Origin of the sequence: Microbulbifer taiwanensis (assembly GCF_014904815.1) — a bacterium.
In the GTDB taxonomy this organism is placed as follows: Bacteria; Pseudomonadota; Gammaproteobacteria; order Pseudomonadales; family Cellvibrionaceae; genus Microbulbifer; species Microbulbifer taiwanensis.
Map to the genome: position 1 here is coordinate 1 of NZ_JACZFR010000021.1, position 57,671 is coordinate 57,671.

Annotated in this window: 50 protein-coding genes (1 of these 50 running past the window's edge); 22 read left to right on the forward strand and 28 right to left on the reverse strand. The window is 61.0% G+C overall.

Features of this window, described 5'->3' with window-relative positions; genetic code table 11:
- Nucleotides 1-138: 138 nt before the first annotated feature.
- From IG627_RS06930 to fabV, 8 genes are all read right to left on the reverse strand, one after another.
- Nucleotides 139-963 (reverse strand): sulfite exporter TauE/SafE family protein, encoded by an 825-nt coding sequence (locus tag IG627_RS06930; RefSeq protein ID WP_193191541.1) that lies wholly within the window; start codon nucleotides 961-963, stop codon nucleotides 139-141.
- Between the two features lie 289 nt (nucleotides 964-1,252).
- Nucleotides 1,253-2,026 (reverse strand): MBL fold metallo-hydrolase, encoded by a 774-nt coding sequence (locus tag IG627_RS06935; RefSeq protein WP_193191543.1) that lies wholly within the window; start codon nucleotides 2,024-2,026, stop codon nucleotides 1,253-1,255.
- Between the two features lie 14 nt (nucleotides 2,027-2,040).
- Nucleotides 2,041-3,234, reverse strand: coding sequence for an outer membrane protein assembly factor BamC (gene bamC, locus IG627_RS06940; RefSeq protein ID WP_193191545.1), 1,194 nt, complete (start codon nucleotides 3,232-3,234; stop codon nucleotides 2,041-2,043).
- A 33-nt stretch (nucleotides 3,235-3,267) separates the two neighbouring features.
- Complete coding sequence (gene dapA / locus IG627_RS06945; RefSeq protein ID WP_193191547.1) at nucleotides 3,268-4,143, reverse strand: 4-hydroxy-tetrahydrodipicolinate synthase; 876 nt, start codon at nucleotides 4,141-4,143, stop codon at nucleotides 3,268-3,270.
- Between the two features lie 77 nt (nucleotides 4,144-4,220).
- Nucleotides 4,221-5,186, reverse strand: a complete 966-nt coding sequence (lpxL, locus tag IG627_RS06950) for an LpxL/LpxP family Kdo(2)-lipid IV(A) lauroyl/palmitoleoyl acyltransferase (protein WP_193191548.1) — start codon at nucleotides 5,184-5,186, stop codon at nucleotides 4,221-4,223.
- 168 nt (nucleotides 5,187-5,354) lie between these two features.
- Complete coding sequence (locus IG627_RS06955; RefSeq protein WP_193191557.1) at nucleotides 5,355-5,588, reverse strand: DUF2789 domain-containing protein; 234 nt, start codon at nucleotides 5,586-5,588, stop codon at nucleotides 5,355-5,357.
- A 71-nt stretch (nucleotides 5,589-5,659) separates the two neighbouring features.
- The gene (locus IG627_RS06960; RefSeq protein ID WP_193191568.1) at nucleotides 5,660-6,703 is read right to left on the reverse strand and encodes an NADP(H)-dependent aldo-keto reductase; all 1,044 of its coding nucleotides are present in this window, start codon (nucleotides 6,701-6,703) and stop codon (nucleotides 5,660-5,662) included.
- A 217-nt stretch (nucleotides 6,704-6,920) separates the two neighbouring features.
- Nucleotides 6,921-8,099 carry an enoyl-ACP reductase FabV gene (gene fabV, locus IG627_RS06965; RefSeq protein WP_193191570.1) on the reverse strand — a complete coding sequence of 393 codons (1,179 nt, stop codon included), beginning with the start codon at nucleotides 8,097-8,099 and terminating at the stop codon, nucleotides 6,921-6,923.
- Between the two features lie 352 nt (nucleotides 8,100-8,451).
- Between fabV and IG627_RS06970 the strand changes: the two genes are divergently transcribed.
- On the forward strand, nucleotides 8,452-8,880 hold the full coding sequence (locus IG627_RS06970) for an acyl-CoA thioesterase (protein ID WP_193191572.1): 429 nt from the start codon (nucleotides 8,452-8,454) through the stop codon (nucleotides 8,878-8,880).
- A 47-nt stretch (nucleotides 8,881-8,927) separates the two neighbouring features.
- Here the strand turns inward: IG627_RS06970 and IG627_RS06975 are convergent, their stop codons facing one another.
- Nucleotides 8,928-9,398, reverse strand: a complete 471-nt coding sequence (locus IG627_RS06975; RefSeq protein ID WP_319024517.1) for an Lrp/AsnC family transcriptional regulator — start codon at nucleotides 9,396-9,398, stop codon at nucleotides 8,928-8,930.
- A gap of 175 nt (nucleotides 9,399-9,573) precedes the next feature.
- On the opposite strand from IG627_RS06975, the gene IG627_RS06980 reads away from it, so the two are divergent.
- On the forward strand, nucleotides 9,574-11,259 hold the full coding sequence (locus tag IG627_RS06980) for an aminotransferase class V-fold PLP-dependent enzyme (RefSeq protein WP_193191574.1): 1,686 nt from the start codon (nucleotides 9,574-9,576) through the stop codon (nucleotides 11,257-11,259).
- On the opposite strand, the gene IG627_RS06985 is transcribed toward IG627_RS06980, so the two are convergent.
- The 3 genes from IG627_RS06985 to IG627_RS06995 all read right to left on the reverse strand — a co-directional run bounded on the left by IG627_RS06985 (nucleotide 11,256) and on the right by IG627_RS06995 (nucleotide 14,589).
- Nucleotides 11,256-11,945, reverse strand: a complete 690-nt coding sequence (locus IG627_RS06985) for a sterol desaturase family protein (RefSeq protein ID WP_193191583.1) — start codon at nucleotides 11,943-11,945, stop codon at nucleotides 11,256-11,258. The genes IG627_RS06980 and IG627_RS06985 overlap by 4 nt on opposite strands.
- Before the next feature lie 203 nt (nucleotides 11,946-12,148).
- A complete protein-coding gene (locus tag IG627_RS06990; protein ID WP_193191585.1) occupies nucleotides 12,149-13,096 on the reverse strand; it encodes a universal stress protein in 948 nt (315 codons plus the stop codon).
- The gene (locus IG627_RS06995; RefSeq protein ID WP_193191587.1) at nucleotides 13,096-14,589 is read right to left on the reverse strand and encodes a SulP family inorganic anion transporter; all 1,494 of its coding nucleotides are present in this window, start codon (nucleotides 14,587-14,589) and stop codon (nucleotides 13,096-13,098) included. Before IG627_RS06995 ends, IG627_RS06990 begins: the two co-directional genes overlap by 1 nt.
- Nucleotides 14,590-14,902: 313 nt before the next feature.
- On the opposite strand from IG627_RS06995, the gene IG627_RS07000 reads away from it, so the two are divergent.
- The 11 genes from IG627_RS07000 to IG627_RS07050 all read left to right on the forward strand — a co-directional run bounded on the left by IG627_RS07000 (nucleotide 14,903) and on the right by IG627_RS07050 (nucleotide 28,652).
- On the forward strand, nucleotides 14,903-16,183 hold the full coding sequence (locus IG627_RS07000) for an efflux RND transporter periplasmic adaptor subunit (protein WP_193191589.1): 1,281 nt from the start codon (nucleotides 14,903-14,905) through the stop codon (nucleotides 16,181-16,183).
- 172 nt (nucleotides 16,184-16,355) lie between these two features.
- Entirely contained in the window at nucleotides 16,356-17,057 is a 702-nt protein-coding gene (locus IG627_RS07005; RefSeq protein WP_193191591.1) for an ABC transporter ATP-binding protein, read from the forward strand.
- A gap of 11 nt (nucleotides 17,058-17,068) precedes the next feature.
- Entirely contained in the window at nucleotides 17,069-18,397 is a 1,329-nt protein-coding gene (locus tag IG627_RS07010) for an ABC transporter permease (RefSeq protein WP_193191593.1), read from the forward strand.
- 26 nt (nucleotides 18,398-18,423) lie between these two features.
- Nucleotides 18,424-19,629 (forward strand): ABC transporter permease, encoded by a 1,206-nt coding sequence (locus IG627_RS07015; RefSeq protein WP_193191595.1) that lies wholly within the window; start codon nucleotides 18,424-18,426, stop codon nucleotides 19,627-19,629.
- A gap of 90 nt (nucleotides 19,630-19,719) precedes the next feature.
- Nucleotides 19,720-21,045 (forward strand): ABC transporter permease, encoded by a 1,326-nt coding sequence (locus IG627_RS07020; RefSeq protein WP_193191597.1) that lies wholly within the window; start codon nucleotides 19,720-19,722, stop codon nucleotides 21,043-21,045.
- A 10-nt stretch (nucleotides 21,046-21,055) separates the two neighbouring features.
- Nucleotides 21,056-22,261, forward strand: a complete 1,206-nt coding sequence (locus tag IG627_RS07025; RefSeq protein ID WP_193191599.1) for an ABC transporter permease — start codon at nucleotides 21,056-21,058, stop codon at nucleotides 22,259-22,261.
- A 66-nt stretch (nucleotides 22,262-22,327) separates the two neighbouring features.
- Complete coding sequence (locus IG627_RS07030; RefSeq protein ID WP_193191601.1) at nucleotides 22,328-22,852, forward strand: nuclear transport factor 2 family protein; 525 nt, start codon at nucleotides 22,328-22,330, stop codon at nucleotides 22,850-22,852.
- Between the two features lie 120 nt (nucleotides 22,853-22,972).
- Nucleotides 22,973-24,328: a sigma-54-dependent transcriptional regulator gene (locus tag IG627_RS07035; RefSeq protein WP_193191603.1), complete on the forward strand. Its 1,356-nt coding sequence runs from the start codon at nucleotides 22,973-22,975 to the stop codon at nucleotides 24,326-24,328.
- A complete protein-coding gene (locus IG627_RS07040) occupies nucleotides 24,328-25,638 on the forward strand; it encodes a sensor histidine kinase (RefSeq protein ID WP_193191605.1) in 1,311 nt (436 codons plus the stop codon). Before IG627_RS07035 ends, IG627_RS07040 begins: the two co-directional genes overlap by 1 nt.
- Nucleotides 25,639-25,897: 259 nt before the next feature.
- Nucleotides 25,898-28,207 (forward strand): immune inhibitor A domain-containing protein, encoded by a 2,310-nt coding sequence (locus IG627_RS07045; RefSeq protein WP_193191615.1) that lies wholly within the window; start codon nucleotides 25,898-25,900, stop codon nucleotides 28,205-28,207.
- Between the two features lie 172 nt (nucleotides 28,208-28,379).
- Nucleotides 28,380-28,652 (forward strand): high-potential iron-sulfur protein, encoded by a 273-nt coding sequence (locus tag IG627_RS07050; protein WP_193191617.1) that lies wholly within the window; start codon nucleotides 28,380-28,382, stop codon nucleotides 28,650-28,652.
- Nucleotides 28,653-28,665: 13 nt separating this feature from the next.
- Here the strand turns inward: IG627_RS07050 and IG627_RS07055 are convergent, their stop codons facing one another.
- Nucleotides 28,666-29,625, reverse strand: coding sequence for an AraC family transcriptional regulator (locus tag IG627_RS07055; protein ID WP_193191746.1), 960 nt, complete (start codon nucleotides 29,623-29,625; stop codon nucleotides 28,666-28,668).
- 384 nt (nucleotides 29,626-30,009) lie between these two features.
- Between IG627_RS07055 and IG627_RS07060 the strand changes: the two genes are divergently transcribed.
- The 3 genes from IG627_RS07060 (at nucleotide 30,010) to tmpT (ending at nucleotide 35,153) form a co-directional block, all read left to right on the forward strand.
- Complete coding sequence (locus IG627_RS07060; protein ID WP_193191619.1) at nucleotides 30,010-31,152, forward strand: efflux RND transporter periplasmic adaptor subunit; 1,143 nt, start codon at nucleotides 30,010-30,012, stop codon at nucleotides 31,150-31,152.
- A gap of 118 nt (nucleotides 31,153-31,270) precedes the next feature.
- Nucleotides 31,271-34,441 (forward strand): efflux RND transporter permease subunit, encoded by a 3,171-nt coding sequence (locus IG627_RS07065; RefSeq protein WP_193191621.1) that lies wholly within the window; start codon nucleotides 31,271-31,273, stop codon nucleotides 34,439-34,441.
- A 73-nt stretch (nucleotides 34,442-34,514) separates the two neighbouring features.
- Nucleotides 34,515-35,153 carry a thiopurine S-methyltransferase gene (gene tmpT, locus IG627_RS07070; protein ID WP_193191623.1) on the forward strand — a complete coding sequence of 213 codons (639 nt, stop codon included), beginning with the start codon at nucleotides 34,515-34,517 and terminating at the stop codon, nucleotides 35,151-35,153.
- A gap of 107 nt (nucleotides 35,154-35,260) precedes the next feature.
- Here tmpT and IG627_RS07075 read toward each other — a convergent pair whose 3' ends face one another.
- The 7 genes from IG627_RS07075 to aceE all read right to left on the reverse strand — a co-directional run bounded on the left by IG627_RS07075 (nucleotide 35,261) and on the right by aceE (nucleotide 41,929).
- Nucleotides 35,261-35,581: a hypothetical protein gene (locus IG627_RS07075; protein WP_226864807.1), complete on the reverse strand. Its 321-nt coding sequence runs from the start codon at nucleotides 35,579-35,581 to the stop codon at nucleotides 35,261-35,263.
- Nucleotides 35,582-35,612: 31 nt separating this feature from the next.
- Nucleotides 35,613-36,248: a carbonic anhydrase gene (locus IG627_RS07080; protein ID WP_193191627.1), complete on the reverse strand. Its 636-nt coding sequence runs from the start codon at nucleotides 36,246-36,248 to the stop codon at nucleotides 35,613-35,615.
- 183 nt (nucleotides 36,249-36,431) lie between these two features.
- A complete protein-coding gene (locus IG627_RS07085; protein ID WP_193191629.1) occupies nucleotides 36,432-36,743 on the reverse strand; it encodes a hypothetical protein in 312 nt (103 codons plus the stop codon).
- Nucleotides 36,733-37,029: a hypothetical protein gene (locus tag IG627_RS07090; protein WP_193191631.1), complete on the reverse strand. Its 297-nt coding sequence runs from the start codon at nucleotides 37,027-37,029 to the stop codon at nucleotides 36,733-36,735. Before IG627_RS07090 ends, IG627_RS07085 begins: the two co-directional genes overlap by 11 nt.
- Nucleotides 37,030-37,104: 75 nt before the next feature.
- Nucleotides 37,105-37,374 (reverse strand): hypothetical protein, encoded by a 270-nt coding sequence (locus IG627_RS07095; RefSeq protein ID WP_226864808.1) that lies wholly within the window; start codon nucleotides 37,372-37,374, stop codon nucleotides 37,105-37,107.
- A 231-nt stretch (nucleotides 37,375-37,605) separates the two neighbouring features.
- Nucleotides 37,606-39,231 carry a dihydrolipoyllysine-residue acetyltransferase gene (gene aceF / locus IG627_RS07100; RefSeq protein WP_193191635.1) on the reverse strand — a complete coding sequence of 542 codons (1,626 nt, stop codon included), beginning with the start codon at nucleotides 39,229-39,231 and terminating at the stop codon, nucleotides 37,606-37,608.
- A 28-nt stretch (nucleotides 39,232-39,259) separates the two neighbouring features.
- On the reverse strand, nucleotides 39,260-41,929 hold the full coding sequence (gene aceE / locus IG627_RS07105) for a pyruvate dehydrogenase (acetyl-transferring), homodimeric type (RefSeq protein ID WP_193191637.1): 2,670 nt from the start codon (nucleotides 41,927-41,929) through the stop codon (nucleotides 39,260-39,262).
- A 1,135-nt stretch (nucleotides 41,930-43,064) separates the two neighbouring features.
- Here aceE and IG627_RS21255 point away from each other — a divergent pair.
- The 5 genes from IG627_RS21255 to IG627_RS07130 all read left to right on the forward strand — a co-directional run bounded on the left by IG627_RS21255 (nucleotide 43,065) and on the right by IG627_RS07130 (nucleotide 47,581).
- Complete coding sequence (locus IG627_RS21255) at nucleotides 43,065-43,214, forward strand: DUF1254 domain-containing protein (protein ID WP_377483601.1); 150 nt, start codon at nucleotides 43,065-43,067, stop codon at nucleotides 43,212-43,214.
- 190 nt (nucleotides 43,215-43,404) lie between these two features.
- Complete coding sequence (locus IG627_RS07115) at nucleotides 43,405-44,916, forward strand: DUF1254 domain-containing protein (protein WP_193191638.1); 1,512 nt, start codon at nucleotides 43,405-43,407, stop codon at nucleotides 44,914-44,916.
- 736 nt (nucleotides 44,917-45,652) lie between these two features.
- Nucleotides 45,653-46,441: a transporter gene (locus IG627_RS07120; RefSeq protein WP_226864809.1), complete on the forward strand. Its 789-nt coding sequence runs from the start codon at nucleotides 45,653-45,655 to the stop codon at nucleotides 46,439-46,441.
- Between the two features lie 100 nt (nucleotides 46,442-46,541).
- Nucleotides 46,542-46,766 carry a hypothetical protein gene (locus IG627_RS07125; protein WP_193191640.1) on the forward strand — a complete coding sequence of 75 codons (225 nt, stop codon included), beginning with the start codon at nucleotides 46,542-46,544 and terminating at the stop codon, nucleotides 46,764-46,766.
- A gap of 32 nt (nucleotides 46,767-46,798) precedes the next feature.
- Entirely contained in the window at nucleotides 46,799-47,581 is a 783-nt protein-coding gene (locus IG627_RS07130; protein ID WP_193191642.1) for an outer membrane protein OmpK, read from the forward strand.
- Between the two features lie 225 nt (nucleotides 47,582-47,806).
- Here the strand turns inward: IG627_RS07130 and rrtA are convergent, their stop codons facing one another.
- The 7 genes from rrtA to IG627_RS07165 all read right to left on the reverse strand — a co-directional run bounded on the left by rrtA (nucleotide 47,807) and on the right by IG627_RS07165 (nucleotide 55,259).
- Nucleotides 47,807-48,427, reverse strand: a complete 621-nt coding sequence (gene rrtA / locus IG627_RS07135) for a rhombosortase (protein ID WP_193191644.1) — start codon at nucleotides 48,425-48,427, stop codon at nucleotides 47,807-47,809.
- An 85-nt stretch (nucleotides 48,428-48,512) separates the two neighbouring features.
- Nucleotides 48,513-49,511 (reverse strand): lipid A deacylase LpxR family protein, encoded by a 999-nt coding sequence (locus tag IG627_RS07140; protein WP_193191646.1) that lies wholly within the window; start codon nucleotides 49,509-49,511, stop codon nucleotides 48,513-48,515.
- 77 nt (nucleotides 49,512-49,588) lie between these two features.
- Entirely contained in the window at nucleotides 49,589-50,167 is a 579-nt protein-coding gene (locus tag IG627_RS07145; protein ID WP_193191648.1) for a class GN sortase, read from the reverse strand.
- Nucleotides 50,167-52,494, reverse strand: coding sequence for a marine proteobacterial sortase target protein (locus tag IG627_RS07150; protein WP_319024519.1), 2,328 nt, complete (start codon nucleotides 52,492-52,494; stop codon nucleotides 50,167-50,169). The genes IG627_RS07145 and IG627_RS07150 overlap by 1 nt, the downstream gene beginning before the upstream one ends.
- Nucleotides 52,495-52,672: 178 nt before the next feature.
- Entirely contained in the window at nucleotides 52,673-53,776 is a 1,104-nt protein-coding gene (locus tag IG627_RS07155; RefSeq protein WP_193191650.1) for a phosphoribosylaminoimidazolesuccinocarboxamide synthase, read from the reverse strand.
- 92 nt (nucleotides 53,777-53,868) lie between these two features.
- On the reverse strand, nucleotides 53,869-54,966 hold the full coding sequence (locus IG627_RS07160; protein ID WP_193191652.1) for an AI-2E family transporter: 1,098 nt from the start codon (nucleotides 54,964-54,966) through the stop codon (nucleotides 53,869-53,871).
- Nucleotides 54,967-54,983: 17 nt separating this feature from the next.
- Nucleotides 54,984-55,259 carry a sulfurtransferase TusA family protein gene (locus IG627_RS07165; protein ID WP_193191654.1) on the reverse strand — a complete coding sequence of 92 codons (276 nt, stop codon included), beginning with the start codon at nucleotides 55,257-55,259 and terminating at the stop codon, nucleotides 54,984-54,986.
- 234 nt (nucleotides 55,260-55,493) lie between these two features.
- On the opposite strand from IG627_RS07165, the gene IG627_RS07170 reads away from it, so the two are divergent.
- Nucleotides 55,494-57,002 (forward strand): M48 family metalloprotease, encoded by a 1,509-nt coding sequence (locus IG627_RS07170; protein ID WP_193191655.1) that lies wholly within the window; start codon nucleotides 55,494-55,496, stop codon nucleotides 57,000-57,002.
- Nucleotides 57,003-57,177: 175 nt separating this feature from the next.
- Here the strand turns inward: IG627_RS07170 and nadA are convergent, their stop codons facing one another.
- A protein-coding gene (gene nadA, locus IG627_RS07175) for a quinolinate synthase NadA (protein ID WP_193191657.1) crosses the window boundary here: on the reverse strand, nucleotides 57,178-57,671 show its end. The gene runs 565 nt beyond the window's last position; 494 of the gene's 1,059 nt are visible here — the last part of the coding sequence; the start codon falls outside the window, past its right edge; the stop codon is at nucleotides 57,178-57,180.

Below are 57,671 nucleotides of genomic sequence, written 5' to 3' on the forward strand. Positions count from 1 at the left end.
CCCCCCGTCCGCGCCCCCCCCCCCCGGGACCCCAAACCCCCGCCCCCCCCGCGCCCTCCTTTTTTATTTTCAGCGGCTGTACTTGGCCGGCACAAGCTTCTCTTACCACTATCTCCCATGAATCGACGCCTGTTCTGCTCAGCCGACAAGCAGCCCCGCATTCAGCCAGATAAAGCGCAATCCAATCACACACAGCAGTCCGGCAAAGCAGTTCTTAAGTAATTGCGGCGACAGCCGGTGAGCCAGGTTGGCACCGAAACGGGCGAAGGGGGTACTGGCCAATACTATGCCGGCAAACGCCGGCCAGTAGATATAGCCGCTGCTCCAGGCCGGCAGCTGCTCATCATTCCAGCCCTGCACCGCAAAGCTGATGGCGCCGGCTATAGCAATGGGCAGGCCGCAGGCGGCGGAGGTGGCCACGGCGCGCTGCATCTGCACTCTGCAGTGGGACAGGAAGGGTACCGTCAGGGAGCCACCGCCGATGCCGAAAATCGCCGAGGCCCAGCCGATTACCCCGCCCACAACCGCCAGCAGCGGTGCAACCGGCAGTTTCTCACCGTTTTGCGGCAATTCTGCGTGGCGCCGTCCGGCCAGCCACATCCTACTGGCGATCACCATGGCGAAGACGCCGATCAGCAGCTGCAGCCAGGCCCCCGGCAGTAAGTGGGCGGTCACACCACCGAGCCAGGAACCCAGCAATATACCGGGCGTCATCGACAGGAAAATGGGCCAACCCACCGCGCCCTTCAAATGGTGGGTGCGGATAGAGCTGATCGAGGTGATGACGATGGTGGCGAGCGATGTGGCCACAGCCATATGGGTGAGTATTTCGGGGGCGATGCCGAGGGCGGTAAAGACCAGCACCAGCGCCGGTACTATGATCAGTCCTCCACCGACGCCGAAAAGCCCTGCAATGGTGCCGGCGGCGGCGCCGACCAGCAGGTAGATTAGTAGAGTTTCCAATTTTCTCGCCCCCCAAAATCCATTTCTACCTGTAGATACTCTGTTTCAATTCAAACATTCATTGGCTCGTCATACCGGCGCAGGCCGGTATCGAGTTCCGGGGGGCGCCTGGATTAGGTGGCGCTCCTGCGCCACGCCCTTCGGGCCATTCGCTTCGCGAATGCTCGCTACGGCATCCGTGCATTCGCAGTCCGGCCTGCGCCGGAATGACGAGAAAGCTGTTATTGTTCTGTAGGACCTTCCAGCCTTTCCAGGTGTTCACGGCGCCTTCGGCCCCTACGGTCAGACATCAGTCGCGCTTGTCGATATCCAGCCAGTCAAAGCCCTGCTGCTGGCAGGCAAAGATACAGTTGGCGACCTTGTCGGCCGCATCGGCCAGGGCCGCGCGCGCCAGTTCGACGCTATTGTTCTTCTCACTGATATGGGCGACCACCAGATGCTGCAACTGGTCGCAGCCGACCCGCTGCAGGAATCCCGCTGCCTGTTGGTTGCTCAGGTGGCCGTAGGCACCGCCGACCCGACGTTTCAGCGACGGTGGATAGGGTCCCTGGGCCAGCATCTGCGGGTCGTGGTTGGCTTCCAGTACCAGGGCATCGCAGTCGCCGAAATGAGCCTCGACGTGGGGGGTTACGGTCCCCAGATCGGTAAGCAGGCCGAGACTGCCGCCGCGGTTGCGGAAGACAAACTGGGCCGCCTCGCGGGCATCGTGGGGCACGGCCACCGGGGTGACCTGGATATCCGCCACCGCAAACGGCTGGTGGCCCTCGATCAGGTGTAGCCGGGGCAGTTTGCCGATATCCCGCGCGCGCAGGGTACCCGGCGTCAGGTAGACGGGCAGTTTGTACTTGCGCGCCAGCGGCGCCACACCGGACAGGTGGTCGCTGTGTTCGTGGGTCACCAGAATCGCGGACAGGTCGGAGGGAGAAACGCCGAGCCGCGCCATGCGCCGCTCGGTTTCCTTGATGGTAAAGCCGCAGTCCACCAGCAGGCAGTGGTCGCCGCTGGCGACCAGGGTGCCATTGCCCTTGCTGCCGCTTCCCAGGGAAGCGAACCTGAGCGCCATCTAAAGCGGCGCCATTAAATCAGGTTCTGGCGAATCGCCTGCAGAAGCTGCGAGGCCTTGGCGCGAGACAGGGGCTGGCCGCGGGTATTGCGTACGCGCACCTCTATCTGGTCGTTGGCCCCGCGCAGCATCACCAGGTAGCCCGGGTACTCTTTATGGGTAGATGGGGTAGCCGGCGCGCCGCCGAGCCCCTGGATGTTGGCAAAGAGTGCCGGTTCGGCATCGCTGCTCAGGTCGATATTGGCCAGCACCTGCTGCAGGGTCACCCCCTCCGCAGCCTTGGCCAGCTCATCCTCGCCCTTGCCGCCCCAGGAGAACCAGCCGCCCTCCTCTTCGTCATCGGCGAGTTCGCGGTCCTCGTCATAGGTTACGTAGAAGAGGCCGATATCGGCATCCTCCTGGTGCAGGCGATAGGCGCCGACATTGAGCGCATGGGCCACGGTGGCCCAGGCGCGATCCATGGTCAGTCCCATGGAGATATAGGGTTCGCGCCCGGCCGGTTCCTGCAGCTGCACCTTGACCGAAGTGCCGCCGATGGCCTGGGCGACCAGGGAGGCGGCGGCACCGGTGGACTCGGCGGCCAGTGCCGAGGACATCTCGTCGATCATCCAGCCTTCGCGCTCGGGGTTACTGGACTGCTGCGGCCAGTTGACACTGCCCCCCACCGGGGCCTCCGCCGGTACTGACAGATGGCGCACATGCACCTCGGTGGTGTCCGGCTGGACCCCGGCCTCCACCTGCAGGCGATACTTGTCCTTGGTGCCCGGGCTGTTGTCGAACTTGAGCCAGGTGGTTTCCATGATGCCGGCGCTGGCATCGGACATCTCCAGGCGCATGCCGGAGGTACGCAGGAAATAGTGCAGCTGCGGCCAAACCTCGGCCGGCGGCTGGCTGACCAGGACCCAGCGGCGGTTGCCCAGCTTCTGGATCTTCACCCGGTCCAGGCCGACGTTGACCGACAGCGCCTGCGGGCGCGGCACTTCAAATTCTTCCTGGGTCAATTCGTTGCTGGCGATCTGCGGAATCTCGTACAGCTCTTCCTGGTGCTTGGCGGTCACGCCGGAGGGCAACTGCAGGGGCGGCAGGGTGTCCGCGCGCTGGTAGTCGTCGCTGCGATCGCGGAAATAGCCGTTGTCGCCGAAAATACCGCAGCCGGCCAGCGCGATACTGGCGATACAAAGTGCGGCTCCAGCAGTCAATTTTGTCATTATATCTATCCTGGTTAATTCTCTGGTCGCGGGTCAGAGCACGCCCGCACTGCGCAGTGCTTCGCGCACAGTGGCGTGGTGCTCAGCGGAGAGACTGGTGAGCGGCAGGCGGATACCGCCGTCGATACGCCCCATTTCCCGCAGTGCCCATTTCACCGGTATCGGGTTGGACTCCACAAACAGCACTTTGTGCAATATCCGGATACGCTGATCTATGGCCCGCGCCGTCTCGGCGTCGCCACCGATGGCCGCTTCGCACATCTGTGCCACTGCCGCCGGCGCCACATTGGCGGTCACGCTGATATTGCCGTGGCCGCCCATCAGCATCAAATCCATCGCGGTGGCATCGTCGCCGGAGTAGACCGCAAACTCTTTCGGTAGCGTGTCCAGCAGTACACGGGCGCGTTCCAGGTCTCCGGTGGCCTCTTTGAGGCCGACGATATTGCCGATCGCGGCCAGGCGCTGCACCGTTTCCGGCAGCATGTCCACGGCGGTGCGGCCCGGTACATTGTAGAGAATCTGCGGTATGGCCACGGCCTTGGCGATGGTCCTGTAGTGCTGGAACAGCCCCTCCTGGGTGGGTTTGTTGTAGTAGGGAGTGACCAGCAGGCAGGCGTCGGCGCCGCATTTGGCCGCCGTCTCGGTAAGCTCTATGGCTTCGGTAGTGGAGTTGGCGCCGGTGCCGGCGATCACCGGAATGCGCCCGGCCACCTGATCCACCACGCGACGGATCACTTCCAGGTGCTCGTTGACGTCCAGGGTGGCGGATTCACCGGTGGTACCCACGGCGACCAGGGCGCGGGTGCCCTGCTCTATATGCCACTCCACCAGGTTGTGCAGGCTGTCCCAGTCCAGGCTGCCGTCTGCATACATTGGGGTAGCCAACGCCACCATACTGCCGGTAAACATCCTAACTCCTTATTCTCGCACCGCGCCAAAATGAGACGGCTATGTTACTGAGGGCGCCCACTCTATGCCAGCGGCGATTACTTCGCCGCCCTTCTGCGCTTCTTTTTCTTCTTGCGCACACCTTCATAGATATTGGACGCGCCCTCGGGCCGGGTCTTGAAGCGGCGGTGCACCCACATGTACTGGGCCGGGTTCTCGCGCATGCGCGCCTCGACAAACTGATTGACCAGTATCGCGTCCCGCAGTTCGTCGCCGGATGGAATTTCCTCGATCGGCGGGTAGACTTTGACCCGGTAACCGGAGTCATCCTCGAGACGCGTGACAATATAGGGAACCACCTGGGCGCGTCCCACACGGGCAAAACGCGAGGTGCCGGTCACCGTCGCCGCTGGCTGGCCGAACAGGGGCGCAAAGACGCCCTGCTTGATACCGTAGTCCTGGTCCGGCGCATACCAGACGGCGCGACCATTCTTGAGTGCGCGCAGCATGCCGCGCACGTCCTTGCGCTGGAAAACCTCCGAGTCCTCACCGTGGCGCTCGCGGCCCTTGCGCTGCATATAGTCGTAGACAGGGTTCTTGTGCGGCCGGTACATGCCATCCACCTTGTGGCTCATGGCCATGAAGGCGGCACCGATTTCAAGGGTGGTGAAGTGCATCGCCATCATGACAACGCCCTGGCCGCGGGACTGGGGTTCCTGCAGGTGTTCCAGTCCGTCGATGGTAAAGCGCTTGCGCAGCCATGTGGAGGAGCGGAACCAGGCCATGCCGGTCTCCATCAGCGCTATGCCGTTGGAATCGAAATTGCGTCGCAGCAGCTCGGCGCGCTCGGCGTCGACCATGTCCGGGAAGCAGAGTGCCAGGTTGCGCTCGGCGATGGTGCGGCGGCTCGGCGCCAGACGCAGCATCAGCCGGCCAAACAGACGCCCCAGTGCCAGCTGCCAGCGGTAGGGCAGCTGGGCCACGAGAAACCATAGGGCGAACAGCAGCCAGGTCGGCCAGTAGCGCGGGTGCAGCAGTGCCGCGCGGAATCGGGGTTTTTCCATCGGACTTTATTTTTGGGAAGGGTAATTTGCCGCTTTGGCGGTCGAAAGCGGCGCATTATATAGCGGGTGGTGGTTAGGGGGTAGGATGGGCAAAGCGAAGCGTGCCCATCAGCGCCGCATAAGATGGGTGCATCGCTGCGCTCCATTGCCCATCCTGCGAAAGCCAGGTCAGTGGCGTAACAGCGTATCCAGCTCGTCGACAGCCTCGCACCAGTCGGAGTCGTCCTGTATCGCCTCCTTCAGGAACCTGCGCTGGCCATCGGACCAGAAGGGGGCCTCAGACAGCTGCTCCTGGCCGCTCAGGTGGTGGCGATCGAGAAAGGCCTCTATGGCCGCGTCCTCGGAATCGAGCCCCAGCTGGGCGAAGAGGTCGTTGAGAGAGTGAAAACCGGTGATTTCCATGGTGTTCCCCGCGAAAGTACTTACCCGACTTAACAGTATAGTTAGCCCCCGCTCGGCGGCCCAATCGCCGCTCAGGGAGCGGGATTGGGGTTCAGAGCGTGGACCGACTCGATCGCGGCCAGCTGATCGTCGTCGAGCCTTATCCCGGCGCTGGCGATATTGCTCTTGAGTTGCGCCATGGTGGTCGCGCCGACAATATTTGACGTCACGAATGGCTGCCGGTTGACGAAGGCCAGCGCCATCTGCGCCGGATCCAGGCCGAACTGCCGCGCCAGTGCCACATAGGCTTCAGTGGCCTGCACCGCGCGCTCGCCGGTGTAGCGCTGGAAACGCTCGTACAGAGTCAGGCGCGCGCCTTCGGGTTTCTTGCCGCCCAGGTATTTGCCGGACAGGACCCCGAAACCCAGCGGCGAATAGGCCAGCAGGCCGCATTGCTCGCGGATCGCCATCTCCGCACAACCCACCTCGAAAGTGCGGTTCAGCAGGCTGTAGGGATTCTGGATAGAGGCGATGCGGGGCTTGTTGCCGTGCGCGGCCAGACGCAGGTAGCGGTGCATGCCCCAGGGCGTCTCGTTGGAGAGACCGATATGGCGCACCTTGCCGGCCGCGACCAGTTCCGCCAGCGCGTCCAGGGTCTCGGCGATGGCGATGCCGTCGTCGTTGCCGTGCTCATAGCCGAGGCGCCCGAAGAAGTTGGCCTGGCGCTCGGGCCAGTGCAGCTGGTATAGGTCGATATAGTCGGTGCGCAGGCGCCGCAGGGAGTCATCGCAGGCCTGCCGGATCTGTTCGCGGGAGAGGCGCGGGCCGCCGCGGATGTGGGCCACACCGGAGTTGGCGTCGCCGCGCCCGGTGACCTTGGTGGCCAGCACAATCCTGTCGCGGTTTCCCCGCGCCGCCTGCCAGTTGCCGATGTACTCCTCGGTGCGCCCCTGGGTCCCGGGGCGCGGCGGCACCGGGTACATCTCGGCGCAGTCGATAAAGTTCACCCCCTGGTCCAGGGCATAGTCCAGCTGCTCGAAGGCTTCGGCTTCGGTGTTCTGCTCGCCGTAGGTCATGGTGCCCAGGCAGATGAGGCTGACGTTCAGATCGGTTTTGCCCAGCTGGCGGTATTCCATGGAGAGACTCCTGCAGATCAAAGGGGTTGATTATGCAGGCTCGGGGAGAGGAGTTGTAGGAGCGGCGGGGCGACGCCCCACCGCTCCTACAGCGTACTATCGTCATTCCGGCGCAGGCCGGAATCTAGATGCTACTAATTCTGGATACCGGCCTGCGCCGGTATGACGAGCCAATTAGTAATTGATACGGAACAGTTTATCTACAGGTGATAAGGGATTATTTGAAATCCGCCTCCACCATCGGGCTGGTATCGGCCTCGTAATCGACACCCTCGACCCCGAATCCAAACAGCTTCAGGAAGTCCTCCTGGTAGCCCTTGTAGTCGGTCAGCTGGAACAGGTTTTCCTCGGTCACCTCCGGCCACAGCTTCTCGATCTTGGCCTGGGTCTCCGGGCGCAGTTCCCTGTCATCCATGCGGAAACGGTTGGTGTCGTCCAGGCGCGGGGCGTCGGTGTAGAGGCCCTCGGTGTAGAGGCGGTACAGCTGCTCGATACAGCCCTCGTGGGTGCCCTCTTCCTTCATCACCTTGTAGACGAGGGAAATATACAGCGGCATCACCGGAATCGCCGAGCTGGACTGGGTCACCAGCGCCTTCAGCACGGCCACATTGGCATCGGCCTTGCCGCTGTCGGTGATGGCCTTGGCGGCGCGGTCAAGATCCTCCTTGGCCTTGCCGATGGTGGCGTGGCCATAGATGGGCCAGGTGAGCTTTTCACCGATATAGGTGTAGGCGACTGTCTTGCAGTCATCTGCCAGCACACCGGCCTCGCCCAGGGCGTCCAGCCACAGCTCCCAGTCCTCGCCGCCCATGACTTTTACCGTCGCGGCGATCTCTTCCTCATTGGCCGGCTCGACGGAGATGTCGGAGATTTCCAGCTTGTCGGTGTTCAGGTTTTTGGCGGTGTAGGACTTGCCGATCGGCTTCAGCACGGAGCTGTACAGCTCGCCGGTTTTCGGATCGGTGCGGCGCGGTGAGGCCAGGCTGTAGATCACCAGGTCCACCTTGCCCATGTCCGCCTTGATCATGTCGATGGCCTTGGCCTTGATCTCATCGGAGAAGGCATCGCCGTTGATGCTCTTGGCGTAGAGGCCGGCCTTGTGTGCCTCTTCCTCGAAAGCCGCCGAGTTGTAGTAGCCGGCCGAGGCGGTGCGCTTTTCTGTCGGCGGCTTCTCGAAGAAGACACCCAGGGTCTTGGCGCCGCAGCCGAAGGCGGCGGTGATGCGCGAGGCCAGGCCGTAGCCGGTGGAGGCGCCCACCACCAGCACATTCTTGGGGCCATCCTCGACGGCCGGCTGGGATTGGATGTATTCGATCTGCTCGCGCACATTGGCGGCACAGCCCTGCGGGTGGGCGTTGGTACAGATAAAACCGCGTACTTTCGGCTGGATAATCATGCCTTTCAGTTCCCCCTTTGGTTTGGGAATCGTGGTTGTTCAGTCACGTCATTGGTGCCGCATTCTAATGGCAGATGGGGCCGAGTCCCATAGCGACCATCACAAGCTGGCCGCTTTGTTGTCCAGAATATCCATGCTCGCGGCCAGATTAGCAACATTCGCCCCATCGGGGAGCCGCGGCAGCCTCTATCGCCTTATCGCGATGCACTTTCCACACCAGTTGGCACAGTTTTCCCGAAGTTAGACACACTTCATGTAACGTCGCCTTGGCACGCTGTATGCACTTCTTATTTCGGAACCGCCAGGAAAGGCGGTAATTTCCAGCAAAAAAATCAACATCGCGAGGTTCCCAATGAAATACTACTCACGTCACTTCGTTAAACCCGGCGATCTCAATCCGGCACAACGGCTGTTCGGTGGCCAGCTGCTGGCGTGGATAGACGAGGAGGCAGCCATCTTCGCCGGCTGCCAGATGGGCACCCCCATGGTGGTGACCAAGCTGATGTCAGAGATAGACTTCGTCAGCTCAGCCTTCTGTGGCGACGTGGTGGAATTCGGCTTCGAGGTGGTGGACATTGGCCACAGCTCCCTGACGGTACACTGCGAGGTGCGTAACAAGCAGACACGGGAGCTGATCATCCAGGTGGAGCGCATAGTGTTCGTGGCCCTGGATGCGGAGGGCAAGCCGACGCCACACAAGAAGGCGGGTATGTCGCTGGAGGAGGCACGACTGGCAGCGGAGCAGGAGCGGGAGCTGCAGGATCAGCGGCTAGCCGGCTAGCCGGCTAGCGCGAATGGTCCCCCCTCCCTTTGGGGAGAGGGGGAGCATCAGACATATTTCAGCGGCAGCCGCGTGGTCTGCTTCATCGTCTCCATTACAAAACTGGAACTCACATCGAACAGGTCCGCCTTGATCAGCTCCTTGTATAATCGGTCGTAGCCCGGCATGTCCGTCACCACCGCCTTGACCAGGTAATCCAGATCACCGCTCATGCGGTGCACTTCCAGAATCTCCGCGACTCCCTGCACCACCCGGCTGAACTGCGCCGCCCACTGGTCGTTGTGCTGGTTGGTGCGAATCGCAATATAGACAGTCAGCGGCAGGTTGACCCTGTCCTGGTTCAGCAGCGTGACCCGCTCGCGGATCACTCCTTCGTCCTCCAGCTTGTGGATGCGCCGCCAGCAGGCGGACTTGGAGATACCCACCCGCTCGGCGATGTCGCCGACAGACAGGGTCGCGTCCCGCTGCAGCAGATCCAGTATCTGCCGGTCCTGATTGCTCAGCTTCTGTTCCGCCACACCTCTCCCCTCAAAATCGTTCCTATAATTGATACAGCACCGGTTCAATGTCTCAGCATTCTATAGCATGTGAAACGAAACACCGGAAATAACGCCAAATACGAGCCAAGTGGAGACATTGTTTCACCCTCCCTACCCTATAGTTCGCAACCCTGATGAACTGGGGAAGTAGAGCATGAGCGCACTGATAAGAAGCATCCGCGAGTCCGTGATCGGCGATATGCAGCCGATCGATACCCCCTTCGGCCGCAAACCGCTGGTCTACGCGGATTACACCGCCTCCGGGCGCGCACTGGGCTTTATCGAGGACATCATCCGCGAGCGGGTACTGCCCTACTACGCCAACACGCATACAGAGACCTCTTACACCGGTGCCCAGACCACGGCACTGCGCGAGGAGGCCCGCAATGAGGTTCGCCGCGCACTCAACGCCGGCCCGGAAGACAGGGTGATCTTCTGCGGCTCCGGCGCCACCGCTGCCGTGCACAAGCTGATCGATATCCTCAACCTGCGCCTGCCCGCGGACCTGAACCAGCGCTACCGGCTGCTGGAGAGAATTCCGCCCCAGGAGCGGCCGGTGGTCTTTATCGGTCCCTACGAGCACCACTCCAACGAGCTGCCCTGGCGGGAGAGTATCGCCGAGCTGGTTTCCATTCCCCTCGATGCGGACGGCGGGCTGGACCTGCAGGCTCTGGAAGCCCGCCTGCGCGACTATGCAGAGCGGCCGCTGAAGATCGGCAGCTTCTCGGCCGCCTCCAATGTCACCGGCATCAAGACCGATGTCGATGCAGTGGCGCGGCTGCTGCATCGCCACGGCGCCCTCTCCTTCTGGGACTATGCCGCGGCGGCGCCCTATGTGGGCATCGATATGAACGGCGCGCAATCCACCGACGGCGACAGCAGCAAGGACGCGGTGTTTATCTCGCCGCACAAGTTTGTCGGCGGCCCGGGCACACCCGGCCTTCTCGTGGTGAAGCAGAAACTGCTCAACAACTCGGTACCGGCGGTACCCGGCGGCGGCACCGTGCTCTATGTAACGCCGGAGGATCACCGCTACCTGGGCGACGCCGAGCGCAGTGAAGAGGGCGGCACGCCGGCGATCGTCGAATCGATCCGCGCCGGGCTGGTATTCAGGCTGCAGCATCAGGTGGGCACCGACGAGATTGAAAAGCGCGAGGCGGATTTTGTGCGCCGCGCTATCGCCCGCTGGTCCGAGTGCGAGAATATCGAGATACTGGGTAATCCCAATGCCCCGCGCCTGTCCATCACCTCACTGCGCATCAAATGGCGCGGCGAGGACCTGCACTACGGCTTCGTGGTGGCGCTGCTGAACGACCTCTTCGGTATCCAGGCCCGCGGCGGCTGCTCCTGTGCCGGCCCCTACGGCCACAGCCTGCTGGGCATGGATATGGAATACAGCAGGGCGCTGGAGGCGCAGCTGCTGGAAGGCCACATGGTATTGCGACCCGGCTGGGTGCGGTTGAATTTCAATTACTTTATCGACGAGGACACCTTCGAGTACCTGGTGCGCGCGGTGGAGCTGGTGGCGGAACACGGCTGGAGGCTGCTGCCCTACTATCACTTTGACCGGGATCACGGGGTCTGGCGTTTCCAGGATATCAGGACCGCACCCGCGGTCAGCTTTGCCGGTCTGGACTTCAATCAGCCCAACATCGCGTGCGAAGGTGACCAGCATGCACCGGGTCAATTTTCCCTGCGCGAACAACTGGCGCTGGCGGAGCGGGAGCTGTGTCGCGAACGACTCGACGCTATCCGCTACAGCCTGGAACTGCCGGCGGAAGCGGAGCAGCTGCGCTGGTTTGTCGCCCCGCAGGAAATCTCACAGATGTGGGACCATTAACAGGCCCGCACTGACTCGGTATTCCTATCCGTTCGGTACAGGGTGCCGAACAGCCAGTCCCCGATCGGGTAGGTAATATTGAAGTTGTAACACTGCATCAGGCGCGGATCGTGGTGCCGGGTGTGCAGCCGGCGCAGCGTCGCCATGCCCGGCAGCCTGCCCACCCAGGAATCCTTGTCCATATGGTAGCCAAAGTGCAGCAGCTCGTAATTCAGGAAATAGCCGAACACCGTGGCCGCGTATAGCCAGGCCACATTGGCGCCGAGCAGCCAGTACACCAGCAGTGCCGACGGCACCACGGTAAGCAACAGGAAAAATACCACCAGTACCGGCGGGAAGAGCACCGCGTGAAAATCGCGGCTGTCGCCATAGGCCATGACGTCGTGGCGAAAGAAGCGGTGGTGGCGCAGCGTGTGGCGCTGGTAGACACCCCCGAGCCATTTGCGCCTGTTGTGCATGGGGCCCCGGTGTCCCCAGTACTCCATCAGGTTCGTATAGACAAAGGCGAGCGGCACCGTCAGCCACTGGTACCAGGTAGGTTCTTTCAGTTGCAGCAGGCTGTAGGCGATCACCGCGAGACTGGCGCTGACGGTAAAGGCCAGGTGCAGCCAGCCGTTGTAGTGGCGACCGATAAAATCGGCCCTGTAGCTCTGGCGGTATTCTTGCAGTTTTTTATTATTTTTCATCGCTCACTCTCGCGGTGATCAATGCAATTTATAGGTGTGCCCCATGGCCGCTCTTACAGAATTATTTCAGCTGCCAGTAGCCCGGATGGAGCGCCGTAATCCGGGCTACACGCTAATATTCATTCGTCATTCCGGCGCAGGCCGGAACCCAGGTGCCACAGAACTGGATACCGGCCTGCGCCGGTATGACGAGCCAATAAATGTTATCTCAGCAACAGCAGCGGCTGTTGTGTACTCAGCAACATCTTGGCAGTGATACTGCCCATCAGCAGGTCGCGCAGGCGGTTGTGGCTGAAGGCCCCCATCACCGTCAGGTCGATATCGTGCTGCGCCTGGTAGGCGGTCAGCGCCTCCACGGTTCTTCCCTCCAGGCGGTTGGCGGTTACCGCCAGGCCGGCTTCATCCAGCACGGCGCTGGCTTCGGCCAGTAAACCCTCGGCGGTGTCGGCCGACCCCACATATACCAGGTGACAGGAGAGTTCCCGGAACAGCGGGCTCCCGGCCACCAGTGCCAGCGCCTTGCGCGCGGCGTCGCTGCCGTCGTAGGCGAGCATGATCCTGCGCGGTGGCTGGAACTCCCGATTGACCACCAGGATCGGCTTGTGCAGCGAGCGCACCACAGTTTCCAGGTGGGTGCCCAGGCCCTGCTCAGAACCGCCGTGCTCCTCGCCGCGAATACCGAGCACCAGCACGCGAATGCTGTCTTCCAGCTCGATCAGGGATTCGCTCAGGCTGTCATGGCGCTGGCAGGTGATCACCTGCTGCACGCCCGCCTGCTCGGCGCGCTCGCGCGCCGCCTGCAGCATCAACTTGCCCTGCTGTACCATCAGGCGCGAGCGCTGCTGTTCCAGCGCGGTCAGTTCTTCCAACAGCTCTTCCTGGCTGCCCAGGCCGATACTGCCGGTCAGATCCGCCACCGCCGGTACATTGCCGCGCTCTATATTGTGCAGCAGCTTCAGCGGCGCGCCGGTATTGACCGCAATCCAGGCGGCGTAGTCGCACACGGCGCTGGTAAAGTGCGAGCCGTCGATACAGGACAGCACCGTCGCCGCATGATCGCGGTTGCCCTCCTGCCCAGGGCCTTGACCGTTCCGCTCAGGGCTGTGGCCGTTGACTTCCTTATTGTTATTGTCATTCTGTTTGACGGTCATCAGTGTCCTCCCAGGACCCTCTCGATTTCTTCTGGCTTGTCGTGCACGCCGAAGCGGTCGACGATGGTTTCACTGGCCTCGTTCAATCCGACCAGCTCCACCTGCGCGCCCTCGCGGCGGAATTTCACTACCGACTTGTCCAGGGCGTAGACCGCGGAGATATCCCAGAAGTGGGCGCGACTGAGGTCTATCACCACCTTGTCGACCACTTCCTTGAAATCAAACGCGTCGACAAACTTGTCGGCCGAGTTGAAGAATACCTGCCCCGCCACCCTATAGGTGCGGCAGCTCTCGGCCTCGTCCAGCTCGCTTTCCACATACATAAAGTGGCTGACCTTATTGGCAAAGAATAGCGAAGCCAGCAGCACACCGACAAATACACCATAAGCCAGGTTGTGCGTCCACACTACCACAATCACCGTGGCCAGCATCACCAGGTTGGTGGACAACGGATGGCGCTTCAGGTTGCGGATGGAATCCCAGTTGAAGGTACCGATGGACACCATGATCATCACCGCCACCAGCGCGGCCATCGGGATTACCGCCACCCAGTCGCTGAGGAAGACCACCAAGGTCAGCAGGCCAACACCGGCCACCAGGGTGGACAGGCGGCCGCGGCCACCGGATTTCACATTGATTACCGACTGGCCGATCATCGCGCAGCCGGCCATGCCCCCCATCATGCCGGTAGCGACATTGGCGATGCCCTGCCCCTTGCACTCGCGGTTCTTGTCGCTCGGCGTGTCTGTCAGGTCGTCGACAATGGTGGCCGTCATCAGGGACTCCAGCAGGCCCACCACCGCCAGGCCGGCGGAGTAGGGGAAGATGATCTGCAGTGTCTCGAAATTCAGCGGTACATCCGGCCACAGGAACACCGGCAGTGTGTCCGGCAGATCCCCCATATCGCCGACGGTGCGGATATCCATACCGAGCGTCATCGCCACCGCCGTCAGCAGCAGGATACACACCAGCGGCGACGGCACCGTCTTGCCGATCACCGGGATATGCGGGAAGAGGTAGATGATGGCGAGGCCGGCCGCAGTCATCGCGTACACCTGCCAGCCGCCGCCGACCAGTTCCGGCATCTGCGCCAGGAAAATAAGAATCGCCAGCGCATTCACAAAGCCGGTCACCACCGCCCGCGAAACGAAACTCATCAGGCTGCCCAATTTAAGGTAACCCGCCACTATCTGCAGTACCCCGGTCAGCAGCGTCGCCGCCAGCAGGTACTGCAGCCCGTGCTCCTTCACCAGGGTCACCATCAGCAGCGCCATGGCACCGGTGGCCGCGGAGATCATACCCGGGCGGCCGCCCACAAAAGCGATCACCACCGCGATACAGAAAGACGCGTAGAGGCCGACCCGCGGATCCACGCCGGCGATGATGGAAAAGGCGATGGCCTCAGGAATGAGCGCCAGGGCTACTACCAGGCCCGCCAGCACGTCGCGACGGATATTGCCGAACCAGTCGGCCTTGGTTGAAGAGAGCAACATAGGAAACAGAATCGGAATTGATCGAAAAAAGGGCGCGCACTCTACCACAAACAGGCCCGGGTGTCCGGCGCCTGCCGGGGCGGACAGCGGACACTCAGGGCGGACACCCGGTTGTTCAAACGCCGCTATCGATCAGTGAATTTTCCCTTAATTTTCAACAAGTTATGAACAAATAAAAAACTGGCACGGCCCTTGCTCTAATGTCTTCAGAGCCGGGGCTGAAACCCCCTGCATCCAGATCCGACCTCCGGCGCGTCACATGCCCTATAAGCGCAGCGCCGGTATAAAAACACCGAGAAACGGAAAGCCACGAATGATCAGAGATACCTCCGCGCAGGACATACAAATCGCCGCCGCGCCGCTGTGGAAGAACCCCAGGTTACTGAAAACCGCCAGTGCCGCCGCCCTCTCCCTGGCCTTCCTCTCCTGGGGCATCAGCGCCTGGCATTCCACCGGCTCCGTCGACAGCACCCTGTCCCTGTCCCGCATCAATATCGCCCAGGTGGAGCGCGGCGACCTGGTGCGCGACCTGGTAGTCCAGGGCAAAGTGGTAGCCGCCAACAGCCCCACCCTGTATAGCCCGGCCCAGGGTATCGTCAAGTTTGCCGTCAAGGCTGGCGACACGGTCGAACAGGGCCAACTGCTGGCGGAAGTGGACAGCCCGGAACTCTCCAACCAACTGGCCCAGGAAGAGGCCCTGCTCAACAAGCTGTCGGTGGAGCTGCAGCGCCAGAAAATCCAGGCCAAGCGCCAACAGCTGGAAAACCAGCAGAAGGCCGACCTGGCCAGGGTCAGCCTTACCGCCGCCCAGCGCGAACAGAAACGCGCGGAAATCTCCATGCAGAAGCAGATCATCTCCCAGCTGGATTTCGAGAAAACCGGCGACGATCTGGCGCGCGCGCAGCTGGAGTACGAACAGGCAGTGCAGAACGCCGAGCTGGAAAAGGAATCCCTCGCCTTCGAGACCCAGACCCTGGAGTTGCAGGTCTCCCAGCAACAGCTGCAGGTACAGGAGCTGGAACGCCGCGTGCGCGACCTGAGAATCCTGTCCCCGGTCGGCGGCACCATCGGCAGCCTCGCCGTGGCCCAGCGCAGTGCCGTGGCCGCCAATGCGCCGCTGATCACCGTGGTGGACCTGACCAGCTTCGAACTGGAGGCCGCAGTGCCGGAAAACTACGCCGACGACCTGGGCCTGGCCATGGCAGTGGAAATCAACCTCGGAGGCCGAAGACTGCCCGGCGAGATCACCGCCATCTCCCCGGAAGTGATCGACAACCAGGTAGTGGCCCGCGTGCGCTTCACCGATGGCCAACCGCAGAACCTGCGCCAGAACCTGCGACTGACCGCGCGCATACTGCTGGAAAACCGCGAAGACGTGATGCTGGTCAAACGCGGGGCTTTCCTCGACCAGAGCGGTGGCCGTTACGCTTTCCGCCTCAACGGAGAACAGCAGGCGGAGCGGGTGTCGATCCAGATTGGCGCCCTGGGCCTGAAGCAGGTGGAGATAGTCTCCGGCCTCAATGTCGGCGACCAGATTATCGTCTCTTCCGCCGAGGAGCTGGAAAACGCGCAGCTGGTTGCGCTGAAAGAGTGAACTGAACAGAACCGTAGGATGGGCAAAGCGCAGACAGAAAACTGCTCCATGCGTTTTCTGCATCCCCGCCATCCATGGCGGGCTCGTGCCCATCAACCGAATGCCGATGGGCACGCTGCGCTTTGCCCATCCTACAAGAACGAAAAACAAATTCTAGGAAAGGAAATTCACCATGCTGAAAATGCACAATGTCCGTAAAAGCTACCGCACCGACACCATCGAAACCCACGCCCTGCGCGATTTCAGCCTGGAAGTGAACGAGGGGGAATTTGTCTCGGTGACCGGCCCCAGTGGTTCCGGCAAGACCACTTTCCTCAATATCGCCGGCCTGCTGGAAACACCCACCGGCGGCCAGTACCTGCTCGACGGCCAGGATGTCAGCGACCTGAACGACCGCGACCGCTCGCGTCTGCGCAATGAAAAGATCGGCTTTATCTTCCAGGGCTTCAACCTGATCCCGGACCTGGACCTGTTTGACAATATCGACGTGCCCCTGCGCTACCGCGGCTTCAATGCCAAGGAGCGCAAAAAGCGTATCGAAAAAGTACTGGAGCAGGTCGGACTGTCCGCACGCGCCAGGCATTTGCCGGCTCAGCTGTCCGGTGGCCAGCAGCAGCGCGTCGCCATCGCCCGCGCCCTGGCCGGCGAACCGCGCTTCCTGCTCGCGGACGAACCCACCGGTAACCTGGACTCCCTGATGGCGCGCCAGGTAATGGAACTGCTGGAATTTATCAACGAGTGGGGCACCACCATCGTCATGGTCACCCACGACCCGGACCTGGCCCGCCGCGCGCACCGCAATATCCAGATCGTCGACGGCCAGGTAGCCGATCTGCGCCTCCAGTCCGCACTCGGTGAAGCAGTGACTGCATAAGGAGAAAGGTCATGCTCGGATACTATATTTCCCTGGCACTGCGCAGCCTGCGCAGGACGCCGGTCCTGAGCGCACTGATGGTCGCGGCCATCGCCGTCGGCGTGGGCGCCGCCATGACCACGCTGACCCTCAACTACATGATGTCGCGCAACGCGCTGGAACATAAAGACGATGTGCTCTACGCGCTGCAGCTGGACAACTGGGATCCTCACGAAGCCGACGACAATCCCAGCGCAATGCCCTGGCAGGTCACCTACAAGGATGCGATCAGCCTGCTGCGTTCGGATATCCCGACCCACCAGGTGGCCATGCACCGCTGGGGAGGCCCCATCAGCCTGGATCCGTCCCAGAACTCCGGGGGGGAAATGCGTCCCTTTACCGCCGAAGCCCGGGTCACCAGCCGCGATTTCTTCGCCCTGTTCGATATACCCTTCCTCTACGGTGGCAGCTGGCAGGGCGACGCGGACACCAGCCCGGTGCAGCAGATAGTCCTGTCCGAATCCACCAATAACAAGCTGTTCAACGGCGAGAACAGCGTCGGCCGCACGGTCAATTTCAGCGGCACCCCCTTCACCGTTGTGGGCGTGATCGAACACTGGCAGCCCAGCCCCAAGGTCCACGACCTGAACAACGGCAGCTTCAATAAATCCGCGGAAATCTTCTTGCCCTTCGGTCTGCACCGCAGCTTCGAGATATACCCCTGGGGCAATACCAACGGCTGGAAACCGGAGGACATAAACAGCTACGAGGACCAGCTCGGCAGTGAATATGTATGGATCCAGTACTGGGTACAACTGGATAGCGATGAACAGCGAGAGCGCTACCGGGAGTACCTGACCGGCTTTATCCGCGAGCAAAAGGCCCAGGGCCGCTTTCCGCGCCCACTCAAGTTCGGCCTCAGCAAGCCCTCGGAGTGGCTGCAGCTGAACGAGGTCGTGGACGGTGACGATCGCATGCTCAACTGGTTATCCCTGGCCTTCCTGCTGGTGTGCCTGGTCAATGCAGTAGCGCTGTTGCTGGCGAAGTTCCTGCGCAAGGCGGCGGAGGCCGGCGTGCGCCGCGCACTGGGCGCCAGCCGCAAGGCGGTATTCAGCCAGCACCTGGTGGAGAGCGGCTGTATCGGTCTCGCCGGCGGACTAATCGGCATTCTGCTGACCCTGGCCGGCCTGGCACTGGTTCGCCAATTGCAGATGGGCTATCTGGACACCGTGGCCTCCATGGATTGGCTGATGATGCTGTCCGCTATCGGACTGGCAATCCTGTCCAGCCTGCTCGCCGGCCTCTACCCGGCCTGGCGTATCAGCCGCACCAATCCGTCCATCTACCTGAAAACCCAATAAGGCCCGCAAGGAAAGGAGAAAGTGCCATGCTGGAACTGAGACCCATTCTATCGGCGCTCTGGCGCCACAAAATCTCCGCGCTGCTGATCGCCGTACAGCTGGGCCTGACCCTGGCCATCGTCGGCAACGCCACAGTGGTCATTCAGGAGCGTATCGAGAGAATCGCCCGACCGACCGGTGTCGCGGTAACCGATATCGTTACCGCCCAATTCATGCCCATTGCCAAGAACTACGACAGGCTGGAGGCCTTCCGCCTGGATCTGGATATGATCCGCCAGCTGCCCGGCGTCGCCGCCGCCACCGTAAGCCGCGCACCGCTCACCGGCGGCGGTTCCGGGACCGGCCTCTACACCGCACCCAACCAGGAGATAGGTGCTACCGGTGGCGCCCAATTCTGGGGGGACGAACACCTTATCGATGCTTTGGGCATGAAACTGGTGGCCGGCCGCGCCTTTACCCCAAACGACATCACGGAAGCCAGCTTCAGTAGCGGCTGGCGTCCGAATATGGCGATTGTCACGCAGCAACTGGCCGACAAACTTTTCGCCAACGGCGAGGCCCTGGGTCAATCCATTTATTTCAGTGGAGAAGACAATCCCATTGAGATTGTCGGCATCGTGGAACGCAACCTGGGTCCCTGGCCCAATTCACATAACGCCGGCAGCACAGTGTTTTTCCCTGCGGTCATGGACACCCAGTGGTTTGACTATGTGGTGCGCGCCGAGCCGGGTCAGCGGGAGGCGGTCGCCAAACTGCTGGAGGAGAAGCTGGCCGAACGCGATCCCCAGCGGGTAGTTGCCGTCAACCTTCTCGAAGACAAGCTGGATCGTTACTACGCCGGCGACAATACCATGATCCAGGTGCTGAGCGGCGTGGTCAGCATGCTGACCTTTATCGTAGCCCTCGGCATCGTCGGCCTCACCGTCTTCTGGATCACCCAACGGCAGAAACAGATAGGTGTGCGCCGCGCCCTGGGTGCAAGCCGCAGCGCCATCAGCCGCTACTTCCTGCTGGAAAACCTGATGATCGCCACAACCGGCATAGTGCTCGGCACGGCCGCGGCGCAGATATTCAATCGTTTTCTCGCCAGTGAGTTCGAGCAGCCAGCCCTGCCGCTGTCCACAACGGCCATCTGCGCCCTGATCCTGTTTGGTATCAGCCTGGCCGCAGCACTGGTCCCGGCCCTGCGCGCCGCCAATATCTCGCCGGCGATGGCGACACGAAGTGTGTAGCTGCTGTTTCCGATTGCCCCGGCAGGAAATATGTCCGGGGTAACTTTCGCTGCACCGGCGCCCGAAAGGAACATAAGAGAGAATAAAACAATGATCGGCTATTACTTTTCCCTGGCAATGCGCAGCCTGCGCGGCACGCCGATTCTGAGCGCGCTGATGGTGGCCGCCATCGCGGTCGGTGTCGGCGCATCGATGACCGTCTTGACCCTGAACTATATGATGTCCCAGAACGCGCTATCCCATAAAGACGAAGTGCTTTTCGCGGTGCAGCTGGACAGCTGGGACCCGAATGCCTCCTACCGCGGTGACAGCAACCTTACCCGTATGCCCTGGGAACTGACTTATCGGGACGCCCAGGCGCTGCTGCGCTCGGATACTCCCAGCCGCCAAGTGGCCATGCACCGCTGGGGCGCCACAGTGACCGTCGACGACTCGGAAATGCGTCCATTCATCGGCCAGACCCGGGTCACCACCCGAGACTTCTTTGCGCTGTTTGATGTGGACTTCCTCCACGGCGGGACCTGGGAGAAAAATGCCGACAGCAATCCGGCTCAGCAGGTGGTGATTACCCGGAAAACCAACGAAAAGCTCTTTGGTGGCGAGAACAGCGTCGGCGAGACGATCAATATGGACGGCCACCCCTTCACGGTGATCGGCGTGATCGAGAACTGGAACCCGGTGCCCAAGGTGCACGACCTGAACAACGGTGCCTTCGATGATTCGGAAGCTTTCTACATTCCTTTCGGTCTGCACCGCAAACTGGAAATCTTTAGCTGGGGCAACACCAATAGCTGGAAACACGAGGAAGACCTGGAGGGTTTCGAGGGCTTCCTGCAGAGCGAGTCCGTCTGGATACAATACTGGGTGGAACTGCACACCGATGAGCAGAAACAGCGTTTTGAGAATTTCCTGACCAGCTATATCCAGGAACAGAAGGCCCAGGGGCGCTTCGAGCGCCCGCTCAAGTTCGGCCTCACTCAGCCCTCGGAATGGCTGGTGGTCAATGAAGTACTGCGGGACGACAACCGCGTACTCGGCTGGCTGTCACTGGCGTTCCTGTTGGTCTGCGTCGTCAATGCGGTCGCACTCCTGCTGGCCAAATTCCTACGCAAGGCACCCGAGGCAGGTGTGCGCCGCGCCCTGGGTGCGAGCCGCAATGCGATATTTACCCAGCACCTGATCGAGAGTGTCTGTATCGGCATTCTCGGTGGCCTGATGGGCATACTGCTCAGCATGTTCGGCCTCAGCGCAGTGAAAAGTCTCGCCATGGGCTTTGCCGATCGTATCGCCCAGATGGACTGGCTGATGATGTTATCGGCGGTGGGCCTGGCCGTTGTCGCCAGTCTGTTGGCAGGCCTCTACCCGGCCTGGCGAATCAGCCGCACCAGCCCGTCCATCTACCTGAAAACCCAGTGAGGACAGCGCCATGCTAGAACTCAGACCAATTCTTTCGGCGCTCTGGCGCAACAAAATTGCGGCGCTGCTGATCGCAGTGCAGCTGGCCCTGACCCTGGCCATCGTCGGTAATTCGAGCATTATTGTGGGCGACCGACTGGATAAAATCGCACGCCCCACCGGCATTGCGGTCGAGGACATTATTGCCGTCACCTACTACCCAGCCGAAGCGGGCACCGACATAGTTTCCATGGCCCGCGCCGACCTGGACATGCTGCGGGCCATGCCCGGCGTTATCGACGCGGTCCACTCGAACCATATCCCACTGTCCGGTTCCGGCTCCGCCAGTGATTTCTATCGCGAACCCAACCAGCAGATCGACGACGAGGTCGCCAACGTCTATCACACAGGCCCGGAATTTCTGCAGACCCTGGGGCTGAAACTGGTAGAAGGCAGGAACTTTACGCCTGCCGATATGGAGACCTGGAATCCGAACGACCGTTACCACCCCAAAGTCACTATAGTCACCAAACAGTTTGCCGACATCATGTTCCCGGAGGGCAATGCGCTGGGTAAGTTCATCTATGGCGGCGGTGACAATCCGATTGAAATCATCGGCATCGTCGAGCGGCACCTGGGCGCCTGGACAAGCTGGGCAAAGGCGGGCAGTGTGGCCTTCTACCCCTCTTTTCCCAAATTTACTTTCGGTCGTTACCTGATCCGCACCGAGCCGGGTAAGCGGGATCAGGTATTCAAGGCGATTGAGGAAAGGCTGGCACAGCTGGAACCCAACCGGGTCATCGACATGCAGACGCTGTCCGAGCGCCTGAACAAGAGCTACGCGCGTGAAAACCTGATGGTCAAGGTGCTGTCAGCAGTTATCGGTATGCTCACCTTTATCATTGCGCTGGGCATCGTCGGCCTGACCTTCTTCTGGATCAACCAGCGTCGCAAGCAGATAGGCGTGCGCCGCGCCCTGGGTGCCACCCGCACCAATATCAGCCGCTACTTCCTGGTGGAGAACTGCCTGATCGCCGGTTCGGGTATCGCCATCGGCATGGCCGCCGCACAGATCGGCAACCACTTTATGGTAGCCAACTACTCCCAGCCGGCGCTGCCATTGTCCGTAATGCTGGTCTGTGCGCTGATGCTGCTCTGCGTCAGTCTGGTGGCGGCACTGGTGCCGGCGCTGCGTGCGGCAAATATCTCGCCGGCCACAGCCACCCGCAGCGTATAAACGGTACAGAAGGCGGCGGGAAACGGAGGGGAACTGCCCCCTCCGCGACAACAATAGGAAGCAAGCATGCGCAAATTGATTACAGCCCTGCTCCTGACGGGCACATCCCTCGCCAATTTTCCGGCCACTGCGGAGGAGCATCCCGTAGTATCCGGCCCTCCGACATCCGCGCAACTCGTAGCGGAAATAACTGATGCAGACCGGAAATTGTTTGACGCCGTGTTCAATAATTGCGACCTGGAGGCATCTCAGGGTCTGGTGACAGACGATTTCGAGTTCTACCACGACAAGTGGGGCAAGAACGCGGATTCCGGTGCGGAGTTCCTGAGTTCGGTCGCCGACATGTGCAAAGGCCGGCAGAATGGCAGGAACGTCAAGGCCAGGAGGAAACTGGTGGCGGGCAGCGTTGAAATCTATCCACTCAAAAACTTCGGAGCCATACAGATAGGCATCCACAAATTTTACGGACTTCCGCAAGGGAAGGAGCCGGTGCTGCGGGAGAGCGGCCGCTTCACCCATGTCTGGCAAAAAGTCGACGGCCAGTGGAAACTCGCCCGCGTGTTGAGTTACGACCACAAGCCCGCCGATTAAGATCCGGCCAGCCCGACACTTTTGCTGTCGGTCTGGCCACTGCGTATTCTGCTTACCCGCCCTGTTTCTCCCCCTTTTATCGTTGCATAATACTTTGCAAATAATTCACGCGGTACGGTTATGGACAAGGTACTGATTATCGACGACAACCCGGGCATCATCTCCGCCCTGGAGTTGCTGTTGTCCCTTCATCGGATTGAAACTGTCAGCGCAGTCACCCCACCCGCGGGCCTGCAGCTGCTGCGAGAACACCCCGATATCAGCCTGGTCATCCAGGATATGAACTTCACCGCGGATACCACCTCCGGCGAGGAGGGGCGCGAGCTCTTTTTTGCCATCCGTGAGATAAGCCCGGACCTGCCGGTGATACTGCTCACCGCCTGGACCCAGCTGGAGATGGCGGTGGAACTGGTCAAGGCCGGCGCCGCCGACTATCTCGGCAAACCCTGGGACGACAACAAGCTGATTTCCACCGTCAAGAACCTGCTGGAGCTGAGCGAACTGCAGGAACAGCAGCGCAAGTCCCAGCAGCAGGCGCTGCTGGCGCGCCAGCAGCTGCGCCAGAATTTCGACCTGCAGAATATTGTCTACCGCAGCGATGCCATGCAGAAACTGCTGGAGATGGCCACCCAGGTAGCAAGGTCCGACGTTCCGGTGCTGATCACCGGCCCCAACGGCGCCGGCAAGGAGAAAATCGCCGACATAGTCCAGGCCAACTCGCAGCTCAAAGACGGCCCCTATATCAAGGTCAACGTCGGCGCCCTGCCGGAAGATTTGATGGAGGCGGAGCTCTTCGGCGCCGAGCCGGGCGCCTATACCGGCGCAGGCCCACGAGCGCGCCATGGGCGCTTCGAGGCCGCAGACGGCGGCACACTGTTTCTCGATGAGATAGGCGAACTGTCCGCCAGCGGCCAGGTAAAACTGCTGCGGGTACTGCAGACGGGGGAGTTCCAGCGCCTCGGCAGTAGCCAGACACGCAAGGTCAGGGTGCGCGTGATCAGCGCCACCAATAGCGACCTGCCCCGGCAGATCGCCGAGGGCAACTTTCGCCAGGACCTTTTTTATCGACTGAATGTGATCGAGCTGAAACTGCCACCGCTCGCCGACAGGTCGGAAGACATATTGCCGCTGGCCAGAAACTTTCTCGACAACGGTATTGGCGAAAGCAAGCAGCTGGCACCCCAGGCACAGTCGGCGTTGATGCGCTATCGCTGGCCGGGCAATGTGCGCGAATTACAGAACACCATGCAGCGGGCATCCGTATTGAGCCAGTCGCAGACCATCGAAGAAGAGACCCTGGCGCTGCCGGCCCAGCAGGCCACTGACAGGGTCGAGGTGAATTTCGAGCCGAGCCGTGAACTGCTGGAGCAGACACTGGCCGGCTGCAATGGTGTTATCACCCAGGCCGCACGCGAACTGGGCATGAGCAGGCAGGCTCTCTATCGCCGCCTGGATAAATACGGCATTCCCTACTGATGTTTAAGCAGTTCTCCATTGAAGGCCGTATCGCCGCCATATCGCTGCTGGCGGTCATTGTCGGCGTAAGCATTCCCGTAATCCTGCTGCGCTTCGATATCGACACTCACCTCGCCTGGAGCGGCGGCCTGCTGTTGGCGATGCCTACTGTCCTGCTTCTGTTGCGCCTCGTTACGGGACCGCTGAACCACACGCTGACCGCACTGGAAAGCGGGCTATTGAACTTTCGCGACGGCGACTTCTCAATTTCCCTGGCGACTAAACGTAGCGACCAGCTGGGTCAGCTGACCCAGCTCTACAACGAAGTCGGCGAGATACTGCGCCGCGAGCGCGCGCATATCTACCAGCGCGAACTGTTGTTGGACACGGTGATCCAGAGTTCTCCCCAATCGCTCCTGCTGGTGGACCAAGGTGATCACATCATCTACGCCAACAGCAGCTCGCGGCACCTGCTGAACAATGGAAAACCGATCCAGGGCCTGACACTGGAGCGATTGCTGCCCAGTTGCCCACAGGAGCTTGCAGAAGCGATCGAAAAAGGTGAAGACGGGCTGTTCAGTTACAGCGATGGCGACAACCCCCAGACGCTGCATATCGGCAACAGCACCTTTGTGCTGAATGCGCAGAGGCATCGCCTGATTGTTATCCGCGAGATGACCCGCGAGCTGACCCGCGCCGAAGTCCAGGTATGGAAAAAAGTCATTCGCCTGATCAGCCACGAGCTGAATAACTCACTGGCCCCGATATCCTCGATGGCCCACAGCGGCAAAATGTTGATCCAGCAGCCAGGCAAGGCTGAAGCGCTGGAGAAAGTATTCGATATCATCGCCGAACGCTGCCAGCACCTGACGGAATTTACCCAGGGTTATGCGCGCTTCGCCAAGTTGCCGGCACCCAGTTGCGAGACGGTGCAGTGGCAACAGCTGATCGATCGCCTGGCACCGCTACACCAGTTCACCCTGAGGGGAGAACTGCCCAGCCGCCCCGGTCATTTTGATCCGGTACAGGTTGAGCAGGCACTACTCAACCTGTTCAAGAACGCCGCCGAGGCCGGCAGCGATGCCGAGCACACGGAACTGCGAATCAGCGCCGACGCCCGCGGACAGGAGCTGATGGTGCGCGACCGCGGCTGTGGCATGAGCGAAAAAGTACTGCAGCAGGCACTGCTGCCCTTCTATTCCACCAAGCCGCAGGGCGTCGGCCTCGGCCTGGCCCTGTGTCGGGAAATCGTCGACGCCCACGGCGGTCATATACAGCTGCACAATCGTCCCGGCGGTGGCTTGCAGATCAGCCTGTGGCTGCCATGGTAAAAAATAATCGAATAGATTGACCGCCAATTCGCCACCCAGCTAGGATAACCAGCAACCCGGCAAACTTTTCCCGAAAGAAACCTCACATTTTGGCGCTCATTTCATTGCGCCTTTTTGATCTTCAATCGTTGTATTTCTTAGCAGCTGACGAAAGTGCAGCTGCAGCGGGCCAGGGACGGCACACGGCGATTCACAGGAATATCCGCTTATCTTTCCCCCTGCCCGACCTCCCACCAATACATCTAAAAAAGAGGGATATATGTTGAAACCCCACCAGCTAATATCAGCCGGAGCCCTGGTACTCGGCCTGGCAGCCGCCAGCGCCCAAGCCGCACCACAACAAGGCGGCGCCCCCCTGGACCTGGCAATTGCCAACGAAAACAAACTGATGGAAATGCTGAAGCGCTCCGGGCGTATCGGCGAGAATGCGACTTTTACCGAGGCGGAACAGGTATTGCGCGGCTACCTCAAGGAGCGCGCCGCCCAGGGCAGGATCCAGGCCCAGACCATGTCCGATGAAACCGTGCAGATGATGGCGCGGGCCCGCGGCGGGAAAAGCCTGCAGTCACTGAAAAACGGCAAGGGCAACAAACTCGGCCAGGCGAAGAAAAATCGCCCCGCCCCCCTGCAACCGGAATCCTACGACGGAGAAGTGCGGACCGCCCGCGTACTCGCCATCCTGATGGAATTCCCGGACTTCCCACACAACAATATCGAGCCCGGCGAAACCGATATGTACTACGAGGATTACGCTGCGCAGCACTATGCTGACCTGCTGTTTTCCGACAGTGGTTTCAGCGGCCCGGCTGGTGAAAATCTGCTGTCGATGCAGCAGTACTACTGGCAGCAATCCGGCAACAGCTACTCAGTAGAGGGCACCGTGGCCGGGTGGTATATGGCGAGCCGACCGGCAGCCTACTATGGCAACAACGTCGACGGCGATGCCCGCGCACTGGTGCGCGAGGCTCTGATCGCGGCAGCGGCAGATCCCGAAGTGGAACTGTCGGATTTCGATATCGAGGACCGCTACGACCTGGATGCGGATGGCAATTATTGGGAAGCCGATGGTCTGGTAGACCATGTAATGATTTTCCATTCCTCAGTTGGTGAGGAAGCTGGCGGCGGCCAGCTGGGCGAGGATGCTATCTGGGCGCACCGCTGGAACCTCGGCAACCCCTTCCCGATTGCCGGCACCAGCGCCGAGGTGGATTACTGGGGTGGCGCCATGGCGGCCTTCGACTACACAGTCCAGCCGGCCGACGCGGCCGCAGGTGTGGTCAGCCACGAATACGGTCATGACCTGGGCCTGCCGGACGAATACGACACTCAATATACCGGCCGCGGCGAGCCGGTTTCAGCCTGGTCGGTGATGTCCAACGGCAGCTGGGCCGGTGTCATCCCCGGCTCCGAGCCCACCGGCTTTTCCGCCTGGTCCAAGGAATTCCTGCAGCACAACCACGGCGGCAACTGGCTGCACGGCACCACCATAGCGCTGGAGGATATTCCGGCCGGGGGCCTGGAAGCCTTGCTGGACGAGGCCGTGCACAAGGGTGTGAACAACGATGCGCTGCGCATCGACCTACCGAAAAAGAAAGAAATCGTCACGGTTCCGGCCAGCGGCGAGTACACCTATTTCAGTGGCAAGGGCAACGGGCTGCTCAATTACATGCAGGTGCCTGTGGACCTGAGCTCCGCAAGCAGCGCCAGCCTCTCTTTCAAGGCCTGGTACGATATCGAACAGGACTGGGACTACGCATTCGTTGCCGTATCCGACGGAAGCGAGACCATCGTCATTCCCGGCAATATCACCACCGATACCAGCCCCCACGGCCAGAATCCGGGCCACGGTATCACCGGCGCTTCCGGTGGCTGGGTGGACGCGCAGTTCGATCTGAGCGCCTACGCCGGACAGCAAATCTACCTGGTGTTCTACTACTCGACCGACGCCGCCGAGTCCAACCCGGGCTTCTACGCCGACGATATTCTCGTCACTGTCGACGGCGCCACGGCTCTGGCAGACGATGCAGAGACGGATGGTACTTTCAACCTGGCAGGTTTCACCCGCAACCCGGGTTACAACCTGCACGATCATTACTACCTGCTCGAGTGGCGCACACACCGCGGTGTGGATCGGGGCCTGGCCCATGTAAATGTGGCCGGTGAAATGCTGCCGTTCAATGAGGGCCTGGTAGTCTGGTATGCGGACACTATGTACGACAACAACTGGGTCGGTATACACCCGGGTGACGGCTTTATCGGCGTAGTGGATGCGGACCAGCATACCAATATCTGGAACGACCACTCGGTAGCTTCTACCCGCTATCAGGTGCACGACGCCGCCTTCAGTATCGACAAGTCGGACAAGGTGACCCTGGACCTGCTCGACAACTACGATCTGCTGCTGCGCGACAACTTCACCAAGCGCAACCCGGTCTTCGACGACAGTAGCGATTTCAGCAACGCAGCCATTCCCGATGCTGGCCGCGCAATCACGCCCTACGGCCTGAAGGTTCGCGTGGTATCGCAGAGCGGCGACAAGTCAGTCGGCAAGGTACTGCTGTTCCGTTAATTTTTTCCTTCGAGAGGGGCGGCGTACAAGGCGCCGCCCACCTCAGGAACAAAAATACTATCCATTCTCAATTTCAACTCTAACCGCACATTAATTTCCGCAACTGCAAAATTGCGCGACCGGACTAATCTGAAAACAGATACACAGCCCCCTTTCCGGTGAGGTAATCGATATGAGTAAACGGGATCAGGAAATTACGCGGCGGGAATTTCTCAAGTTATCCAGCTGCTCGCTGGCACTGCTGCCGGTAGCGCTGATCGCAACGGATCGCAGCGTCGCCCAGACCAAGGCGAAAAAAGAGGCGGTGCAATATCAGGATACGCCCAAGAACGGGCAGAAGTGCGTCGACTGTGTGCTCTTCGAACCACCCGAGGGCTGCAAGGTCGTCGAGGGCAAGATCAGTCCAGAGGGCTGGTGCAGCCTGTTTGCGCCCAAACCCTCTTAAACAACCACTTGCGTCAGGCCGGCACCCGCTGCTCACCGCGCAACTTGTTGACATCCGCCCGCGGCGGTGCTCCGAACATGCGGCTGTACTCACGACTGAAGTGGGACGGGCTCTCGTAACCCACGCGGTAACTGGCGGAAGCCGCTTCCAGCCCCTCGGACAGCATCAACCGGCGCGCCTCGTGCAGGCGCAGTTTCTTCTGGAACTGCAGCGGCGACATGCGTGTGACCTGTTTGAAGCTGTGGTACAGGGACGACTCGCTCATATTCGCCTGGTCCGCCAGGTCGCTGACTCGCAGCGGCTCCGAGAAGCGGTCCTTGAGCACCGCAATGACCCGCGAGATACGGTTGGCCTGGCTGTCGACGACCGCAAATTTGCGCATGCGCGCGCCCATCTCTCCCATCAGCGCGCGATAGATAATTTCCCGACGCGCCAGGGGTGCCAGTATCGGCGCGTCGGCCGGGGTGTCCAGCAGGCCCACCAGGCGGCTCACAGCCTCCAACATCCCCTTGTTCATCTGCGCTACACAGAGTCCACAGCTGATTTCCGGGCAGTCGAATTCCGCCTGCATTTCCGGTGCCTTGTCTCCCAGCTCGATCACCAGGTCGGTTACTTCCTGCGGGTCGATGATCAGCCTGACGGCCAGGAAGGGATGCTCGGGCGATGCTTCCTTCACCTCTCCCAGCACCGGTAAGTGCACCGACGATGCCAGGTAACTCAGCGGGCCGTATGAAATCTCCTTGTCGCCGAGTTGCAGTGTCTTGCTGCCCTGTACGATAAATCCGAGGGATGGCTCGTACACCGAGGAGACGCAACTGGTCGCCTCATCGGAGCGGATCAAGCCGACCCCCTCCAGGGCGGATTCCTGTAGGCCCTGCTCCGGTGCCCAGCGCATAATATTGCGCGCCAGCTTTCCGCGGGTCGTTTCCAGGTCCCGTGCAGCGGCGATAGTTTGCGTTTGCTTCACCGACATCATTTACCCCTCCCAGTCCGGGTACGCCGGACAGATTCAAGCAAGTCGGCTCACAGTATACGGAGTTTTAGGCAAGCCCCTTAGACTTTTGCAGAATTAGGCAATCACCCTGCAGTAATATGCAATTTAACCCCCTCGCGGCAGGCCTCACTATATCTGGGCTTCCAGTAAATACACTGCTGAAACCCTAATGTAATTTATTCGAAATTTTCTGCATCGATAAAAGTGACCAGTTGGTTTCATCGAAACCGAAACAGAATCAGGCAATCAATACGCAGTAACCGGATATCGCCTGCAAGCTTGCCACCGCTATTGTTCGCTGCCATTGGGAGAGATGTTCCTGAGCGCAAGCCACTCTTCCGTAACTGAAGGAGTAAGCATGTTATGGCAAGAAATCTGAAATTCACCCTGATCGGTTTGACGGCGCTGGTGCTGGCGGGATGCAACACCGGTGAACCCAACGGACAACAGCCTCAGCCGGCGGCCGTGGAAGTCGCTGAAGTGGTGGCCGAGCCGGCCACCCTGTGGAGCGGCTTTACCGGTCGCGTGGCCGCGCCGGAAACCGTGGAGTTGCGTCCCCGCGTCAGCGGCTATATCGATGAGGTCTCCTTTACCGAGGGCGAATTGGTGCAGCGCGGCGACGTGCTGTTTACGATTGATCAGCGTCCTTACCGTGCCCGCGAGCGCGCAGCTGAAGCGGAACTGGCTCGTGCGCGCAGCCAGCTGACCCTCAGTGAGGGCCGGGCGGAGCGCGCGCGTCAACTGCTGGGCAGCCGCGCCATTTCCCGTGAGGAGCACGACCAGCGCGTGGCCGCGCAGGATTCCGACCGCGCGGCGGTGAACGCTGCCGGGGCCGCACTGGAAAACGCGCGCCTGGATCTGCAGTACACGGTGGTCAAAGCGCCGATCAGCGGCCGCGTCAGCCGCGCCTTCGTCACCCGTGGCAACCTCGCCAATGCCGACCAGACGCTGCTGACGACCCTGGTCTCTGTAAACCCGATGTATGTCTATTTCGAAAGTGACCAGCAGACCTTTGTCGGCAGCCGCACTTTCTTTACCCCCGACCAGCGCCCGCAGGTGCGTATCGGGCTCGCGGGCGAAGAGGGCTACCCGCACCGTGGCGAGCTGGATTTTATCGACAATCAGTTGAACAGCCACACCGGCACCATCCAGTTCCGCGCGGTGATTCCCAATCCCGACGGCACTTTCAAGCCGGGACAGTTCGCGCGCGTGGAAATGCCGACAGAACAGCTGAGTGACGCGCTGCTGGTCAACAGCAAAGCGGTGCTGACCGACCAGGATCGCCGCTATGTCTATGTGGTCAACGACAAGAATGTCACCGAGCGCCGCGAAGTGGTTACCGGACCGCAGCAGGACGATCTGGTGGTGATTCGCAGCGGCCTGCAGCCCGGCGAACGGGTGGTGGTCAACGGCCTGCAGAAAATATTCTTCCCCGGCATGCCGGTAGCGCCGGAGCTGGTGCAGATGCGCGAGCCGGATCCCGAGCGGCAGCTTGCCAGCCGTTAAGCATCAAACAATATCCCTGCGGGAGTGGCGGGACGGCCACCCGCCTCGCCACTTCTGCAAAAAAATCTGATTCCGAAATTTGGTGTGGTTTCCGAAACCGCACACGGGGTAACTTTGTATGAACTTTTCCCGATTTTTCGTCGACAGGCCCATTTTCGCCTCGGTGCTGTCGATCATCATCTTCGTCGTCGGTCTGATCAGTATCCCGGTACTGCCAGTGAGCGAATACCCGGAAGTGGTGCCGCCCAGCGTCGCGGTCACTGCACGCTACCCGGGCGCCAACCCCAAGACCATTTCCGAAACCGTCGCCACGCCGCTGGAGGAAGCCATCAACGGCGTGGAGAACATGATCTACATGAAGTCTGTTGCCGGCAGTGACGGCACCCTGTCTTTGACGGTGACCTTCGAGCTGGGCACAGACCCGGACCAGGCCCAGGTACAGGTACAGAACCGCGTATCCCAGGCGCTGCCGCGCCTGCCGGAAGATGTGCGCCGCCAGGGTGTGACCACGCAGAAGCAGTCCCCCAACCTGATGATGGCGGTGCACCTGACGTCCCCGGACGATCGCTTCGATGCCACCTATATCCGCAATTACGCGGTGCTGCATATCCGCGATGAACTGGCACGCATTCCCGGCGTTGGCCAGGCCGGCCTGTTTGGCGCCGGCGATTACGCCATGCGCCTGTGGGTGGACCCGCAGCGGGCCGCCGCTCTCGGCGTCACCGCGTCCGATATCGTCGGTGCAGTGCGCGAGCAGAATGTGCAGGTGTCCGCCGGCCAGATAGGCGCCCAGCCGATGCCGGGCGAAAACGACTTCCTGATATCCATCAATGCCAAGGGCCGCCTGGCCAGCGTCGAGGAGTTCGGCGATGTGGTACTGAAAACCGGCGCCGACGGCGAGATCACCCGCCTCAGCGATGTCGCGCGTATTGAACTGGCCGCGTCCGAGGATACGCTGCGCGCTCTACTAAACGGGCGCCAGGCGGTGGCCCTGCCGATTTTCCAGGCTCCGGGTTCCAACTCGCTGGAGGTCTCGCAGGCGGTGCGCGAAAAAATGGACGAGCTGGACGATCGGTTCCCGGAAGGCCTGGCGTGGGAGATCGCTTACGACCCGACGGTTTTTGTCAGCACTTCCATCAAGGCGGTGATCAAAACCCTGCTGGAAGCGGTGCTGCTGGTGGTGCTGGTGGTGATCCTGTTCCTGCAGACCTGGCGCGCGTCGCTGATTCCGCTGCTGGCGGTGCCGGTTTCCATTATCGGTACCTTCGCGGTGCTGCAGCTACTGGGCTTCTCGATCAACACCCTGACCCTGTTCGGCATGGTGCTGGCGATCGGTATCGTCGTGGACGATGCGATCGTGGTGGTGGAGAACGTCGAGCGCAATATTGAGGAGGGCCTGACCCCGCTGGCCGCCGCGCACCAGGCGATGCGCGAAGTGAGCGGGCCAATCGTCGCCATCAGCCTGGTGCTCTGCGCGGTATTTGTGCCCATGGCATTCCTGGACGGCATTACCGGCCAGTTCTACCGCCAGTTCGCGATGACCATTGCCATCGCTACGGTGATCTCCGCGGTCAACTCGCTGACATTGTCGCCGGCGCTGTCCGCGACACTGCTGAAGCCCCACGGCGCGGCACCGGATATGCCGGCGCGGATTATCGATCGCCTGTTCGGATGGATATTCCGCCCGTTCAACCGTTTCTTCAACAAGAGTGCAGAGGGCTACCAGGGCCTGGTGGGCCGCAGCCTGAAGCGCCGCGGCCTGGTGTTCGCCGTCTACGCACTGCTGCTGGCCGGCACGGTATTTATGTTCAACCAGGTACCGGGCGGATTTATTCCGACCCAGGACAAGACCTACCTGGTGGGTAGTATCCGCCTGCCGGAGGGCGCTTCCCTGGATAGAACCGAAGCCGTCGCGCGCCGCGTAAGTGAACTGGCCATGGAGACAGAGGGCGTATCCCACGCGGCCGCTTTTGTCGGCTTCAACGCGCTGCAGGCCACCAATACGCCGAACGTGGGCACAGTGTTCGTGCTCTTCGACGACTTCAGCGAGCGCGATCGCGGCGCCGAGGAAATCGCCGCGGAACTGAACGGCAAACTGGCGCAGATCAAGGAGGGTTTTGCGGTCAGCTTTATGCCACCGCCGATCTTCGGCCTCGGTGCCGGATCCGGCTATTCCCTCTATATCCAGGACCGCAGCGGCGCAGGCTATGGCGAGCTGCAGACGGCCACCAACCAGTTGGCCGGCGCACTGAGCCAGACGGCGGGACTCAGCTATCCCTTCAGCTCCTACCAGGCCAATGTGCCGCAGCTGGACGCGGAGGTTGACCGGCTGCAGGCCAAGGCGCAGGGCGTGCGCCTGGACGAGCTGTTCGGCACACTGCAGCTGTATTTCGGCTCGCTGTATATCAATGACTTCAACCTGTTCGGCCGCACCTACCGGGTCATGGCCCAGGCAGATGCGCCCTTCCGCGACGAGATAGCGGATATCGACCACCTCTACACTCGCAATAACCGCGGCGAGATGGTGCCGATCAATACCATGGTGCAGCTGAAGCAGAGCTACGGACCCGACCCGGTGATCCGCTACAACGGCTACCCGGCCGCGGACCTGCTGGGCCAGTCCAACCCGGCCATGCTGTCGTCCAGTGAGACGCTGGCGACGGTGGAGCGGGTGGCGCAGCAGACGCTGCCCGCCGGTATGAATATCGAGTGGACGGATCTCAGCTTTGAGCAGGTCAATCGCAGCAACGCCTCCATGCTGGTATTCCCGCTGGCGCTGCTGCTGGTGTTCCTGGTGCTGGCCGCCCTCTACGAGAGCTGGGTGATGCCGCTGGCGGTGATACTGATTGTACCCATGTGTCTGCTGGCCGCACTCTTCGGTGTCTGGCTGACCGGCGGCGACAATAATGTGTTCGTGCAGGTGGGCCTGGTGGTACTGATGGGACTGGCTTGTAAGAACGCCATCCTGATCGTGGAATTCGCCCGCGAGCTGGAAATTGAAAAGGGTATGGACCCGGTGCGCGCCGCGCTGGAGGCCTGCCGCCTGCGCCTGCGGCCGATCATCATGACTTCGGTGGCCTTTATCGCCGGCGTGGTGCCGCTGGTACTGGCCAGCGGCGCCGGTGCCGAGGTGCGCAACGCCATGGGCATAACCGTGTTTACCGGTATGATCGGCGTAACCCTGTTCGGCCTGCTACTGACTCCGGTATTCTATGTAGCACTGCGCAAGCTGGCCGGACACCGTGAGCGAGCCGAGGCAGAAGTGCCACAGCTGAAACAGGCGGCGTAGGCCACTAAGATCGGACTGAATCTCAAAACCGGGCGGCACTTCACGTGCCGCCAATCAATGGAGAGGAGCCAATATGGACGCGAGCTTCTGGCATCAAAAGTGGCAGAACAATGAAATCGCCTTCCACGAGGGAAGGGCCAATACACACCTGGTCAATTGTTTCGCGGACCTCTCACTACCGAAAGGCGGCCGTGTATTCGTCCCCCTGTGCGGAAAGACCCTGGATATCGCCTGGCTGCTTTCCGGGGGATACCGGGTTGCCGGCGCCGAATTGAGTGAAGTCGCGGTGCGGCAACTCTTTACCGATCTCGGGGTGACACCGGAAATATCGGCCGCGGGCGATTTGACCCTGTTCAGCGCAGAAGCTATCGACATCTTCGTCGGCGACATCTTCGACCTGTCCGGGGAGTTGCTCGGTCCCGTCGATGCAATCTATGATCGCGCCGCCCTGGTAGCCCTGCCAACAGAAATGCGCAGCCGCTATACAAAACACCTGATGGAGATTACGGCAGGGGCACCGCAGCTGCTGATCACCTTTGAATACGACCAAACGCAGATGGACGGCCCGCCCTTCTCCATCGGTAACGATGAGGTGAATCGTCACTATAGCGGCAACTACGACCTCGCTCTCGCCGGCAGCAGCGATGTGCCCGGTGGATTGAAAGGGAAGTGCGCAGCAACGGAAAAAGTCTGGCTGCTGAGGAAGGATTGAAGGCTTTGCAGGGTGTGTCGTGCGCACCATAACCGCCGGAATCCGCACCCATCATGGATGGTGCGCACGGCGCACCCTACGCCGGAAAGGGATTTCCCAATCTTCGACTAGCGGGGAAACACCAGCGCATACAAACGGGTGATGACGGACAGGGGAATACAGGTACTGATAACGATGATGCCCAGCAGACCGCGCATCAGATCACTACCCTCTTCGTTCTTCTCATCCCTGTCAGCCAGGTAGGCCTCGTAACAGTGGTCCGAGCCATCGATGGGCCTGAAGGTAAAATTGATGACCTTTTCCATCAGCTTCCAGTAGGGCCGGAAAGGCGTTTCAACCACCCGGGCGAAATAGCCGGTGCGTGCCGATATGGTCGCATCCGGGTTGCCGCCGGCGATGGCGTTGCCCAGCTGGTCAATTGCGATCAAGACGCCATAGATCCAACTCGTTTTCCCGCCCTTATCCTGCACTTCCATCCGGCATACCTTCGAAGAAATCCACCTTGCCGCTTTCCAGCGAGTACTCGGCGCCGACAATCAGCAGCTCGCCCTTGCCCACCAGCTGCTCCAGAATCTGAGAGCCGTGCCGCAGTTGGTTCGCGGATGCGCGGATATTGGCGCGTCCGGCCCGCGCTGCCAATGTCTTTGCATCTTCTTCTGAGACAGATTCCAGCAGTGGCTCCACCGATGGCCGAATGCGGTCGACGATCGAACGCAGGTTCGGCGAACGGTTTTCCTGGGGCCGCTCCAGCTCTGACAGGGTCGCCTGTATGGCACCGCAGTTGGAGTGACCCAGTACCACGACCAGCGGCGTACCGAAGCACTCGGCGGCAAACTCGATGCTGCCGATCTGCGACGGCGCCACCACATTGCCGGCCACGCGAATTACGAATAGATCCCCCAGACCCTGGTCGAAAACCAGTTCCGCCGGCACCCGCGAATCGGAGCAGCCGAGAATAATCGCAAAGGGCGCCTGGCCTTCCACCAGCTCCCGGCGTTTACTTTCATCCACGCCGGTGCTCAACTCCTGTTGACCCGCCACAAACCGGCGATTGCCCTCTTGCAGACGACGCAGTGCTTCTGCCGCAGATATCATTTCCACACCCCCATAGATGGTCGATAGGTAAATGAGGGCAAGGATAACGGATTTCCGCGCTGGATCGAAGGCAGTGCCGGCAGGGCACTGCGATAGCAGAAATGATGCGGGAAGGATGCGCTGGGCCGAAAAGCGGGTGTCCGGCAGGCAGGGCCCGCCGGTAGAATCCCGGGCTGGTCGAGCTTACTTCGACCAGCCCGTTGCGTGCATACCGTAAGTGGGTTCCAGTGCAAAGGGCGAGTAGGGCCCTGCGCACCAGTCGCCGGTATCCAGCTGGTAGCAGTGAACTCCCCGCTCGATACACTGCCCCAGGCCGGCCATGGGCATATCTTCCGCGAGGCAATGGCGCGGAAACGCCGGCATTTCCGCTATCGATACCGCACGGTGGGTGTAGACCTGGGGCGTACCGCGCAGGTCATCCCAGAAGCCGTCGAAACCGGCACAACCACTGAGCAGCACCGCCACCGCGAGCGCGGGGAGATGATTATTTTTCATAGACGATACACCGACGACCACCGGAAATTTCGAAACACTGGGCTGAGGCTGGGCAGATGGAACCCTCTGCCAGCTCTTCGGCATCGCCGGGACAACCGGAGTAGTTTGTCTTCTGGGCAGCCGGCTGCGCGGGTGCACGGTGCTCCGCCGGGGCCCGGTATTCGGCCGCCCGCGGTACCGGAGGGCTGTAGGGGTAGACCACGTTGTCACGGGTATCGGCGACGCCACAGCCGGCCAGAAGCAACAGTGTGAGAATCGAGGAAAGAAGTATCGCTCGTGTTGGCATAGGGATATTCCTCCGTAGGGTGCGCCACGCGCACCAAACAGTCTCTCGGTGCGCCAGTGGTCCAAGCGGAGCCTGCTAGTAAACCCGCATCACCGGGAAGAACCAGCAGGCGGAACCCACCTTGCCCATTTCCGCATCCACCGAGCAGTGCCGACTGGCAGAGGGCGGCAATTGTGAATTGGGCTGGTAATTACCGACTTCGACAAAGTCGGCCCTTCGGCTGGAGTCGTCGAGATTGAAAAAGAAGGGGTCATCCCTGTCGTTTTCCTCGATCGGGAGAAAAATGCAACCTTGCATTGCCAGTGCCGCCGCCACTGGTAGAGCGAATATCCCTATGCGCTTCATTTCCGAATACCTCTCGCTTTCAGAGTCGCGCCTGTACGTTATACATTTTGAGTTTAGCTGGCGGGGGATTCGGCTTGGGCGCAGGCGGGGAAATATGCGCGGAATTCGACGAGTGGTCGGTAGCGGTCCGGCCCATGGCCGCGATCAATGGTGGAAGCAATTCCGAACATCGATCGCGGCCATCGGCGGATGGCCGCCCCACCGCTCCTACAGAGACGTGTCTGGCGCCTGTTACAGCAGCAGTCGGCGCACGTCGCCGAGAACATTGACCAGGTAGGTCATAAAGCGTCCGGCGTCGCCGCCGTTGACCGCGCGGTGGTCGTAGGACAGCGCCAGGGGCAACATCTGCCGCGGCACGAACTCCTTACCATTCCACACCGGCTGTACCGACAGTTTGGATACGCCGAGGATACCCACTTCCGGCGCATTGACGATCGGCGTAAAGCCGGTGCCGCCGATGGCGCCGAGGCTGGAAATGGTGAAGCAGGCGCCCTGCATATCCCTGGGCTTCAGCTTGCCATCGCGGGCAGCGAGGGCCATTTCAGTGGCTTCTTCCGCCAACTCGTAGAGGCCCTTTTTGTCCACGTCGCGAATCACCGGCACCATCAGGCCCTTGGGTGTGTCCACCGCCATGCCGATATGCACATAGTCCTTGCGCACTATCTGCTCACCGTCATTGTGCAGTGACACATTGAAGCTGGGCTCGGCGCGCAGGGCCGCGGCGGCGGCCTTGAGCAGGAAGGGCACCGGCGTGAGTCTCACACCACGCTTTTCCGCCTCCGCCTTCATGGACTTGCGGAAATCCTCCAGTTCGGTGATGTCCGCATCGTCAAACTGGGTCACGTGGGGCACATTGAGCCAGTTGCGGGACATATTGGCCGCAGTGATCTTGTGGATCTTGCTCATCGGCTCCACGTTGACCGGGCCGAACTGGCTGAAATCGATCTCCGGCATCGGCGGCAGGCCGGCACCGACACCCACCGCGCCGCTCTCGGCCTTCTGCACCTGCTCCTTGATATAGGCGTGCAGGTCGTCCTTGGTGACGCGGTTGCGCGGGCCTGTGGCCTTGACCTTGTTCAGGGTTACGCCCAGTTCGCGCGCCAACTTGCGCACCGCGGGGCCGGCGTAGACTTCCGCGGAGACGGTCAGGTCGCGCTCCAGCTGATGGTCCCGTTTCGGGGCCGCCGATGGCGCCTGCGCTGCTGGTGCCGGAGCTGGCGCAGGAGCAGGTGCAGCAGGTTCCGGCGCCGCAGCGCCGCCCTCGGCCTGGGCCTTGATCACGCCGATCACGTCGCCGGTGGAGACCTTGTCGCCCTCTTTTACAGAGATGGACACTATGGTGCCCGCCGCCGGAGAGGGGACATCCATGGAGGCCTTGTCGCCCTCCACGACGATCAGGGAGTCGCCCTCCCCCACTTCGTCGCCGGCGGCTACGGTGATCTCGATCACGTCCACCGCATCGGCGCCGCCGAGATCGGGCACCTTGATTTCCTGCTCCACCGCTTCGCCTGCCGGCGCGGGCGCCGGTGCGGCCTCTTCCGCAACGGGGGCGGCTTCCGCAGCTGGCTCCTGCTTCGACTCTTCAGCGGCCTCTTCCGCGCTGTCAGCGGCGGCTTCACCCACCACCTCAATTTCGCCGATCACATCGCCTTCGGAGACCTTGTCCCCCTCCTTGACCGAGAGACTCAGGATCTTGCCGGCCATCGGCGCCGGCACATCCATGGAGGCCTTGTCGCCCTCCACCACAATCAGCGCATCCTCTTCCGCCACCGTGTCGCCCACGGCAACTGCAATTTCAATGACATCTACCTGATCGGCGCCGCCGAGATCAGGCACTTTAATGACTTGTTTTGCCATGTTGTTTGCCTTCTTTTTTCAGCGAGCCTTAAACCAGGCGCGGATTGACTTTTTCCGGATCAATATTCAGCTTCTTGATGGCTTCCGCCACCTCACTGAACTCGATCACGCCCTGCTTCGCCAGGCCGGTCAGGGCCGCGATGGTCACGTAGTTGCGGTTCACCTCGAAGAAACGACGCAGCTGCTCGCGGCTGTCGGAGCGGCCGAAGCCGTCGGTGCCGAGCGCAATCAGGTCACCGTCGATAAACTCGCGCAGGGGTTCGACGTAGGCACGGATATAGTCGGTGGAGATGACCACCGGCGTCTCGTTGCCCTCGAACTGCTCGCTGATCCAGGATTTGCGCGCATCCTCGGTGGGGTGCAGCATATTCCAGCGCGCCACGTCCTGGCCTTCGCGGGCCGCTTCGGTCGCGGAGGTCAGGTTCCACACGTCGGAGGTCACACCGAACTGGTCGGCGAGAATGTCCGCGGCGGCCAGCACTTCGCGCAGGATGGAACCGGCGCCCACCAGTTGTACATGCTTCTTGGCCGCCTTGCCCTTGCCTTTCTTGCGGGAGTTGCCATCCAGCTTGTAGATACCGCGGATGATGCCTTCCTCGACACCCTGTGGCATTTCCGGCTGCAGGTAGTTTTCGTTCTCGATGGTGACGTAGTAAAAGAGATTCTGCTGCTCTTCGTACATCTCCTTCAGGCCGTGGCGCATGATTACCGCCAGGTCATAGCCGTAGGCCGGGTCGTAGCTCTTGCAGTTGGGGATGGTGGCGGACAGCACGTGGCTGTGGCCGTCCTGGTGCTGCAGGCCCTCGCCGTTCAGCGTGGTGCGGCCGGCGGTGGCGCCCACCAGGAAGCCGCGCGCCTGCATGTCGCCCGCGGCCCAGGCCAGGTCGCCGATGCGCTGGAAGCCGAACATCGAGTAATAGATATAGAAAGGCACCATCGGCACGCCGTGGTTGCTGTAGGCAGTGGCCAGGGCCATCCATGCGGACATGGCGCCGGCCTCGTTGATGCCCTCTTCCAGCACCTGACCCTTCTTGTCTTCCTTGTAATACATGATCTGGCCGTGATCGACCGGGGTGTATTTCTGCCCCTGGGAGGAGTAGATACCCAACTGGCGGAACAGGCCTTCCATACCGAAGGTACGGGCTTCGTCCGGCACTATCGGCGCGACGTTCTTGCCCATCTTCTTGTCTTTCACCAGCACGGACAGTGCGCGCACGAAGGCCATGGTGGTGGAGATTTCGCGGTCGCCGGAGCCCTTGGTCAGGGCGCTGAAGGCGTCCAGCTCCGGGATTTCCAGCTTGGCCACTTCGGTACTGCGGGATGGTACCGGGCCACCCAGGGCCTTGCGGCGCTCGGCCATGTATTTCATTTCCGGGCTATCCGGCGCCGGGCGGTAATAGGGGATCTCCTCGATTTCCTTGTCGGTAATCGGGATGGCGAAGCGGTCGCGGAAGCGCTTCAGCGCTTCGACGTCCATCTTCTTGACGTTGTGGGTGTCCATGGCCGCTTCACCGGCGGCACCCAGGCCGTAACCTTTAACGGTCTGCGCCAGTATCACGGTGGGCTTGCCCTTGCTCGCCATGGCTTCGGCGTAGGCCGCATAGACCTTGTAGGGGTCGTGGCCGCCGCGGTTCAGCTTCATGATCTCATCGTCGGAGAGGTCCTTGACCATCTCCAGCAGCTCCGGGTACTTGCCGAAGAAGTGCTCGCGGGTATAGGCGCCGCCGTTGGCCTTGAAGTTCTGCATCTCGCCATCGACCACTTCGTCCATGACTTTCTGCAGCAGGCCCTTGTCGTCCTTCTCCAGCAGCGGGTCCCACAGGCGGCCCCACAGGACCTTGACCACATTCCAGCCGGCACCGCGGAAGACACCTTCCAGCTCCTGAACGATTTTACCGTTGCCGCGCACCGGGCCATCCAGGCGCTGCAGGTTACAGTTGACCACGAACACCAGGTTTTCCAGGTTCTCGCGACCCGCCATGGAGATGGCGCCCAGGGTTTCCGGCTCGTCACACTCGCCGTCGCCGAGGAAGGCCCACACCTTGCGATCGCCGCGCGGAGACAGGCCGCGGGCGGACAGGTAGCGCATGATGTGCGCCTGGTAGATGGCCTGGATCGGGCCCAGGCCCATGGATACGGTGGGGAACTGCCAGTAGTCCGGCATCAGCCAGGGGTGCGGATAGGAGGACAGGCCCTTGCCGTTCACTTCGCGGCGGAAGTTGTCCAACTGGTCCTCGTCGAAACGGCCCTCCAGGTAGGAGCGGGCGTAGATGCCCGGCGCACTGTGGCCCTGGAAGAAGATCAGGTCACCGCGCTCTTCCCCCTCGTTGCCGCGGAAGAAATAGTTGAAGCCCACATCGTACAGGGTCGCCGCGGAGGAGAAGCTGGCGATATGGCCGCCGAGGCTGTCGCTGTTGGAATTGGCGCGAACCACCATGGCCAGCGCATTCCAGCGGATCAGGGAGCGGATACGGCGCTCCATAAACAGGTCCCCGGGCATACGCTTTTCCGCCTCAGGCGGAATGGTGTTGCGGTAGGGGGTGGTGATGGCCGCGGGCAGCTGCACGCCAATGTTGGTGGCGCGGTCGGACAGCTGCTTCAGCAGGAAGGCAGCGCGCTCTTTGCCGCTGTAGCGGATCACCGCCTGCAGCGCGTCCAGCCACTCCTGCGTTTCCTGGATATCGGTTTCGTCTTGCATCAATTAATGCTCCTCGGCGAATTATGCGACGTCGAGTCGGTAGCGTCTTTAAGATTATTGACGGCTCGAAAGAGACTCCTTCCCCTTCGCCGTATCTAGTAATTTTTGCAATCGGGCAAAGTACAGCGCAGGCAGAAAATTGCTTCCTTTTTTCAGCAAAACCGCCAATTCACCACCATCGCTGGCGGAAATGCAAAGTTTGCGATTGCTCACTTCTGCGTGACGGAGAGGGGACCCGGCGCCTGGCTGCTGCCGTGTTTCAGTCATTTTGGCTGTGAATCTGCCCGGGGCGACCCGACCCTGTGTCGACGGTCATTTGGCCATCCCGAGCTTTTAAGCGGAGCGATTGTAGTATTACTACAAAACTTTTTCCAGATAGGATGATTAGTAACAATTAAAACCAATCTGCAAAACAATTATTTGCCAATACGCAATATAAACGGAAGATATTGCGGAGTATCGCGAAAATTGAATTACAAAATCGAGTCCAGAATTGGCACTTTGGTCACAAACATATCCACTCGGGCCAGTCACCGATATCCAGCGCACTGGGGCAGGAGGGCGAGCTTCGCTGGCGACAGTGTGACTCCCGTAACCGCTACCTGCACCATCCCTCCGCTATATCCCCAAGCATGGGAGTCGGATCTGGCGACGAATCTTTAGGGGCTGCACAGACCCCTCCAGGCTCTGGGAAGCTGGCCGCAAGGAGGCTCAGCCCAGACCGCACCGGCCGGCCAGATTTTCCGCTTCGCTTGGACGCATCCACCTCCTCAGGCTTTAGCTATCTTCAAACTGTTGTGCGCCAGGTCCCGCGACTACACCGAAGAATCGCTGCTAGATGGCGCCGGCGGCCCATTCCCCGCTTTTCCTACACACTATGGAACAAACAGCAGCTTGACTGCCGGAAGGCTCTGCTCTGTCGGGCCCCGCAAGCAGCGGAGGGGAACCAATTCCAACAGAGGACAAAATTCTTGTTAAATCTGCTCCGTTTTTTCTGCCTCGCTGTGGCAGGTGCCTTGCTGGCCGCCATCGCCCGGCCTGATGGGGCCGACGATTGGCCAGTGTCGACGAAACCACGAAGATCGCCGAAGCGGGCAATATCTACAGTAGGCCCACCCTAGGGCCCTTCAACTAAATCAAGAACGAGCACAAAGCCTTCACTTCAAAGGACACGGTCATCGTCACCCCCAACAGTGACATACCCAACTCCTTCGCCAAGCTCAACCTTTACGCCGAACCCATCGTTCTAACCGCACTCAGGATGGAAATGGGCCGCTATAACTAGGTACGGCATATGAACCGATCCAAGACCGAAACGCCTGCACTCCTCCCTGTCGGCAAAGGCATCTGGGAGCTGCCGGAGATCAAGTTAGCCGATTCGGGAAGAGACAAATGTCCGCCTTAATCAGTATTTGTCCCGAGAGCAACGGGTCGGCGTTCATCGACACCACCGCCATACTTTCTAGGAAACATTCATGAAATCAATAGCACCCTGCACAGTCGCCCTTGCGGTTCTCTTCACGGCCACAACTGCTTCGGCCAATTCCCCCAAATACAAGATGATCACGGAGACTCCGGCGTCGATCATGACGCCAGACAAGGTGGTGACCAACATCGGCACCCTTCAGTTCTTCGACGGCGTTCCCAACCAGCAGACAGTGCAAATCCTGTACGACAACCTGGACCGCATGCACGGCGTTGAAGCCTTTCTCGCCGGCCTGCCGGCCGCTTCCGCATACGCCCTTTACGAGGGACCGAAAACCATCGGTGCCGACAGCGCCAACAAAATCCAGATTTGGAAGCAGCTGATGGATTCCACCACCTTGGCGCTAACCGGCAATACATCGACCCTCTATGCGATCACTACACTGGACCTGAAGACTGACGGCCCCACCGTGATCGAACTGCCGTCGGGCATGCTCGGTGCACTAGATAGCGCTTGGTTCAAGTTCGTCGGCAACTTCGGTCCGGCCGGCCAGGACAAGGGCAAAGGCGGCAAATACCTGATACTGCCGCCCGGGTACACAGGCAAGGTGCCGGAAGGCCATTTCGTACTGAAATCCCCCACTTACCGCAACTGGGTACTGCTGCGCAGCTCTATCGCAAAAGGCCTGGAGCCCGCGGTGGCGAATATCGAGAAGAACCTGAAGATCTACCCGCTGGCAAAAGCCGGAAATCCAGCCGTTACCGAATTCATCAACGCCTCCGGCAAGTGGGCCAATTCCATCCCAGCCAATGATTTCAATTTTTTCGAGCTGTTGAACGCCGTGGTCCAGTACGAGCCCATCGACTCCTTGGACCCGATGACCCGCGGTCTCTATGCCTCCATCGGCATAATCAAGGACAAGCCATTCAAGCCGGACGAGCGCATGAAAAAGCTGCTGACCGAAGCCATCGCTATCGGCAACGCCACCGCCCGCGCGAATACCTTCTACCCGCGCAACGAAGGCAATTATATCTATGGGAAGGACAGTGGATGGCTGATGGGCTACGCGGATAAAAACACCACCTTTACCTACAACGGCGCCTACAACGTTCTGGCCGCAGCCTTCTTCCACTATAACGCTATCGGCGTCACCCCGGCGATGGCGGTCACCCGCGCAGGCGCCGGATCGGACTATGGCATCATTGGCACTGATTCCAGAAAGCGCGCACTGGATGGCTCAAAGACGTATCGCCTGAACCTGCCACCCAACGTGCCGGTTAAGGACTTCTGGGCTGTGACCCTCTACGACACCCAGACCCGCTCCCAGCTGCAGACCGATCAGCAGTTCCCCACCGTTGGCAGCCAGACAAAGGGTATGCATATAAATGCCGACGGTTCCTACGATATCTATTTCGCGCCCAATCCACCTCAAGGCAAGAAGGGCAACTGGCTGCAGACGATACCCGGCAAAAGCTGGTTCGCGATACTGCGCATGTACGGCCCGGAAGAGGCGTGGATCGACAAGACCTGGCGACCGGGAGAAATTGAGCCGCTAGAGTGATGCACCCCGGAACACCGCTTAGGGAACAAGTGGGCTGACTGTGCCGTCCCATCAATAGCAGTCCGTCCAACAATAGGAAGCTCGCAAGGGTCTACCTGACATACTGGTAGCGGCGAAATACAAGACGATGGATGACGGCGGCCGTACAAGTAAACCGAATTTTTCGGTTTACTTGTACGGGTGGAACAGAACAAAAAAAACCGCAGCTTTCGACGCGACAATTAAGAAGAGGCCCTGGAGCCAGCCCTGTGGAAGGGAAATTGGTTAGAAGTTGTAGTTGACGCCGGGATAGAAGTTTCCGAACCAAGGTTCGCATATACCAAGACCTTCGCTAATACCGATCAGGTAGACAAGCGGCGCCTTATCTTCGGCATCGTTCATGCCCCCGAAAACTTCCAGAGAGTCTTGAGACAAATAGCTAGAGCCCGGCCAAAAGATCGGGACTTTTTCCTTTGACTCCGAATGAAGTTCGTCTTCTGCCAGGTAATTGCCAGATACACGCCCTCGGTAGTTTTCCCGCCAAATTCGGGTTTATGGAAGCTGGGTAGCACCGACTTCCAGGTGATGTAATACCAGTGCGCTAAAATCGCGGCTCTACCTCGCCGAAACGACGGCAACAAGTCGCGGCAGCCGCCAATTGTGCGGTGTCTGTCGAAAGACGCACTTACACTGGAGACTGTGCCCGCCAATACACGACCCGATTCAGGCTCGGCGAATTACCAGCGAGGTAAATCGAATGTACTTCTGGCTTCTTGGACTCCTGCTGATGGTGCCGGTGCTGGCCACTGCTCAGAGCGGCGAGGATCTCGCAAAGAAACTCGCCAATCCCATTGCCAGCCTGATCAGCGTGCCCTTCCAGGGCAACTGGGACTATGATGTAGGGCCGGTAGAAGGCGGCGAGCGCTTCACACTGAATATCCAACCGGTCATTCCCATTTCGATCAACGACAACTGGAACCTGATCAGCCGCACCATACTGCCGGTGATCAACCAGCGCAGTATCTTCCCGGGCAGCGGCACCCAGACTGGCCTCGGCGCCACCACCCAGAGTCTATTCTTCTCGCCGAAGGAACCCACCGCGAACGGTATTACCTGGGGTGCCGGGCCGGTGTTCCTGCTGCCGACCACCACCGACGATCTGCTCGGCACGGAAAAGTGGGGGGCGGGGCCCACCGCTGTGGCGCTCAAGCAGCAGGGTCACTGGACCTATGGCGCCCTGGTCAACCAGATATGGTCCTTCGCCGGGCCCGACAGCGATCCGGACGTCAACCAGGCGTTCATACAACCCTTCTTCTCCTACACCACGCCGACGGCCTGGACCTTTACCTTCACTTCCGAGTCCACCTATGACTGGGATGCAGAACAGTGGACGGTGCCACTGGACTTCCTCGTCGCCAAGGTTTTCAAGATCGGCCAACAGCACGCCCAGCTGCAACTGGGCCCGCGCTACTTTGCCGACAGCCCGCCCCTGGGACCGCACAAATGGGGATTCCGCATCAATTTTGTATTGATGTATCCCAAGTAAAAAAACCTGACAAACAGATACTGTCAATATTCTGCGATGGCGCCCCCTGTTTCGACATCATACTCTTCCGCAACACTGACCAGATTCTCCATAGTAGCCAATGAAATTGGCAGCCTTCGACCAGTTGCATGCTTTTAATCCCGACGGCGTACAAGAAGGACTGGGGCAACTGGCCTCTGTCGCCGCGGTGCTTACCGCCACAGCACTGGCGCGACACATCAAGTTGCTGGCGCCTATCAATCGCTATGCACTAACCTCCAGCGCCTACGGCATCGGATGCCTCGCCGCTTTCTGGTTTTGCGAGCGAATAGTGCAGATACTTTGAATTACAGTTCGCGAAACGGACACGGATGTCCCATGAACAATTCCCGCCGCTTGTTCGGCATCTCTACTATCGTCCTGGCGGCGACCAGTGCTGCGCCATCCCTGGCGGCCGAGTGGTCCGCCACCGAGGCGCAGCTGCAGTACGGCCGACTGGACAATCCCTTTAGCGGCACCTCTACTGACACCACCATTCTCACCCTGCAGCACGCCAGCGGCTGGAAATACGGCGACAATTTTTTCTTTGTCGACTTCATCAATGATGGTGAGCGCGACGGCTTTAACGATACCGACGTCTACGCTGAGTGGTATCCGAGTTTCAGCCTGGGGAAAATTACCGGCTGCGACTTGAGCTTCGGCCCCGTAGAGGACCTGGGGCTGGTGGCCGGCTTCAACTACTCCGCCGACGCCAATGTGGAGAAGTTTCTGCCCGGCCTCCACGTCGTCTGGGCCATTCCCGGAGACGCCTTCCTGAACACCGAAATCACCGGCTACCAGGATATCGGCCATGGCGACGGCGCGCCGAAAGAAGGCGATAGCTATATGATCGATTTCAACGGCGCCTTCCCCTTCAGCATCGGCGAGCAGGATTTCAGCATCGAGGGTCACATTGAATATATCCACAACCGCACCAGCGAGTTCGGCAATGTGAAGAACTGGGTATTCGCCCAGCCCCAGTTCCGCTGGGATATGGGCAAGACGCTGTTCAAGAGTCCCAAGCAGTTGTTTATCGGTATCGAGTACCAATACTGGCGCAACAAGCTGGGCACGGATGTCGACGAAAGTGCCGTGCAGGCTCTAGTGGTCTGGCGCTTCTAGGAAAACCCGAACTATCATCCGGCGGTCGCCGCAGCGATTCAAAAATTCACAGACGCAGCTGGCTGCCCACCGCTTGGTATCGTCCCAGGAAACTCAGCTTGCCTTAAGTGGGCTTTGGCCGATCCAACGAACACGTAGAATTGCACTGAAATTTCCTTGTTGGGGCAACCTTTCACCAACAAGACCAGAGGGACTGGTCACGTTTGTGGAAAGGACCAGAAATTCTCAGGGAGAAATGGCTCTACGCCTACCTCCCAGCTCCAGTTGAGCAACCCAACTCATCAGTCCAATAGCACTGCCGGCCAGGGCGCCCAGCAGATGACTGGACACGGCCACTTCCGCCTCGATCAGCTCGGCGGTCGCGGCGCTGGGACCGGCAAACAACTCCCAGGCCACTTTGCCCCAGCAACCCGCCAGCAGCAGCGCCCCCGAAAGGCGGCGCTGGGCCATATCGCGACAGGCGCCCCAGCAGAAGAGCCCGTGCAGAACGCCCGAAAGCCCCCCGTAAAGCGCCACATCCGGAAACCAGGCCCACAGTCCCAGGCTGATGACCAGGGACAGCAGCGCGACCAGCCCGAGATAGACGGGCACCCGGTAGAACTGGCCGTGCAGCAGCCAGAGTGCCGCCACGGCACCGCCGTTCAGCAACAGGTGCATAGCGTTAGTATGCACCAGGTGGCCGCTCAGCAGCCGCCACCACTGGCCTTCGCCCAGGGCAGCGCGATCGAAGAAAACCCAGTCCTGGGACCCGGTGTAGAACAACTGCAACAGCGCACTGGCAATCAGCAGTAACAGTGGACCCCGGATACCGCACAGGAAGGTTATTTCTTTCCGGATTTCCACCATCTTACTGATTACAGCTGTTCGGGCTTTTGCAGAAATGAGGGAGAACTATCAGTGAAAACAGCGCAGCTGGCAACCGCTGCCGCACTCAAAAAGAGGTCGTCAGACCGACACCGGAGAAAGTGGCATTCTCGTATTGGCCGGCAAATTCCCGCGAGCGCCGCGCGTGGTAGAGGGTCCAGCGGTAACGGCCGGTGGCGAAGGCGGCACCGAAGCGCCACTCCGTCACCCGGGGCTCCTTTTCCACACTGTGGCTTTCCTTGAGGCTGTTGCCATCCAGGAAAATATCCCGGCGCACAAAGCGCAGCTGCCAGTCCGCAAACAGGAACCAGCCGGCATCGCCCGACCGCACACTGTATTCCGGTGCCAGCGTCGCGGGTTGCATGGCACCGACTCCAAAACTGGAATACAGATCGCCCCCCAGGCGCAGGCCGAGACCGGAAACCAGCTGGGTGTTCACATTGCCCAGGCTGCCACCCAGGGTGGTGGACATTTCCCAGTCGAGCCCCGAACTGCCCAGGGGGCGGATATGCGCCCACTTGCGGGCATAACTCACCAGCAGCGCAGGCTCGTCACGCAACTGGTTGTGCCAGCCATTGACGTCATAGGTGTCGAACAGCCGGTGTGTCCAGCGCTGCGCCTCTTCCGCCGCCGACGAGGGGCCGACGACACCGGCGCTCACTTCCAGGCGCTCGGCAATTTGCACGCGGCTTTCCGGCACCAGGTGCTCCGACAGCAGCGCCGCGCCCAGGTAGAGCCAGCCGGCGTAGGGGCGGTCTTCTTCCAACAGCTCCGTTCTGCCGATTTCGTAGGGCGTGAATATGGCCTGGCCGAGAAAGTAGCGCGGCCGGATTTCCCGCGGCTGGTATTGAGAAGGCAATAATTTTTTCGGCCACGACACCGCCGTGCCCGGTGCGTAAGTCAGCCGCAGACCCTGGGTGTAGTAGGCATCGCTGGCACCATCGAAGGAGTCGTTTTCCAGGTTCACGGCGAGGGAGCCCGCGCAGGCCGGCAGAAGACAGCCACCGGTCCAGAAAAGCAGGCCAGCGAGCAGTCGCGAAATTCCATTTCGTACTTTCAGTTTCACCCAGCGAGCTTAGCCAAACGGTACGATGGTGCCGCAAAATTGCGTGAACAGCTGCGCCATTTCAACCGCAACCGAGGCTACAACTGCACCGTTTCACTGACACCGAGATATTCGGCATAGACCAGGTAACGCAGCGGGCCACCGGCATCTATCGCGTCGAAGGGGTAACAGGTCACCAGCAGCAAACCGGGCACGGCAAAGATCGGCAGCTGTTCGCGTCCGCTGTCCACCACGCGCGTTTCGCTGACCCTGTAACTGTGCCAGCGGCCGCGGCTGTCCTGCAGCTGTATCGGTGCACCGGGTTCGAGTTCTCCCAGGTCGCCGAAATGGGTATCGCGATGGGCCGCGATCACCGTGGTGCGCGGCTGGCCCGGCGCCCCGGAAGTCTCGAGCAGACCCGGTCCGAAAGCCAGCGCCTGGCCGCTGCCGCCGGCCAGGACTATCAGCGGCTCCTGCCGATACAGCTGCAGCTTGGCGACGGGCCAGGTATCCGCCCAGGGCCAGGGTTTCACTTCGCTGCCACTCTGCAACTGCTCCGCCCAGGCGTCGCTGATCAACACCTGGGCCAGCTCCGCCTTGGCCAACAGCCAGGCGGCGCCGCCCAGCTGCCAGAGGCCGGCCGACAGGCAGGCGGCGAAGAGCAGGGTGCGCCACATCAGCGAGTCCTCACTGGGCTAGCGACCAGGCCGCGCTCGACGGCTCCGCGCGCGCAACGCCCCGTCGTTGTGGGCCGGGGCAGCATTTTTCTCAACAGATCGCGCAGGTGCCGCAGCATTTTCCCCCTTGCCAGGCGGCCGCGGCGCAGCAGCCCGGCCAGGCTGAGCAGACCCGCGGCGGTCAGCAACTGGGTGTAGAGACCGGCCGCGGTACGGGGGTAGGTCTGGCGCTGCAGTACCTGGCCGCGGGCCACCGCGTTGGGAACGGGGCTTTTGGAAAGCCTTTCCCCCTCGGGGCGCACCACTTTTTCCTCCACAGCGACAAAACTGGTGTAAGGGCTCGCCAACTGGTGATCCAGCGCCAGCTGCAGTATCTGCCCGCGCAGCGTTTTGCCGGCGTCACTCTGCTCGCCGGACTGCAACTGCTGGTCGCGCAGCGCCTCAATCTTGGCGCGCGCCCAGAGGCTGCCGATACCGGCGCCTTGATCGGCGTCGCTCTCTTTCAGCGCCAGCTTGTGCACAAACTGCTGTCCCGCCAGGCGCCCGCGCAGCTGCACTTCGCCGGCGAGCACACCGCCCTGGATTTTCGCCACCAGCTGCAGCGGTTCGCCGCGATAGAGATCGGGGACTCTTTTCGGGTAGGCGTCGACCAGCAGCTCCTGTGGCCACTGCAATTGGAGGTCTGTCGCCAGTGGGTTTTCCAGCTTGGTAAATAATGTCTGCATGCGCTCCTGCACCTCGCCCAGGTCGCCAATGGTGACAGTGGAGCCGCGACCGAATTGCGCCGCCTTGCGCATAAAGTGATTGTTCGGCGCCGAGCCGATACCGACGGTAAACAGGCGCGCGTCGCGCAGCGACTGTTGGATCAGTTCGAAGAGCGCACGCTCGTTGCCCACTGCGCCGTCGGTGATAAACACCACCTGGTGCACCAGGGCATCGGAACCGGGCATCTGCTGGCTCAGCGCCAGGCGCAGCGCCGGTGCCATTTCGGTGCCGCCAGTCGCCTGCAGCCCCTCCACCCGGCTGCGGGCCTGCTGGATATTGGCGCTATTCGCCGCAACCGGGCGCGGGAAAAAGGCGCGGGTGTCACTGTTGAATTCGATTACGTTAAAGCGGTCATTGGGTTGCAGGCGCGACAATGCCAGCTGCAGGCTCTCCTTGGCCTGGCGAATGGAATTGCCGCTCATGGAACCGGAAGTGTCGATCACGTAGACCACTTCCCGCGGCAGGCGCCGCACAATGTCCCCTGCGTCGGGCGGCAGCAGTAACAGCTGCAGATAGGTGCCTTCGCGCCCACCCCCTTCTGCGGTAATTTTTCTGCTCTCGGTAAACAGCGCCGCGCGTGGCATCGACGAGGAACGCGGGCGCCAGTGCAGGGCGAAGTCCCTGTCCATTACCGCTTCGCCGTCGCGCAGCCTGATCGAGTAGCGACCATCCGCCCGCTTCGCAATATCGATATCGTGATAGGGACTGGTGATATCCGCCAGCGGCAGCCCGCCATCGAGCTCCACCTCGATGGAAATTTTGTGGCTGCCGATTGCGGTCAGCTCGGCGGCTGGTTGCATGGTGGGTGCGATATTGTGCGCGTCCGGCACCTGGTCGGTGGGCAGCGCCCAGCCGCTGCTGTCGGTAACCAGCTCTGTATCTGCAAGCACCTCACCGGGAATATAGCGCGGCGTCAGTGTCGTCGGCAGGCGCAGGCTGAAGGTACCGGTATCATAGTGCACCGGCTGCAGGTAGCGGATCTGTACATGGACGGTTTCGCCGGGGGCTATATTTGCCACCTTGTTGGTAAACAGGTTGGGACGCTGCTGCTCCAGCAGCGCTGCTCTTTTGCCTGCGGCACGGGCGGCCCTGTATATTTTTGCCGCCTCCTCGCGCTCGCGCACTTTGCCGACGATACGGCGCTCGCCAACCTGGATTTCCAGTCCATTGACGGCGGCGTCTTCCGGCAGGGGCAGCACATACACCGCCTCCTGCCAGTCGCCGCTGCGGTTGGCAAACTCCTGCTGCAACAGCACCTCCGCCACCAGGCCGCGCACCGATATGCGCGCACGGCTGGCCAGATGCACGGCCGGAACATAACCGCCCTGCTGCGCGCCACTAAACAGCAGGTCGCCACTTTCTATTTCATTCAGGGTTACGCCCTGCCCTGCGCGCGCCGCCCCTGCCCCCAGGGCGGCAACGAATACCGCTACTGCGGTGACGATAAACAGCAGCCAGCGACCGCGCCGGCTGCCGCGATAGCGACGGCGGTAGTATTCCTCGGTCGGCAGTACCACGAGTTCGCGCGGAATGCGCTGGCCGGAAAAAATTGCCCTGTGCACCTGTATCCCTCCATTTCTGTTTCTTTCTGCAGGGAATTAAAAAGGGGCAATTCGGCGAAAGAGGGATTGGAATCAGGCAAAAATGAGGGGGAATTGTGGCGAATCCTGGCGGCGGCCGCAGAAACAGAAAAACCGGCACTTGCGCCGGTTTTTATGAAAGCATCGAGCGATCAAACCATTAGTCGATCAAACCATAACCCTTGCGCAACACATCGATCAGCTCCGCCTTGGGGTTGTCGGAGATCTCCAGCTTCCTGCCGGTGATCTTCTCGGCAATACCGACATAGGTGGCGGAAATATCCATCAACATCGATTCCGGCAACTCATTGTCGCGGGCCAGGGCCTGGCGCTCTTCCATACGGTCCTTGTTCAGCAGGATATCCGGGTCCGGGAAATACTGCAGCAACGCCTGGCGGAATCCCTCTTTGGAGTTTTCCACCACCCTGCCGGCGCGGTACTGCTCGCCGTCCCAGATGCGGGAGGAGTCAGGTGTACCCACCTCGTCCATATAGATCAGCTTCTCCTCGCCATCGACGCCGGTGACATAGCCGAACTCGAACTTGGTGTCGACGAAGATCTGGTCGAGTTTTTCCAGCGCCGCGGAGATCACATCGAAACCCTCCTTGAGCAGCTGCTCATACCGGTCGATATCCCCCTCGGAGCGGAAGTTGAAGGCCTCGAAGTTGTCTTTGATATTTTTGCGGGTGATGTTTACATCGTCCGCTTCCGGCACACCCGGAACCCCCTTGAGGATACCCTTGGTGGATGGGGTGATCAGCAGTTCCGGCAGTTTCTGGTCCTTGTGCAGGCCATCGGTCATCTCGATGCCGCAGAAGTCGCGCTCGCCCTTTTGGTAGGAGCGCCACATGGAGCCGGTGATGTACTGCCGGGCGATGGCCTCGATCATTACCGGGCGTGCCTTCTGCACTATCCACACCAGCGGGTGCGGAATGTCGAGGATATGGCTGTCCGCCAGGCCCTTGTCCTTGAACAACTGGAACCAGTGGTTGGAGATGGCATTCAGCGCCGCGCCCTTGCCGGGCACCCCGCGCATGCCGCCCTCGCCTTTCCAGATGCAGTCGAAGGCGGAGATGCGGTCGGAGATGACCATGACTGCCAGGGGCGTGCCCGGTGCCACCGGGTAGCCCTTCTCCTCGATCAGGCGGCGACTGTCGGCCTCCGTCAGCCAGTAGACGGAGCGGACCTTGCCGCTGTGGATGGGCTTGTCGGTACGGATCGGCAAGTCGTCGTTGACCGCCAGTACTTTGTCGGCGAGGCTCATGGGATTTCCTATTGGTAAGTCACCGGGAAGAAGGCGCGGGATTTTAGCAAAAAAGCGCGGCGGCGCAGACAGGGGCCGCGCCGCCATGGCGCCTACTCAGAGGCATCCCCGAGCGCCTCGCGGGCCTGCCACTCCGCCTGGTGGTCGGCGGTGGGCCAGGCGTTCATGATCGCCTTCAACAGCGTCGCCAGCGGGATCGCAAAGAAGACACCCCAGAACCCCCAGATTCCGCCGAAGAAGAGCACCGCCAGGATAATGGCCACCGGGTGCAGGTTGACCGCCTCGGAAAACAGCAGCGGAACCAGCACATTGCCGTCCAGCAACTGGATGATGCCGTAGGCCAATATCAAGTATAAAAACTCGCTGCTCCAGCCCCACTGGAACAGGCCTATGGCGGCCACCGGGATGGTCACCACCGCGGCGCCGATATAGGGAATCAGCACGCTGAGGCCCACCGCCACCGCCAGCAGCAGCGCGTAGTTGACCCCCAGGAGCAGGAAGGCGGCGTAGCTGACTGCCGCCACTATAGCGATCTCGATCACCTTGCCGCGCACATAGTTGGCCACCTGGTCGTTCATCTCGTGCCAGATCTGCCGCAGCATGGGTCTCTGGTTCGGCAGGAAGGAGGCGCACCAGTTGATCAGCTTGTCGGAGTCCTTGAGGAAGAAGAACACCAGGATCGGCACCACCACCGCGTAGATCAGGATTCCGGCCAGGATCGGCAGGTTGGTCAGGGAGAAGGTCAGCAGTGTCTGGGTCACCGTGCCCAATTCGCTGCCGAGGGTATTGAAGATGTCATCTATCTGTTGCGCCGTGACGAGGCGCGGATAGCGCTCCGGCAACAGCAGCAGCAGGCCCTGCCCCTTGTCGATCATATTCGGCAGCTCGGCGAACAGGCGCACCAGCTGGCGCCAGATGATCGGCAGTATCACCAGGAACAATGCCACTATGGTGCCCACCAGTACCAGGCAGGCCAGGCTCACCGCCAGCCAGTGGGGCACCTTCCACGACTTGAGCCGCTGCACCATGCCCTGCATCAGGAAGGCGATGATCAACGCTGCCACCACTGGCGCCAGCACCTGGCCCAGGGTGGCCAGCACCAGCAGTGCCGCCAGCAGCAGCAGTACCAGCAATACAACCTCTTCCTGGCTGAAATAGCGGTTCACCCACCCTTTGACGATCTCGAGCATAGATTCCCTGTTCTCTCTCATTGGCCGGCGCGCAGCCAGTATTGGAAACAATCTCCGCACCGCTCGGCGCGCAACAGCGGATTGCCGCTCAGCTCGGCATAGCTGTGGAAATCGCGCCAGGAACCCGCATCTGTGGCCAGTACGCGCAGCAGGGTGCCGGCGGCATGCGCGCTGCGGGCGCGGCGCATGGCCAGCAGCGGCTGCGGGCAGGACAGACCGCGTGCGTCCACGGTCACCGCCGCATCCCAGTCCGGGGCCCTATTCGAGTCGCTATCGGTGGCGGGTACTGTCATGGCTGCATCGGTCAGAAATTGCTGATTGCGGCGGATTATAGCGCGGATACTGCGCCAGAATCCGCGCCGTCACAATGGCCGCGACGCAGTCGCCCGATTTTTGGCGGAGGGGTCACAGTTCGCGAAAGCGAGAACCTTTCGCCCGCCGTCTGGTCAAATCCTCGACAGTCCGGCGGGGTTGCGTATAGAGTTGGACTAATGAGATTCCCGAGGCAGACCGAGCAGTAATCAACGATGACCGATCTCCACAACAACCAGCCCCGGCGATCTGCCCTTCGTTCCCTGCGAAAGCGCTTCAGCAGTGGCCTGGCGGCACTGGGTATGGGCCTGCTGATCGGGGGCGCCCCCATCGCCGCGGTAGCGGACGACGATCAGATACAGCTGCCCGAACTGGGCGACAGCAGCAGCGGCCTGGTATCCCGCGCGCGGGAGAAGGAGCTCGGCCAGATGTGGCTGCGCATGTTCCGCAGCCAGGTGCGTACCTCCAATGACGCTCTGCTGCAGCAGTATGTGGAAAACACGGTCAAGGGGCTGTCGGAATTCAGCCCCCTGGAAGACAAGACTATCGATGTGGTAGTGGTCAAGAACGAGACCATGAACGCCTTTGCCGTCCCCGGCGGCATCATGGGTATTCACACGGGCCTGTTCCTGTTTGCGGAAAACGAAGACCAGTTCGCCTCGGTCATCGCCCACGAACTGGGCCACCTGAGCCAGCGCCACTACGCCCGCTCGCTGGAGGCCCAGCGCAACAACACCATCCCCACCCTGGCCGGTATGCTCGGCGCCCTGGTGCTGGCCGCCACCGCCGGTGGCGACGCCGGTATCGCCGCCATGACCGCCACCCAGGCCGCGGCACTGGACAGCCAATTGCGCTTCAGCCGCAAGAACGAACAGGAGGCGGACAGGGTCGGTATCGAGACGCTGGCCAAATCCGGGCGGGACCCGGAAGCCGCCGGCGAGATGTTCGAGCAGATGCTGAAAGCCACCCGCTACTACCGCCGCCCGCCGGAATTCCTGCTCACCCACCCGGTCACCGAGAAACGTATCGCCGACGCCAAGCTGCGCGCCAGTCGCATGCCCGCGGTCAAACCGCACGACAGTCGCGACTACCACCTGATGCGCGCGCGTATCCGCGTCGCCGCAGAGCCGACTCCGCAGCAGGCGGTCAAGCGCTTCCGCGCAGAGCTGAATGGTATCAACGACAACGAGGATGCCGCGCGCTACGGCCTGGTGCTGGCGCAGACCGCGGCCGGCAAACCGGATTCGGCCCTGGAAACCCTGCAGCCACTGCTGGACCGGGAACCCAGCAAGGCCGCCTTCGTTCTGGCGCGCGCGGATATCGACCTGGTGCGACACGACTACACCACTGCCACCGAGCGACTGCAGAAGGCCCTGAATAAAAACCCCGGTGACCACGCCCTGACCATGGGCCTGGCCAACGCGCACTTCAAGGCGGGCAACTACCTGGCGGCGGAGCGTATCCTCGCCAGGCACAGCCGCCTGCGCAAGAAAGACCCGACGGTCTGGTATCTGCTGGCGGAGACCCACGGTCTCGCCGGCGACATTGTCGGCGTACACGAGGCCCGCGCCGAGTACTACATCTTGAACGGTGTCTTCGACAAAGCACTGCAGCACCTGCGCCACGGCGTGCGCCTGGCCAAGAACGATTACCAGACCCACGCGATCCTGGAACAGCGCATGAAAGATGTGATCAAGATGCAGGAGAAAGCGAAAGAGCTTTAGTGGTCAATGCGGAATGATGAGTGCGGAATGCGGAATACGCGATCTGGCCCGCTGTCGTCAGGACGCCCCGTGGCCGCGTTCTCGCCTTTGTATTCACTGAAAGATTGATCGCGGCCATGGGCCGCTCCTACAGCGCACGGAATTTGCATTCCGCATTCATCATTCATCATTCCAACTAGTCCAGGGGCTTGCGGAAATCCAGCATGCGCTGCAGCGGCATCATGGCCCGCTTGCCGAGTTCTGAATCGACAAATATTTCATTGTCGCCGCGCTCCAGCACACCACACAGGTTCTCCAGCGAATTCATCGCCATCCAGGGGCAGTTGGCGCAGCTGCGGCAGGTGGCACCGGCGCCGGCGGTGGGGGCGACGATCAATTCCTTGTCCGGGCACTGCTGCTGCATCTTGTAGAAGATGCCCTGGTCGGTGGCGACGATAAAGCGCTTTTCCGGACGGGTCTTGGCCGCATTGATAATCTGTGAGGTGGAGCCAACCACGTCCGCCAGCTCGACCACCGCGGCCGGTGACTCCGGGTGCACCAGCACCGCTGCATCCGGGTACAGCGCCTTCAGGTCCAGCACGCCCTTGGCCTTGAACTCCTCGTGCACGATACAGGCGCCATTCCACAGCAGCACGTCCGCACCCGTCTCCCGCTGTACATAGCTGCCCA

Coding starts and splice junctions, on each gene's coding strand:
- IG627_RS06935 (WP_193191543.1), bottom strand. CDS start 2,026: ATGGCGCTCAGGTTCGCTTCCCTGGGAAGCGGCAGCAAGGGCAATGGC.
- bamC (WP_193191545.1), bottom strand. CDS start 3,234: ATGACAAAATTGACTGCTGGAGCCGCACTTTGTATCGCCAGTATCGCG.
- dapA (WP_193191547.1), bottom strand. CDS start 4,143: ATGTTTACCGGCAGTATGGTGGCGTTGGCTACCCCAATGTATGCAGAC.
- lpxL (WP_193191548.1), bottom strand. CDS start 5,186: ATGGAAAAACCCCGATTCCGCGCGGCACTGCTGCACCCGCGCTACTGG.
- IG627_RS06955 (WP_193191557.1), bottom strand. CDS start 5,588: ATGGAAATCACCGGTTTTCACTCTCTCAACGACCTCTTCGCCCAGCTG.
- IG627_RS06960 (WP_193191568.1), bottom strand. CDS start 6,703: ATGGAATACCGCCAGCTGGGCAAAACCGATCTGAACGTCAGCCTCATC.
- fabV (WP_193191570.1), bottom strand. CDS start 8,099: ATGATTATCCAGCCGAAAGTACGCGGTTTTATCTGTACCAACGCCCAC.
- IG627_RS06970 (WP_193191572.1), top strand. CDS start 8,452: ATGAAATACTACTCACGTCACTTCGTTAAACCCGGCGATCTCAATCCG.
- IG627_RS06980 (WP_193191574.1), top strand. CDS start 9,574: ATGAGCGCACTGATAAGAAGCATCCGCGAGTCCGTGATCGGCGATATG.
- IG627_RS06985 (WP_193191583.1), bottom strand. CDS start 11,945: ATGAAAAATAATAAAAAACTGCAAGAATACCGCCAGAGCTACAGGGCC.
- IG627_RS06990 (WP_193191585.1), bottom strand. CDS start 13,096: ATGACCGTCAAACAGAATGACAATAACAATAAGGAAGTCAACGGCCAC.
- IG627_RS06995 (WP_193191587.1), bottom strand. CDS start 14,589: ATGTTGCTCTCTTCAACCAAGGCCGACTGGTTCGGCAATATCCGTCGC.
- IG627_RS07000 (WP_193191589.1), top strand. CDS start 14,903: ATGATCAGAGATACCTCCGCGCAGGACATACAAATCGCCGCCGCGCCG.
- IG627_RS07005 (WP_193191591.1), top strand. CDS start 16,356: ATGCTGAAAATGCACAATGTCCGTAAAAGCTACCGCACCGACACCATC.
- IG627_RS07010 (WP_193191593.1), top strand. CDS start 17,069: ATGCTCGGATACTATATTTCCCTGGCACTGCGCAGCCTGCGCAGGACG.
- IG627_RS07015 (WP_193191595.1), top strand. CDS start 18,424: ATGCTGGAACTGAGACCCATTCTATCGGCGCTCTGGCGCCACAAAATC.
- IG627_RS07020 (WP_193191597.1), top strand. CDS start 19,720: ATGATCGGCTATTACTTTTCCCTGGCAATGCGCAGCCTGCGCGGCACG.
- IG627_RS07025 (WP_193191599.1), top strand. CDS start 21,056: ATGCTAGAACTCAGACCAATTCTTTCGGCGCTCTGGCGCAACAAAATT.
- IG627_RS07030 (WP_193191601.1), top strand. CDS start 22,328: ATGCGCAAATTGATTACAGCCCTGCTCCTGACGGGCACATCCCTCGCC.
- IG627_RS07035 (WP_193191603.1), top strand. CDS start 22,973: ATGGACAAGGTACTGATTATCGACGACAACCCGGGCATCATCTCCGCC.
- IG627_RS07040 (WP_193191605.1), top strand. CDS start 24,328: ATGTTTAAGCAGTTCTCCATTGAAGGCCGTATCGCCGCCATATCGCTG.
- IG627_RS07045 (WP_193191615.1), top strand. CDS start 25,898: ATGTTGAAACCCCACCAGCTAATATCAGCCGGAGCCCTGGTACTCGGC.
- IG627_RS07050 (WP_193191617.1), top strand. CDS start 28,380: ATGAGTAAACGGGATCAGGAAATTACGCGGCGGGAATTTCTCAAGTTA.
- IG627_RS07055 (WP_193191746.1), bottom strand. CDS start 29,625: ATGTCGGTGAAGCAAACGCAAACTATCGCCGCTGCACGGGACCTGGAA.
- IG627_RS07060 (WP_193191619.1), top strand. CDS start 30,010: ATGGCAAGAAATCTGAAATTCACCCTGATCGGTTTGACGGCGCTGGTG.
- IG627_RS07065 (WP_193191621.1), top strand. CDS start 31,271: ATGAACTTTTCCCGATTTTTCGTCGACAGGCCCATTTTCGCCTCGGTG.
- tmpT (WP_193191623.1), top strand. CDS start 34,515: ATGGACGCGAGCTTCTGGCATCAAAAGTGGCAGAACAATGAAATCGCC.
- IG627_RS07080 (WP_193191627.1), bottom strand. CDS start 36,248: ATGATATCTGCGGCAGAAGCACTGCGTCGTCTGCAAGAGGGCAATCGC.
- IG627_RS07085 (WP_193191629.1), bottom strand. CDS start 36,743: ATGAAAAATAATCATCTCCCCGCGCTCGCGGTGGCGGTGCTGCTCAGT.
- IG627_RS07090 (WP_193191631.1), bottom strand. CDS start 37,029: ATGCCAACACGAGCGATACTTCTTTCCTCGATTCTCACACTGTTGCTT.
- IG627_RS07095 (WP_226864808.1), bottom strand. CDS start 37,374: ATGAAGCGCATAGGGATATTCGCTCTACCAGTGGCGGCGGCACTGGCA.
- aceF (WP_193191635.1), bottom strand. CDS start 39,231: ATGGCAAAACAAGTCATTAAAGTGCCTGATCTCGGCGGCGCCGATCAG.
- aceE (WP_193191637.1), bottom strand. CDS start 41,929: ATGCAAGACGAAACCGATATCCAGGAAACGCAGGAGTGGCTGGACGCG.
- IG627_RS07115 (WP_193191638.1), top strand. CDS start 43,405: ATGAAATCAATAGCACCCTGCACAGTCGCCCTTGCGGTTCTCTTCACG.
- IG627_RS07120 (WP_226864809.1), top strand. CDS start 45,653: ATGTACTTCTGGCTTCTTGGACTCCTGCTGATGGTGCCGGTGCTGGCC.
- IG627_RS07125 (WP_193191640.1), top strand. CDS start 46,542: ATGAAATTGGCAGCCTTCGACCAGTTGCATGCTTTTAATCCCGACGGC.
- IG627_RS07130 (WP_193191642.1), top strand. CDS start 46,799: ATGAACAATTCCCGCCGCTTGTTCGGCATCTCTACTATCGTCCTGGCG.
- rrtA (WP_193191644.1), bottom strand. CDS start 48,427: ATGGTGGAAATCCGGAAAGAAATAACCTTCCTGTGCGGTATCCGGGGT.
- IG627_RS07145 (WP_193191648.1), bottom strand. CDS start 50,167: ATGTGGCGCACCCTGCTCTTCGCCGCCTGCCTGTCGGCCGGCCTCTGG.
- IG627_RS07155 (WP_193191650.1), bottom strand. CDS start 53,776: ATGAGCCTCGCCGACAAAGTACTGGCGGTCAACGACGACTTGCCGATC.
- IG627_RS07160 (WP_193191652.1), bottom strand. CDS start 54,966: ATGCTCGAGATCGTCAAAGGGTGGGTGAACCGCTATTTCAGCCAGGAA.
- IG627_RS07165 (WP_193191654.1), bottom strand. CDS start 55,259: ATGACAGTACCCGCCACCGATAGCGACTCGAATAGGGCCCCGGACTGG.
- IG627_RS07170 (WP_193191655.1), top strand. CDS start 55,494: ATGACCGATCTCCACAACAACCAGCCCCGGCGATCTGCCCTTCGTTCC.